We start from the raw sequence: 57,671 nt of genomic DNA on the forward strand, positions 1-57,671 counted from the left end.
CGAAGCCAGCGACTAGTTCCACTGCCACAAGGCAGAAGGAACGCAGATAAACATAGCCTGCCCCAGCATGGGGCTAGGAGTACGAATCCTGGGCTCCTTCAAGCGGAACTGCTAACAACGTAATGGGCGATTACTTGAGAGGGCTAGCTGGTTTTATGGGAAGCGGGCATTTGTTCGATATCGCATTTCTTCTTCTAGGTATAGGGTCTAGCTATGTAATCCACAGGCTACCGTTACTTAGGCTAGGGGCCCGGGTAGGTGCCTTACCTTCTTGGGAACGTCGCTCTATGTGGGTGAAAGATTCTTAGCGATGGGCCGGGCCATGGTGTGTAAACCGTGGGGAGTGGATTGCGTACAGCTGATGAGGCGCGGTGTCTCATTACACAACTCATGTAAAGGACCTGTTTCCGTGAACAAGATCTCTCGTACCGCTCGTTCGGTCACTTTCGCAGCAGTCGTAGGCCTCTCCCTGGGGATCTCCGCTCCGGGCGCCCTGGCTCAGGACGATACCGCCGCCGATGCTTCGGCGACTACCACTTCTGAGGCTCCCGCGGGCACCTCCGTTAACCCGGCCAACATCGACTTTTCCAAGAAGGGCTCCATCACCCTCTACAAGAAGAAGGGTGCCGAGTCTGGTAATGCAGCTACCGGCCAGGAGATGGAAGGCGTACAGGGTGAGCCGCTCGCTGGTGTGACCTACAAGATCACCAAGCTGAACTACGACCTGCAGAATGGCGACTGGTCTAAGTTCCCGAAGACGGCTGCCGATGCCAAGGGCCACGAGACTGAAGAAACTTTCGAGACGACCACCGGTGACGACGGCAAGGTGGCTTTCGAGAACCTGGATCTTGGCATCTACCTCGTTGAGGAGACCGATGCTCCTGCCGGCATCGTGTCTGGTGCTCCGTTCATCGTGTCGGTGCCGATGGTCAATGAGGCCTCCGATGCGTGGAACTACAATGTCGTGGCCTACCCAAAGAACACCGAGACCAAGACTGAGAAGACCGTCAAGGATGCAGATAAGCACATCCAGGATGGTTACACCTACACCATTAACGCTTACGCCCCGACCTGGGGCGAGGGCAAGAGCCTGACTGCTTTCCGCTTCGAAGACCAGCTGGATAAGCGCCTGGACTTCCAGAAGGTTACCGAGGTCAAGGCTGGCGACACTGTTCTGGAAACCGGTGACTACGAGGTCAACACTCCGGCTGACAACAGCAACAAGCTCATCGTCAAGCTGACTGACCAGGGCCTGACCAAGGTTGAGTCCGGCGACAAGATGTCCCTGACCTTCGAGGTCAAGCGCAAGGAGGTTGGCGACACCACTGAGCTGAAGAACCAGGCTGACGTCATCTTCAACAACCCGAATACCGGTAAAGAGGTCAAGAACAAGACCAACGAGGTCGTGACCTACCACGGCAAGCTGAAGGTTGTGAAGAAGGACGGCAAGGAAGCCGGCAAGGTTCTGGAAGGCGCAGAGTTCGAGCTCTACCAGTGCACCTCGGCCTCTGACCTGGGTTCCCAAATCAAGATTGGTGAAGTAGGTAAGTGGACCACCGGCGCCGACGGTACCTTCACTATCGATGGCCTGCATGTCACTGACTTCGCAGACAACGCACAGGTCACTGACGCGAAGAAGTTCTGCCTGAAGGAGACCAAGGCTCCGGCTGGCTACGCCAAGCTGGACAAGCCGGTGGAGATCAACTTCACCCGCAAGGACATCGCAGCTACCGGAGAAGGTGACGACGCGGTGACTCTGGTTGCTAACGTTGACAACGTCAAGCAGGATACCCCGAACCTGCCGATGACCGGTGGTGCCGGTGTTGGCATCCTAGCCGCCATTGGCGCAGCGATTGTTGCTGCTGGTGCTTGGTTCGCTCGTCGCACCGCACGTAACTAATAGCCGGGCATAGTTCCGGTGGTGCAGACCATCCATGATGGTCTGCACTGGGGGTCGGGTAACCAAAGTAGGGTGCTCGACCCAGTTAGGGGACTGGGCTAGGCATAGATTGCAGTCCCCTTCTTTCTCTCTCGTTGTTATCCCGGTCGCGCGGTGTTTGCGCGTGGGACATTGATTTGGGTGGTGCGGGTCGTTGACTTCGGTGTTAGACCAAGATTCGAGCCGGCGGCACAGGCGCCGTGGAGGCTTAGTTCTTCCGGCAGTAATTGTTGTCGTCGGGTTGTTGGTCATGCTGTACCCAGTGGTCTCGACCGCATGGAACAATTGGAATGCCTCAAGGGTGGCGCAGGAATATGCGCGACTGGATAAAGAGACACCGGCGCAAGTGCAGGATTCGGTTTGGGATGCTGCGCATGCATACAACGAGGAGCATACGTCGGGTCCGATTCTGGATCCGTGGCTGAACCGTATCGGGGTGGACAATCCCGACTATGAGGCTTATCTGAAGCAGTTGGGCGAGAACGAAGCGATGGCTCGCCTCGTGTTCCCAGCGGTAGACGTTGATTTACCGGTGTTTCACGGCACCGCGGATAAGACACTGCAGCGTGGATTGGGGCATTTGTATGGCTCTGATTTGCCGGTAGGCGGACCAGGAACCCACTCCGTCATCACGGGGCACACCGGTCTGGCGAATTCGACGATGTTTGATCACCTCGACTCTGCCATCGAGGGAGATGTGTTCTACATCCAGGTTGCTGGCCACAAATTGAAGTATGTGGTTGACAACATTCAAGTGGTGCTGCCGAGTGAGGTTGATGGCCTGCGGCCAGTCGCCGATCAGGATTACGTCACGCTGATTACCTGCACCCCGTACGGGATCAACACACATCGCTTGTTGGTACGTGGCCATCAGGTTCCTATGGAGCCGGGGGAGGAGTCGGTATTTGATGGCTCCCACGGCCCGGGTTGGCAATGGTGGATGTACGCACTGTTGGCTGCTGTGATTGTCATTGGTTGCTGGCTGGTGTGGTGGCTGCGTCGCCAGAAGGCGGCTACCGGGGTGCAAGAAGTTATTAATAAGGAAAGTAGCGTGCGGGAGTAAGGCGATGAAGAGGTTGACAAATGCATGGTCGGCCCGAGTGGTTGCCGTCGGAGTAGCGTGTGCGGTTGCGTTCGCAGGGCCGGGCGTCGTTGCTGCAGAAGCGGTGCAGGTTGCCGGGCAGCAGTCCACTGGTGCGGAACGCACTTCGGCTACGGATACAGTGACAATCCGGCTGACACAAGGCAATCCCAACGACGATGGCCAGGCGCCCTCGGGAAAAATCCAAGGTGTCACAATTCATCTGGACCGGCTTGCCGGCTTGGACCCGACCAACGCTGACGACGCAGCCCGCGTACGGAACGCGAATCTCGACGAGGTTCGTGATTGGCGCACCGATGTGCACGTGGATCTGGTCACCAATGCCAATGGCGAGGTGACGTTTGATGGTCTAGCTCATGGCTTCTATGTGGTGACGTCTACAGCGCCGGATGATTCCTACCGAGAGATAAACCCGTTTGTGGTGGCGGTTCCATTCCACACGGTGGTAGATAACCCGAAACCAGTACCAGGAGTAATCGTGGCTAAGACCCACAAACCGGGTGAAACGCCGACGCCACCCACGTCGTCATCTGCTCCGAGCGCTCCGCCGTCACGCCCGGATACCCCGCAAACACCTCCGAACTATCCACCGACTAAACCAGGGAAGCCACCTCACCAACCCGAGACAACGCCGCCGGGTACTCCAAGTGCCGGTAAGACCTCAACCCCAGTAACGCCGTCGGGCAATGGTGGCTCATTGGCGATGACCGGTGCACAGGTAATCGGTGTAGTAGCCGCAGCGTTGGCATTGATTGCCACTGGTTTCGTGATGATTGCCTTTAGCCGTAGGAAGAATTCAGAAAGCGAGGGACGCTAATGTCCTGGACAGATTCTCATCCGGTCGAGCCGGTTGTGTACCGCTGGCGTGCTCTTGCGGCGTTCATTGCTGCACTGGCTCTCGTTGTTGGTGTTGCTGCACCGGCTGCTCTGCCCGGAATCGTTGGTGCCGTAGCCGAAGCACAAACCACAACCCTGCGCACCAAGCTCGATTCCGCAGACCAACTGAGCCTGACTGTTGGCGACTCCGCAACATTTGAAGGCCACTTTGTTGACGCCGGAACCGTGGAGGAGTTGGAATTCACTGTTGAGACTGCAGGACTGGAGTTCGAAGGCTCGGCCTACACACTGACTATCGACGGCGAAGAGATCCCCGTCCGCGAAGGAGACAACCTCGTTGTAAAATCAACCAGTTCTTCAGTGACTTTCCGAATCGCTGGCCTTTCTACTGACGTGCCAGCAGGGGCAGCTTTCTCACTGAAGATCCCAGCGGTCGCAGAGGAATCCGAACTGAGCGGGATGTCCGTCGACGTGCGTGGAGTAGCCGAGGAGACTACCAGCACGTCATCACCTGAATCCAGCGAAGCCTTAGAAGCCCCTTCGGAGGTGACTGAGCCGCTTGATATTGCTGACGTTGACGCGGCCCCAGCCCGTCTGATGGCGGCGCCGAACATTACCCCGTACGCTGCAGGCGACCGCACCATCACGATGGTAAACGATGGATACGTGCTCAAGGGAAGCCGCTATATCCCGAACTTTAAGATTCCGGACGGTGAGCTTTTTGGCGGCCAGCTGTCCATTCCGCAAGGCACGGTGGTTACCCTCAAATCCAGCGTTAACAGTTATTTATCGACTAACCCTGATGACCTGACGATCTATTACACCGGTGCCAACGGAGGTTGGTATGAGGCGAAGGTGACCTACAAAAGGATTAGCGCCAAGGAATACCAAGTCATCCTGCCGCAGATTACTATTGGTGGCACCGCACAGATTCAGTTTAAGGGTGTTCACCGCGGGCCAGCCAATACAGTGTTTACAGCTTCCTTCACCGTTCCTGCGAAAGAGGAGTGCCAAGATCCGGTTACAAGCAGACAGCCAAAGCGCGATCTCACCCCAGCTGAATTTGCCGACGGTAGCCCTGTCTACGTTGTAACCAGTGAACCTAAGGATCTTCGCCGAGACACTTCCATTCTGAGCCGTCAAGTCAACCAAGGCCGAGACTTTCGCCAGGTGGGAGAGTCCACTCCCTGGGTGTACAACGCCCTCGCCTTCAACTCGAGTGATAACTGGCTTTATGCGGTAAGCCAGATTCGCGGTCAAAATGGTGATCCCTGCTACCCTGCAGGAAATCTCCTGCAGATTAATCCGGCAACCGGTGAAGTATATAATCTTGGGCCTATTTTAAAGGCCGGAAGCACCGGTACCCCTTTCGAAACGAACGGCGATCGGGATGTGCTTAACGCGGGCGTGTATACCAGCGAGGGTTTCTTCGTGGGCAATACGTCTACCTCTGGTACTCGGCACCTTTATAAGGTTGACGTCGACAAAGTCACTGCTGAACGTGTGTTCGGAAACCAGCGGTCTTTTTCGGAGGACTGGGCGGTGCTCCCGCAAGCCCAGAAGTATATGTGGGGTTTCCAGAGTAGGGCCAGGGCAGGTGATAAGCTTATCCTCGAACGCATTGACACACAGACCGGCGCAATCACGACCTGGGATCTCACCGGCATCAAGACTTTGGATGGGCGCACGATCTCGAACCCCTCTGCTTCTTGGGGCAAGGCGTGGACCTACTCCAATGGAAACCTGGGTTTTGGCTCGGGTAGTGCGAATGCGAATCAGCTGGGCTTTGAGTTGAAAATCAGTAATCCGGATTCCGGTAGTCCGACGTTCGAGTTGGTCAACATAATGAACAACCTGCCTGCTTCATTTAACACGGACGCGGCCTCCGACCTAGTTCCGCCGCCGCCAGCGCTGCGATCAAACATTGCGGTGAAGAAGCAACGCTCTGAAACCAAAGTAGTAGACGGAGAGGTGCGTACTTTCTGGACAATCTCCGTGGAAAACACCACGGATAACACCAGTTCGGGCGGCACATTCTGGGAATACCTACCAACGGATACTCACTATGGAGTGAACGCTTCCGGTCCCACTGCGAAATTCGAGGGATTTGGAGCAGGATCTACCGAGGTCAACGGTCAAAAGCCCGGGCCTGATCAGATTGCGCCGGGAACTGGTATTTATGCAGGCATGATTGTCCCATCCGGAGCGGACGGTGAGTCCCGATACATGATGGGCTATGTTGGTACTCTTCCAGGGCACGCGAAGGTAGAGTATGTCGTCTCTGCGCCGGTGCGAACAGATGAATACGGGAACCTCAAGACGGTATGTAGTCCGAACAAGGTTGCTTTCCAGGCTACGGACGGGGAGTCTAGCCCGCCTGAAGATGACAACGTCGCTACTGAAGCCTGTTTCAATAAGGTTGCCGTCGACAGCACACCGCAACCTGTTCCTGGTGCAGCGAATGAATATACCGCGAAGTACAACGTCGTAGTTGAGGCACCGGACGCACCTGGCTTCGACACCAACGACGTGATCTACGGCAAGCTCACGGACACCCCGAAGTTTGTTGGTGCTGCCACGGTTACTGGGGCCACTGTGGTCTTCAAGGACGAGTTCAACAAGACCAGCCAGCCGCAGTCGTACCAGGGGGCCGGTCCGTATGAACTCAACAAGAACGACACTCCAAAGATCATTAAGCCCAAGGGCGTCAATGGAAGCTCCGGACAGCACGTCTACGAGGTAACGGTGCGCTTCAAGCTGGATCGCTCAAAACTGGACAGCACCTCCGTCCCAGCCGGCTACCCGAGCCAACCTGCAGGAAACACCCGCTGCTACACCAAGGATGGCCTGCACGAGCCCAACTTTGGCCTCATGAACGAGGCAGAAATGGGTGGCTGGAAGGATACTGACTGTATCCCGCTGGAGACCAAGGAAACGATGGACGTTCTGCTCGAAAAGGCGAGCTATAACCCGGACAACCCGGGCGAGATTCAAACCGACGGGTTGCTCGATGGCGCGCAGTTCACCGTCCACCGCGGTGACGCTGACGGAAACCTGAAACTAAACCCAGATGGCAGCGTCAACACTGATGCTAACCCCGTGGTGAAGCAGTCCACGACCACCACCACAGGCCGTGTGAAGCTCGAAGGCTTGGACGCCCCTGGCGTGTACTACCTCATCGAGACTAAGGCGCCGAATGGCTATAACCTGCTGCCCGCGCCGATCAAGTTCTCCACGGAATGGGATCAGAATGGCAATGCAGTCATCAAGGTGCTCTCCGGAAAGACTGCGATCACCAGTAATAGGTGCGCTGAGTCCGACACCGCTGCTAATTGCGTGAAGAAGATCGGCGTCCTTCAGGTCGCCGATATCACCAAGGGCGCACTGCCCAAGACCGGTGGTGAGGGCGTTGGCTTGTGGGCTCTCGCTGGCGCCGCGATTGTCGCGGCAGGGTGCCTCGCTTTGCGACGTCGCTGGGTATAGAACCACCGCTTGCGGCTACTTTTAGAAAAGGCCCGCTCTTCCAGGGAAGGGCGGGCCTTATTGCATGTTCATTGGCGGTTAGGAGTCTTGCGGGTCGTCGTCAAGCGCGGTGTCCTTGGCGTTGCTGACATATTTGCGCCACCAGTAGATGAGCAGAAGCACGATGATGGCAGCGGCAGCCAGGATGGCCCACATCCACCACTGCCAGTGAACACCCGAGCTGTTGAATGCGGCCTCGTCTTCGGGATCCATCGGCACTCGGTGGCCTGTGACGAGCAAGCGGTGGGTATTTACGCCGTAGGGAGTGCACGTAATGAGCGTAACGAGGTCCTGGCCAGGCTCACGGTGAAGCGAGCTGGTGTCCGCAGGCTCGACGACCCGAATATCGTGCACCTCGTACTTGAGCTTCTCGCGCCGCGCGCGATGTAGAAAGCATCACCCTTTTTGACCTTGGTGAGGTTGTCCCACAGCGTGGCGTTCTGTAGACCTGTGTGGGCAGAGAGTGCTGCGTGTCGGCCCTCGCCGTTCCCCACCCCGCCGACGGGTAGGTCCGTGCCGTAGAGGTGGCCCGCACCGCGGGAGAGTGCCTTCTCCGACGTGCCATGATAAATAGGCAGATCAGAATCGATGGAAGGGATGACTATGCGACCCATGGCATCGGTCTCAGACAATACCGACAGGTACTGGCGGTATCGCTGGTACTCGGGGGAGTCTTCGTCATCGGTGGTGGTCCAAGCGTCGCCGATGCTGATCTGGCCCAACCCGGCGTTGTAGGCTTGTGCTTCCTCCCACGCGGTGTGCAGAACCTCAGGCGGGGCTTGTTTTTCGAGCTTCGCGTACTCTTCCGCGGCGCGGGACTGGTTGTAGTTGTTCCATTGCGTGGCTACGACGGGGTAGAGCAGGACGCCAAGGCCGACGAGAATCAGGATCAACGCGATGATGGCGTTGTGGTTGGTGCCTTTTTTCTTGGGTGCGTCGGTGATTCCCGCTGGTTCGTTCTTGCCCATTGTGTCCTGCCTGTGTGGAGTCTGTTGCCGCGCACCCTTGAGTTGACGTGGGGCGCTTGAAGAGATTTTTAGAAGCTCAGACTAGGGAAGGTGCAGTCCTGAGAGAAACCATATCTGTTCCTAGTCGCCGATAACGAAACACAGAGCTTCATACTGATTCAGAATGGCCTCATCGATAGTTAGGATTTGATCTATCGCACGAAGTTCGCGGAGTTCATCGATTGTGCGGGGCGCAAGAACTTGAAGTATATGCTCACGCTCAGAGCGAAGCTCCGCTGTGGTTTTCGGCGTGAAGATAGGGGCTGTCATGGTCCATCCTGCAGGTATGAAATTAGTCCATGAGCTGGAAAGATAAGTGGAGCCGACGACGGGAATCGAACCCGCGCCAGCAGCTTGGGAAGCTGCAGTTCTACCATTAAACTACGTCGGCGCAATGCAGATTGTGCATCGTCGTAAAGCTTAGCACCGCCGCCGTCCGAGGCCATAAAAGGCCCAGTGGGGAGGTAGACTATCAACCGTGCTTCTTTCTGATCGTGATATCCGTGCCGCCATCGCCGCTGATGCTCCCGAGCGTTTGAGCATCGAGCCTTTCGACGCCAAGATGGTCCAGCCATCATCCATCGATGTGCGCCTAGACAAGTTCTTCCGCGTGTTCAATAACTCGCGCTACACGCACATCGACCCCAAGCAGGAGATGCCGGACCTCACCAGCGAGGTGGAGGTGGCTGAGGGGGATGCCTTCGTGCTGCATCCGGGCGAGTTTGTGCTCGGCGCAACGCTGGAGAAGTTCACCCTGCCGGCCAACCTTGCAGGCCGCTTGGAGGGCAAGTCCTCCCTGGGGCGCTTGGGCCTGCTGACGCACTCCACGGCCGGATTCATTGATCCGGGCTTCTCCGGACACATCACGCTCGAGCTGTCCAATACCGCTAACCTGCCCATTTCACTGTGGCCGGGGATGAAGGTGGGCCAGTTGGCCATCTTCAAGATGTCTTCGCCTGCCGAGGCGCCGTATGGCTCCGGCGCTCTGGGCTCGAAGTACCAAGGTCAGCGCGGGCCGACGCCATCGAAGTCCTATCTGAACTTCCGCTAAACTTTTCGTTCTCGCCGCGCGCTTCAGGTCAACCGCGCCTAAAATTCCCGGTTATGCGTATGACTGTGATTGGTACCGGCTACCTAGGCGCGACGCACGCCGCTTGCATGGCGGAGCTCGACCACGAGGTGCTCGGCGTAGATGTTGATGAACACAAGATTGAAGCTCTCAAGAACGGCCGTGTGCCGTTCTACGAGCCTGGCCTGCCAGAGGTACTCGAGCGCAACATCGAGGCCGGCCGCCTAGACTTTTCCACCAGCTATGACGACGCCGCGGAGTTCGCCAACGTGCACTTCCTTGGCGTTGGCACCCCGCAGGCCCACGGCTCCTACGCCGCGGATCTCACCTACGTGAAGTCTGTCATCACGGAGCTCGTACCGCGCCTCAAAGGCGAGCACATCATCTTCGGCAAATCCACCGTCCCGGTAGGCACCGCGGCGCGGTTGCAGGAGATGGCCGATGAACTGGCCCCAGAGGGCACCAGCGTGGAGATTGCCTGGAACCCGGAGTTCTTGCGTGAGGGCTACGCCGTCAAGGACACCATCACCCCGGACCGCATCGTCCTCGGCGTCGGCGAGGCAGGGCTCGCCGACGGTGTAAGTAACGTCGAAGAAGCCGCCCGCGAGGTCTATGCCCAGCCGCTGGCACAGAACACCCCGTTCATCGTGACCGACTTGCAGACCGCAGAGCTGGTCAAGGTCTCAGCCAACGCCTTCCTGGCCACCAAGATTTCCTTCATCAACGCCGTGTCTGAAATCTGCGAGATTGCTGGTGCGGATGTGGTCAAGCTTGCCGACGCCATCGGCTACGACGAGCGCATCGGTCGCAAATTCCTCGGAGCTGGCCTGGGTTTCGGCGGCGGCTGCCTGCCCAAGGATATCCGTGCCTTCATGGCGCGTGCCGGCGAGCTGGGCGCGGACCAGGCCCTGACCTTCCTGCGCGAGGTCGACGCCATCAATATGCGCCGCCGCGATCGCGTCGTCGACCTGGCCAAGCAGGCTTTCGATGGTTCCCTTTTGGGCCACCGCGTTACCGTGTTGGGCTGCGCTTTCAAGCCCAACTCGGACGACGTCCGCGATTCGCCAGCACTCTCCGTGGCCGGTTCGCTTTCCCTAGCAGGAGCCGCCGTGACGGTCTATGACCCGCAGGGTATGGAGAACGCGAAGAAGGTGTTCCCGACGTTGAACTACGTGGCGTCGGCAAGCGAGGCGCTCAAGGACACCGAGCTGGTCATCCTCGCTACTGAGTGGCAGGAATTCCGCGACCTCGACCCGGCTGAGGCCGGCGAGCTCGTGGCCCGCCGCCACATCATCGATGGGCGCAACGTGCTCAGCGTCGATGCTTGGCGCGAGGTTGGCTGGACCGTCGAGGCGCTTGGTCGCGTCCTTCCGGCACAGTAAACGCCGCAATCGCGGTGGTCAGTGGCACCGCTAGTGTCAAGGCCATCGCGCCCAGAAGGGAGCGCAGAACCTCCGTGGCGACGAGGTCACTGGAGAGGATCTGCAGGGCTGGGCGCTGCGCCGCCGTGATGAGCATGAGCAGGGGCAGGGCCGCGCCGGTATAGGTCAGCACGATGGTATACACCATGGAAGCGATATGGTCGCGGCCCACCTTCATGGCTGACAGGAAAAGCGCGCCGGGCCCGGCTGCGGGGTCGGCGGCGTGGAGCTCGCGCACGGTGGAGGCCTGCGCCACCGCGATGTCGTTGAGGCTGCCGAGCGCACCGATGATGAACCCGCACAGCAGCACGCCCACGACGGAAACCCCCGGCATGTAGAGCAGCAGCTTGAGGTTATCCTCCGAGCTTGAACCCGTCAGTGCCGTGCTGCTTATCGACGCCCACCCCAACGCCCCCGAAATCGCTAGCGCCACCAATGCGCCTCCCAGGGCGGAGGCGGATTTCCAGTTCACGCCGTGCACGAGAGGAACGGCGAGGAAAAGGATGGCCGCGCAGGTAACGAGCGCCAGCGGCAGCGCGGAATGACCCTCGATGAGGGAGGGGATGAGGTAGAAGAAGACGATTGCCAAGCTGATGCCGAGACCCAGCAGCGCGCGCAGCCCATGCCAGGCGGCGAAGGCGATGATGATGACGGCGGCGATAATCGCCCACAAGCCAAGGTTGCCGGCGCGCTGGAAATCGGCGAAGGCATAGGTGCCGTCGCTGGAAACTGTCAGAATTACCTCGTCACCGGGGTGGAGGGTCGGGTCACTGGCCACGCCATAGAATACGAGCTGCGTCTTGCGGCCTGCGTCAGCGCCGGAGCTTAGGTCAATGAGGGCGCGGGTGCAGGAGGTGTCGTCGCCCTCGGCGGGGATGAGCGGGGCCTCATCGAAGGCGCGGCCCGTGTGGGGGTCGGAGCACAGGTGGTTATCCACGGTCTCCACGGTGCCTTCGACCTGTGGATGGTTGAGGGCGTAGGTGGTGGAAAAGTCCGGGCTGGTGTGCTCGGTGAGCGCGCTGGTGGGGCGGAGGATGAACAGTCCCGCGAGGGTTGCGAGGGCCGTGATGGCAAGAAGTCCGAGGAGCCCCGTGCGCCACGGGCTGAGGTTAGTCATGCCTACTATTGTGAATGAGTTCCATAATAAAGAAAAGTATTGCTGACGCGATCAACAAGTTATCCACAGGCTGGCAGCGGTGCCATTGTGTGGTGTGGGTGGGGCGTTTAGCGTGGCTGGCATGAACCTAGTGGAAGCGCATCTTCGCAGCCAGGCGGCGGGCATTGAGCTCGTCGCCGGCGTTGCGGGTCTGAGCTTCGAGCAGTTGCGGGCGTGGGGTCCGGAGTCTGTGGCGCGTTCCTTGCTGGCGCTTTTCGACGTCTACTTTGCCCCCACCTCCTTCACCCGCAAACAGGCGCGTGCCGTTTCGGCCGCCCGCGCCAATGGGCACGCCCTGCCCACGCTGCTGCTCATTGAACGCTTCGCGGGAAGGTTGAAGAAGCAGCGTGAGGCGTGGGATCTGCGCATTGAGTTGTGCGGCATCGCGGGGGATGAAAAGGCCGTGGCCCGCTATGCGCGCAAGCGCATTCGTGAGCTCAACCCGCCGCCCGCGCCGAAGCCGGGCGTGACAATTCGCCGTGGCAAGGAGCTGTCGAAGCTCACGCTCACAGCCCCGGCCGCGCTCATCGAGGACCTGCGCCCCAATATCGATGAGGAGGATCCGGTGGGTTCCTTTACCGCCGCGTTTCGCGAGGGACGTCTCGCCCGCCCCGTGGCCCAGACCCTCGCCGTCATGGAGCTTCCCGAATACGCCACAATCCTTGGCCGCTTGGGCGACCCGTCCACCCCGCGCCCCGACTCCGCCGCGCCCGCTGCTGACGGCACGCCTCCTACCCAGCCCGCCACCACATCTACCCTGCGCCCCGACTCCACGGGTGCCATGCCTCCCACCAAGTCCGCCGCCGCGTCTAGTGCTTCTGACGAGCCTGCCAGCGATGAGACATTCGGGCACGACATCAGCGACCCCGCGGCGCCGGACCTCGGGGATATCGTGATTCAGCTCTCCAACGGCGCGAAAATCACCGGCCAAGAGCTCATCGAGCGGGAGCTCGCCGAAGAAGGCCTCGTCATGCTTGTCGACCGCGTCAAAGGCCCCGTGGAACTCCACCGCACCCAGCGCGTTGCCTCGGAAAAGCAGCGCATCATGGCCAGCGGTGAGCAACCTACCTGTGCCTGGGACCGGTGCCTGTGCGGCGCCGATTACTCTCAGATACACCACATCACAGAATGGCGAAAAGGCGGCGAAACGAACCCCGAAAACCTCACCCCGCTGTGCAAGTACCACAACGCCATCAATGGCTTGCCGGGTCGGGGCCGCATCGTGCGCGAAGACGGCAAAATTAAATGGGTGCCGGCTGGGCCCCGCGATCCGCGGGAACCGGCGCATCCGCACCGCGCGCCGCGCGCCCAGCGCATCCGCGAAAACCGTCAAGAAACAGTAAGCACCGTTGCGAGCCCTAGCACAAGCCGTCGCGCCCAGACCGCAAAGCCGGCCGAATCACGGACATCCACACGTTCCGAGCCGGGAAGCCCCGCCCCGCCGGACTGATAACACCGGCCGGTGAGGGATTCTGCATGCACGTTTGTGTTGTGCTTTCTTTGCGCCGTGGACCCTATCGCGCGAAGTTCAGGTATCGGCTGTGCTACTGGCGGTAGCTCACCAGGAAGTTGCCGAGTCGCTCAATCGCGTTCTCCAGCTGCGAGGCCCACGGCAGCGTGACCACGCGGAAATGATCCGGCGTGGGCCAGTTAAAGCCGGTGCCTTGCACCATGAGGATTTTCTCGGCGCGCAGGATGTCGAGCATGAGCTTCGAGTCATCGTGAATCTCATAGACCTCTGGGTCCAAGCGCGGGAAGCAGTACAGCGCGCCCATCGGTTTCACCACGGACACGCCGGGAATCTCGTTGAGCTTCTCGTAGGCAATGTTGCGCTGTTTGAGCAAGCGCCCGCCCTCACCGGTGAGTTCATAAATGGACTGTCTTCCGCCCAGCGCGACCTGAATCGCGTGCTGCGCCGGCACATTCGGGCACAGGCGCGTGCCCGCCAACAAATCCAAGCCCTCGATGAAACCACGCGCATGGGACTTCGGGCCTGTCAGCACCATCCAACCGGCACGGTAGCCGGCCACGCGGTAGGCCTTCGACAAGCCGTTAAACGTAATCGTCAGCAAATCCGGCGCCAGCGAGGCAATCGAAATGTGCTTCGCACCGTCATACAGAATGCGGTCATAAATCTCATCCGCCAGAATCAGCAGGTTATACTCGCGCGCCACATCCACGATTTTCTGCAGGGTCTCACGCGAGTACACGGCACCCGTCGGGTTATTCGGATTAATGACCACAATGGCCTTGGTCTTCTCCGTTACTTTCGCGCGAATATCTTCAATGGACGGATTCCAATCATCCTCCTCATCGCACAAATAGTGCACCGGCGTGCCACCCGCCAGCGACGTCGCCGCCGTCCACAGGGGGTAGTCAGGGGCGGGGATGAGAACCTCGTCGCCGTCGTCAAGCAGCGCCTGTGTCACCATCGAAATCAGCTCGGAGACGCCGTTGCCCAAGTACACGTCATTGACGTCGAAGCTGGGGAAATCCTCCAGCTCATAGCGGGTCACAATCGCGCGCCGCGCCGGGATAATACCCTTCGACGTGGAGTAGCCCTGCGAGGTCGGCAGCGCCGCAATCATGTCGCGCATGATGACATCCGGCGCATCGAAACCAAACACCGCCGGGTTGCCGGTGTTGAGCTTCAGAATGCTGTGCCCGTCGAGCTCCATGCGCTCGGCTTCCGTGGAAACCTCGCCGCGAATATCGTAGGCAACGCCCTGTAGTTTGGTGGATTGATCAAAAATCCGGTTGTGAGTCATGCCGGATATGTTACTTCTGGTTCCACTCTTTCAGCTTGCGTTTGGCAAGATTCATCGCATCCCCGGTAATTTCACTTGCTTGGCGACGCCTCTCCGCCCACTGCGCCTGCTCCAACGCCCGCATCTGCGCGCGTTCTTCGGCGCCGGCGGCCTTGAGCTCGCGCATGCGCTGGCGCTCAATCTGCCGCGCTGAGGGCTGGTGCCAAGACTCCGGGCCCACCTTGGCCACGTACAGCATGATCCACAACGCGGGGATGAGGAAAAGTAGGCCGGTGCCGGTGAGTGCGGCGGTGGCGCCGGACAGGGTGCCGAAGGATGCGATCGCTCCGAAAAGGAGCCCGAGGGAGCCAACCAGTGCGGTGGCCAAGCGGGGTTTCCGGGTTGACTGGTAGGCGCGCGCGACGTCGCCCTGGGAGTAAATCTTCAGCTCGCTGCTGGCCTTGGTGGGGATATCCATGAAGACTTCTGCCAGCTCGCGGCGGGTAGTGGCGCGCATGACGGCGTCGGTGCGGTCCTCAAACTCATCCATGGTCAGACGGCCTTCACCCAGCGCCTGGGCGAGGTCGTTGACGGCGTCGGTCCGTTCGGCGTCGGAAAGCCGCATGCTGAAGGGATTAGTCACGCCCTATATTCTATCAGCCCTTTTCTTCCGCCTTTTCGCGCACGAGGCCGGAGAGGAACGGGAAGATTGCGACGGTGAGGGCACCGCCGGCGATGAAGATCGAGGCCATTTCTGTATCGACGATGCCCGAACCCACCGCAAGCGTCATCACCGCCACGATGATGGGCAGGCCGGTCGCCGCGTAAAGGGCCACCTGGATGCGCTCGCGGGTGGTTTCGACGTCGGAGCCGGTCTGGTGGATGTTCTCGCGCAGGAACACCGGCAGGCCGCGGGTGACCAAGATGAGCAGCGGAATGCCGAGGACCTTGAGGGGTTCGTCCACGATGACTTTCCAGTCAATCGCCATGCCAGAGACCACGAAGAAGACGGGGATGAGCATGGAATAAAACACCACGTCGAGGCGGTTCTCCAAGCCCTTATGAAACTCGTCGGGCACGATGCGGTTCAAGATGATGCCCGCCGCGAAGGCACCCAGCACGATATCGAGCTCAAAGACCGCCGTGACCGCCATGAGAATCGCCAGAATCAAAATGATGAGGCGCATGATGGTTTGGTTAGTGGAGCCCGCCCCGGAGATGAATGCTTCCTTGAACCACGGCATGAGGGTGGTTATGGCAAAAGGCATGACAGCGACAGCCACGGCAATCGCGATGAAAGCGAGAAGAATCAGCATCGTTGCCCAGGTGGAGCGCGTTCCCAAAAGGAGCGCCATCGCGGTAATCGGCGCGACCTCACCGATGGCGCCGTGGATGACCACGGAATCGCCTACCCGCGTGCCAAGCAGCTTGTCCTGTTTGAGCATCGGCGTGATGGTGCCCAGGGCCGTCGACGTCAAAGCAATTGCCATGACGATGGCGCCGGGGATGTCGTCCATGAGGAAGTAGGCACCAACACCACACACCACCATGCAGATGAGCCAGGTGGAGAGCCCCGTCGCGGCTTCTTTCGACTTCAGGGTGGCGAGGTCAATTTCAAAGCCCGCAAGCAGGAACAGCGCGCCAACGCCGAGTTCCTTGAGCATCCCGATGCCGGGGTCCTCATTTGCTAGGTCCAACATCGATGGGCCGATGAGCATGCCGAAGAAAATCAGCAGCGCCACGGCCGGCATCTTCTTGCCCAGGGCATGAGACACCAACGGCGCCAGCAGCGCCACCGCCATAATCCATGCGAAGGACACCAGCGAGTTGGTGTAGTTGGTCTCGCCCGAGGCGAGGACGTAGGTCACGTCAGATTGCATGGAGTAGAGCGTACCTGTGCGATATAAAGCTCGCCTACCCTGCGCGGCGGTGGTGTGGCGGACGTCGCACTAGTCCTCGCTTTCCGACGCCCCCGGAGCCTTCGGCGGGGTAGTTGGCGCGGACGGGGCCTGCGGTACGGACCCCGTGTTTGGCGCACTCGGCGCCGCTGGAGCGCTGGGCGTAGGCGGTGCTGAAGGGGCGGCTGGTGCCTGAGGCGTCGTTGGCGTGCTCGGGGCGGCGGGAACGCTTGGTGCTGCGGGCGCTTGCGGTGCGTTTGGTGCAGCGGGAGCACCGGGAACGTTTGACGCTGGGGCCGCCGGTGCACCGGGAGTGCTTGGCGTTGTTGCAGCCTTGGGTGCCGCCGGTGCAGTCGGTACAGCTGCAGCGTTTGGCGTGCCTGGTGCCGCAGGAGCGCTGGGCGTAGGCGGTGCTGAAGGGGCGGCTGGTGCCTGCGGTACAGAGGCTGCGTTCGGTGCCGGAGTGTGTGCAGATGGAGCTGCGGGTGCGTCTGGCACGGACGGTGCGGTAGGTGCTTTGGGAGCACTCGGCGCTGTAGGAGCGGTTGGAGCTCCTGCGACATGTGGCGCAGCTGGGGCCTGCGGTGCACTGGGATCCGTTGGAGCAGATGGACTCTGTGGTGCACTGGGAGCAGAGGGCGCTTGTGGCGCAGATGGAGTCGAGGGTGCTGCAGGCGTGTTCGGCGCGCTGGGGGCAGTCGGCGTTGATGGTGCCTGCGGTGCAGCGGATGGAGCCGTTGGCGCGCTCGGCGCGGCAGGAGGCGTTGACGCTGCCTGTGGTGCGCTGGGCGCGGCGGGTGCTTGCGGTGCGCTCGGCGCAGACGGAGCTGCGGGCGCGCTGGGGGCAGTCGGAGGTGTCGGCGCCGCAGACGTACTTGGTGCAGCGGTGGGGGCCTGCGGAGAGCTTGTTGGGGCAGATTCCGCAGCGAGTGTTTCCGGGGAAGGCGCGGAGGCTTCCACGGGCAGGCGGCGGGGAGTGTCGAGGAAGGCCTTCTCGCGCGGGGCGGGAAGGTCGCCGGAGGGGGCAATGGCGTCGCGAAGCATGAGCGCCACATCGCTGACCTGTGTCTGCGGCGCGATGGACTTCACACCACCCGTCAGCATGACATTGCAGAATGGGCAGCCCGTCGCAATCTGCTCGGCACCGGTTGCCACGGCCTGCTCCGAGCGGAACTCGTTAACCCGTCGCCCCAAGTTTTCTTCCATGAACATGCGCGCACCACCGGCGCCGCAGCAAAAGGCTTCGTCGCGGTTGTGGTCCATCTCCGCCAGCGACGCACCAGTCGCCTCGACGAGCTCACGCGGCGGGTCGAAGACCTTGTTGTGGCGGCCCAGGAAGCACGGGTCGTGATACGTAACGGGACGGCGGTTCTCCGGGGAACGCGGCACCGGCACGAGCAGCTTCTCCCGCACCAAACGGTTGAGCAGCTGCGTGTGGTGCAAAACGTCGAAGTGGCCGTCGAAATCCGGGTACTCGTTGCGAATCGTGTTGAAGCAGTGCGGGCACGTCGTGATGATTTTGCGTTGGCCTTTGGGGACGCCGGCGAAGGCGTCGTTAAGCGTGGCGACGTTCTGCTCCGCCATCACCTGGAACAGGAACTCATTGCCGGCACGGCGCGCCGGGTCACCGGTACAGGTCTCGCCCGTAGCCAACACACCGAACTTCACGCCCGCAGTGTGCAGCATGTCCACCACCGCGCGCGTTGTGGCGCGGCCCTTGTCGTCGTAGGCACCCGCGCAGCCGACCCAGAACAGGTACTCCAGGTCCGAAAAATCTTCCGCGTCCTCGCCGATGATCGGCACCTCAATGCCGTCGGCACGCGCCTCATCGATCCACGCGCGGCGCTCCGAAGCGTTGCGCCCCCACGGGTTGCCCTTCGTCTCCATGTTCTTAAACAGCCCGGTCAGCTCCGACGGGAAGTCGGACTCCGCCAGCACCTTGAACCGGCGCAGGTCCGCCACGTGGTCGATGTGTTCGATATCCACCGGGCACTGGTCAACGCAAGCACCGCAGTTGGTGCAGGACCACAGGACGTCATCATCAATCGTGCCCGCCATCGCCAGCACGTTGAGCCCCTCATGCGGGTTGTAATTATCCAGCGCGCTCTGGCGCAGGTCCATCATGAGCTTCTTCGGGCTCAGCGGCTTCTCGGTGTTCCATGCGGGGCACAGGTCCTGGCAGCGGCCGCATTCGGTGCAGGAGGAGGCGTCGAGAAGCATCTTCCAGCTTCCCGGTTCGAGGTCCTCCAAGTCCGGCGTGGGGAGAGCGCCCAGCGCCTTCTCGCCGTCGGCGTTGCGCTGGAAGAAGATGTTGAAGAACGCCAGGAAGCGGTGCCACATCACGCCCCACTGGAAATAGTGGGCGATGCACGCGATGAACACCAGGCCCGTGAGCAGCTTCACCAGGGCAAAGAATTGCACCATGCTTGGCGACGCCGGCAGCACCCCCGCCACACGCATCGTCAAGAAATCAGCCCACGGGGAGCCACCGCCGTACGTGGCGATGGCGGCGGCCTTGACGGCGAGCATGCCGAGGCCTTCGAGGAAGACGATGGCCTCCACCAGGCGTGCCGGGAAGACCTGCGAGTTGTAGAAGCGGCTGCCGCGATCGGTGTGGCCGAGTTTCAGGCGCACGCCGATGAGGAAGCAAATGCCGAGCACGGTGCCGATGGCGAGGACCTCTTCGATGAAGTGGTACACCGGCCAGTCGCTGAGCCACGGCCAGCCCTTATCGGGCGCGAAGGTTTGGATATAGGCCTCGAACCACACGATGGCGCCGAAGAGGAAGCCCACCATGACGAGCCAGTGCGCGGCGTTGACCAGCGGCCGGCCTTTGAAGTGGGTATGGCCGAAGACTTCGATGAGCACGCGGCCGAGGCGCGCCAGGGGGCGGTCGGTGCGGTTGAGCTGCGTGGGCCCGCCGGAGCGGATGAACCGAAACAGCGCCGTGAGGCGGTAGATGAAGTACAGCCACACCGGGATCGATGCGGCGATGGCAACCCAGCCGAACATGCGCGCTCCTTTAATTGCTGCTGTGCGTGCCTCCTACCTTAAATCCTCGGCCCCTAAATCAGTGAGTCAGCATTCAGCTAGTCCTCGCGGAACTGGGACTGGTGGAGGCGCCAGTAGGCGCCGTGGGCGTCGAGAAGCTCGGCGTGGGTGCCTTGTTCGACGATGCGGCCCTCTTCCATGACGATGATGAGGTCGGCGTCGCGAATCGTGGACAGGCGGTGCGCGATGATGAAGGACGTGCGGTCCGCGCGCAGCGCATTCATCGCCTGCTGAACGAGCACCTCGGTGCGGGTATCCACGGATGAGGTGGCCTCGTCGAGGATGAGCAGCGCCGGCTGCGCCAGAAAAGCGCGCGCGATGGTGATGAGCTGGCGCTCGCCGGCGGAAATCGCGCCGCCATCCTGGTCAATCTTGGTGTCATAGCCATCGGGGAGGGAGTGGACGAAGCGGTCCACGTAGGTGGCCTTCGCGGCGGCGATGACCTCCTCGTCGGTGGCGTCGAGGCGGCCGTAGCGGATGTTGTCCATGATGGTGCCCTCAAAGACCACGGCGTCCTGCAGCACCATGCCCACCTGGGAGCGCAGCTCGTGGCGTGAGATCTCCGCGGTATCGACGCCATCGAGGCGGATGCTGCCCGAGTCGATGTCGTAAAAGCGCATGATGAGGTTGACCAGCGTGGTCTTGCCTGCGCCCGTGGGGCCGACGATGGCCGCGGTCTGGCCGGGCTCCACGCGCAAGTTGAGGTCCTGGATGAGCGGCTTGTCGGGGTTGTAGGAGAAGTCGACGTCTTCGAACTCCACGAGCCCCTTCGCGCGCCCGCCCAAGCGGGAGGTGGACTCCTCGGCGGGTTCTTCTTCGGCGTCGAGGAACTCAAAGACGCGCTCGGCCGAGGCCACGCCCGACTGCACCTGCTGCATCATGCCGCCGAGCTGGCCCAGCGGCTGGTTGAACTCGCGCGAGTACTGGATGAAGGCCTGCGCGCCGCCCAACGTCAGCGTGCCGGAGGCCACCTTCAACGCACCGAGCACTGCGATGACCACGTAGGACAGGTAGGAGATGAACTGCATGATCGGCATCATCATGCCGGCCAGGAACTGCGCCAGCGAGGCGGAGCGGAACAGCTCCTCGTTGCGCTTATCAAAGTCCTCCGTCATGGAATCGATGCGCCCGAAGACGGTCGCCAGGTCGTGGCCCGAGAAGGCTTCCTCCACCTGCCCGTTGAGGTCACCGGTGGCCTTCCACTGCGCCTTGAACTGCTTCTGCGCGCGCGAGCCAATCACCGCGATGACCACCGCGGTCAGCGGCAGCGCCAGCAGCGCGACAAGCGCCAGCTGCCAGGACACGGTGAACATCATGACCGTGATCCCGATGACCATGAGCAGGTTGTAGAACAGCTGCGAAATGGCCTGCTGCAGGGCGGACTGGATGTTGTCGGCGTCGTTGGTGGTGCGCGAGAGGAGGTCGCCGCGCGACTGCGTATCGAAGTAGTTCAACGGCAGCGCATTGAGCTTGGCCTCGATGCTCTCGCGGAGGTCGAAGACGATCTTCATGACCATGGAGTTGAGCAAGTAGCCCTGCCACCACTGGAAGAGCGAGGACACCACGTACATCGCAATCACGATGCCAATAATCGTGCCCAACGTGGAGAAGTCGATGCCGAAGCCAGGGTTCAAGTCCATGGCGGAAGCCATGTCGGCGAACTTATCCTGCCCGCCCGCGCGCAGCGCCGCGATGGCCTGTTCCTTGCTCATCCCAGCGGGTAGCTGGCGGGAAATGACGCCGGAGAAAATGACGTCGGTGGCCTTGCCCATCACCTTCGGCGCGGCCACGGCGAGGAACACGCAGATGATGTTCATCGCCGCAATCGCAAACAGCTGCACCTTAAACGGCGCGAGCAGACCAAAGAGGCGCTTGGCAGACGGCCAGAAATTCTTGGCCTTGCGCGGGGCGTTCTCGCCGGTCTTCTCCTCGATCTCGGCAGTGGTGTCTTCACTCAACGTAGCGTTATCCTGCTCAGCCATTTATGCCACCTCCGAGGTCTTCTGGGATTCCACAATCTCGCGGTACGTCTCGGAGGACTCGAGCAACTCCTCGTGCGTGCCGCGGGCCACGACGCGCCCAGCGTCCATGACCAGAATCTGGTCGGCGTCCACGATCGAGCTCACGCGCTGCGCCACGATAATCGTCGTCGCCTCCGCGGTGTACTCGCGCATTCCGGAGCGCACGGCGGCATCCGTCAGTACGTCGAGCGCGGAGAAGGAATCATCAAAGAGGTACACCAACGGGCGGGCGACGAGCATGCGCGCGATGGACAGGCGCTGGCGCTGACCACCCGAGACGTTGGTGCCGCCCTGCGCGATGTGCATGTCGAGGTCCTCAACGAAGTCAGCTTGCGCCACGCGCAGTGCGTTCCACAGCTCTTCGTCGGTGGCCTCCGGCGCACCCAGGCGCAGGTTGGAGGCCACTGTGCCGCTAAACAGGTAGGGCTTCTGCGGCACGAGGCCCACGCGCTTGACGACGTCCCCCCGCTTCATCTCGGCGATATCGGTGCCGTCGAGAAGCACGCGGCCCTTCGTCGGGAGGTAGAGGCGCGGGATGAGGGAGAGCGCGGTGGTCTTGCCGGAACCGGTCGCGCCGATGAGCGCGGTGGTGGTGCCGGGGGTGGCGGTGAAGGAGACGTCGTGAAGCACGGGCGCTTCGGCGCCGGCGTACTGGAAGGTGACGTCGTCGAACTCGACGACGCCCGCGGAGCGCTCCGGGGTGCGGGGGTGGGTCGGCTCGGTGATGGAGGGCTCGTGCTCGAGGACGTCGGTGATGCGGCGCGCGCAGATGACCGCACGCGGGAGGATCATCGCCATGAAGGTGCCCATCATGACTGCGGCGAGGATCTGCAGCAGGTACTGCAGGAAAGCGGTCAGTGAGCCGACCTCCACGAGGCCTTCGTCCACGCGGTGGCCGCCGAACCAGAGAACCGCGCCGGTGGCCACGTTGAGAATGACCGTGATGATGGGGAACATGAGGATGAACAGCTGGCCGACCTTGAGGGAGAGGTCGGTCAGGTCGCGGTTGGCGGTGCGGAAGCGCTCGGATTCGTGCTCCTCGCGGGTGAAGGCGCGGACGACGCGGATGCCGGCGATTTGTTCGCGCAGGGTGCCGTTCATGACGTCGAGCTTGCCTTGCCAGGCACGGAAGAGCGGCATGAGCCGGACGATGATGAGGGAGATGGCGGCGAGCAATACGATGACGGAAACCGCGACGAGCCAGGACATCCCGGCGTCTTCGCGGATGGCCATGATGACGCCGCCGATGGACATGATGGGGGCAGTGACCATGAAGTTGAGGATCATCATGTAGACCATCTGGATTTGTTGGACGTCGTTAGTGCCGCGGGTGATGAGGGTGGCGGTGCCGAAGTTGTTCATGTCCTCGGCGGAGTAGCGGGTGACGCGGCGGAAGATGTCGGAGCGCAGGTCGCGGCCGAGGCCCATGGCGGTGCGGGAGCCGAACCAGATGGCGGCGATGGCGGCGAGGACTTGGACGAAGGCCACGATGAGCATGATGCCGCCGGTGCGCCAGATGTAGTCGATGTCTACTTGGGCCACGCCCCTGTCGATGATCTTCGCGTTGAGCGAAGGCAGGTAGAGCGTAGCCGCGGTGGAGAGCGCTTGGAGGAGCAGCACCGCGATGACGTAGCCGGTGTACGGCTTGGAGCGGGATAGAAGGATGCGAACGAGTTCCATGTGCCAGCGTTTCGTGCGTGTTGGCGGCCGCGCGGTTACTGCACCGGGCCGCTGGAGAGCATTGACCGCGCAAGTCTATCCGTTATGGTTGCGCGGACGCTAGCCCGCGCTAGAAGCAGACCGGGGCGCGCTGGGCGCGGGCCGCGACGGTAGCCCAATCCTCGATGTCGGCAGTGGGGCGGCATAGGCCTTCCCACGTCGTGATGGCCACGCCGCGGGCCATGAGCTCCAGCAAAACCAGGTGGCGGTCGCCAGACGCGGAGAGCTGGTTGAGGTCCGTGTGGCTAATATCGGCGTCGGGGCCGAAGCCCACGCGCACGTTGCCGATAAGTCGCAGGCGCGGCGTGGTCCCCTTCGGGCAGGGCGAGGCGGCGGATTCCGCGCCGGACAGTCCCGCGAAACGGCGCAGCAAACCAAACGGCGCGGGGCGCTCGCAGTAGAGGTCCACGCACAGCCCGGCCCTGATGAGCCGTTCGGCGGTGGAGAGCGCTGCGGGGCCGTCCCCGACGATGGCAACACGCTGCATGAGAACCCCTTCAGTTCATTAGAAGTAGACTGTCTAGTCTGTAAATCTAGTCCGCTCGGTTCATTCTGGCTAATTTTTATTCTTCCTAGTACCCAAGCTCACAGCCCTCGCACCCCTCTGTGGGGCTGCACACACGCCCAGCTCCCTTTAATGTGAGGAGTCATGACCGAACCGATCAACCTGCTGGACCGCGGCGACTACCGCGACCCCAGCATTAGCCCCGAAGGCACCCGCGACACCGCGCCGCTCGAGCCTGCCGTGGCCCAGCGCAACCAAGAACTCGTCGACGCCTGGGCCGACAAGCTTTACGACGCCTCCGCCGAGACCATCACCGAATGGGCCGCCGAGCACGCGCCGGGCCGGCTTGCAGTGACGATGTCTATGGAAAACACCGTCCTCGCAGAGCTCGCTCACCGCGCCCACCTCGACGCCGACCTGCTCTTCATCGATACTGGGTGGCACTTTGAGGAGACGTTGGGGGTGGCGGGGGACGTCGCCAAGCGCTATGCGGACCTTCCCTTGGTGCGGGTCCTGCCGATTCTGAGCCCCGAGGAGCAGGACAAGATTTACGGTCCGCGCCTGTATGCGCGCGATGTGGCGGCGTATAACCGCATGCGCAAGGTGGAACCGCTCAACATGGCGATGGACCCGTACATCGGGTGGGTCACCGGCCTACGCCGCGCCGATTCCGAGCACCGCGCCACCGCGCCGGCGCTGAGCCAAGACCGCACCGGCCGGCTGAAGATTTCCCCGATCATTACGTGGGATCTGGACCAGACCGACAAGTACATCAAGGACCACGACCTCATCATTCATCCCCTTACTCTTCAGGGCTACCGTTCCATCGGCTGCGCGCCGTTGACCTTCCCGGTAGGCGAGGGCGAGGATGCGCGCTCCGGGCGCGTTTTCGCTGACGGCAAGACAGAATGCGGGTTGCACGACTAATGACTCTTTCACCACACCTTAAAGACTTAGAGAACGAATCCCTCCACATCCTGCGCGAAGTCGCTGGGCAATTCGACAAGGTAGGCCTGCTCTTTTCCGGCGGCAAGGACTCCGTCGTCGTCTTCGAGCTCGCCCGCCGCGCCTTTGCCCCCGCCACCGTGCCGTTTGAGCTCATCCACGTGGACACTGGCCACAATTTCCCGGAGGTCATCGAGTTCCGCGATCAGCTCGTCGCCGAGACCGGCGCGCGCCTGCACGTGGCCCTGGTCCAGGACTGGATTGACCGCGGCGAGTTGCAGGAGCGCCCCGACGGTACGCGCAACCCGCTGCAGTCCGTGCCGCTTGTGGAGACCATTGCCGAGCGCGGCTACGACGCCGTCCTGGGCGGTGCGCGCCGTGACGAGGAACGCGCCCGCGCCAAGGAGCGCATCTTCTCCATCCGTGATTCCTTCGGCGGTTGGGACCCGCGACGCCAGCGCCCGGAGCTGTGGGACCTCTACAACGGCGGCAAGATGGCCGGCGAAAACGTGCGCGTGTTCCCCATTTCTAACTGGACCGAGTCCGATATTTGGGAGTACATCGGCGCGCGCAACCTGCAGCTTCCCTCCATCTACTACTCGCACCAGCGCGAGGTATTTAACCGCAACGGCATGTGGCTGACCCCAGGTGAGTGGGGCGGCCCGCGCGAGGACGAGCCGCTGGAGACCCGCACCGTGCGCTACCGCACCGTGGGCGATATGTCCTGCACCGGTGCCGTGGAATCCACCGCCGCCTCGCCCGATGAGGTGCTCGCGGAAATCTCCATTTCCACCCTGTCTGAGCGCGGCGCCACCCGCGCCGATGACAAATTGTCCGAGTCCGCCATGGAGGACCGCAAGAAGGAAGGCTACTTCTGATGACGACTACCCTTGCGCCGAATGTTGGCGCGCTCAAGCAGCGCGATACCCTGCGCCTGTGCACCGCCGGTTCCGTCGATGACGGCAAATCCACCTTCGTGGGCCGCCTGCTTTATGACACCAAGTCCGTGCTCGCGGACCAGGTGGAGTCCATGGAGCGCTCCTCCGCTGACCGCGGCTTCGACGGCATGGACCTCTCTCTGCTTGTCGACGGCCTCCGTGCCGAGCGCGAGCAGGGCATCACCATCGACGTGGCCTACCGTTACTTCGCCACCGATAAGCGCACTTTCATCCTTGCCGATACCCCGGGCCACGTGCAGTACACGCGCAACACGGTGACCGGCATGTCCACGTCCCAGGTGGTGGTGCTGCTTGTCGACGCCCGCAATGGCGTCGTCGAGCAAACCCGCCGCCACCTCAACGTGGCCGCACTCCTGGGCGTGCGCCACGTGATTCTGGGTGTGAACAAGATTGACCTGGTGGACTTCGACGAGGCCACCTTCCGCGCGATTGAGGCGGAGTTCAACGAGGTCGCCGCGCGCCTGGGCATTACGGATTCGGTGGTCATCCCGATTTCTGCGCTCAAGGGCGATAACGTGGTGGAACGCTCCACCAACATGGATTGGTATGAGGGCCCGACGGTCCTGGACACGCTGGAGACCGTCCCCGTGGCCACCGGCCGCGCCGATGACCTGGACCTGCGTTTCCCCATCCAGTACGTCATCCGCGAGCACGCCTCCGACTACCGCGGCTATGCCGGCCGCGTGAAAGCCGGGCACGTGGCGGTGGGGGATGAGGTGACCCTGCCGGGCGGGCGGACCTCGACGGTCACCGCGATCGATACCACCGACGGCCCGCTTGGCTCCGATGAGGCGGCGCGCGCCGGCGACTCCGTTGTCCTGCGGCTGGCCGACGACATCGACTTGGCCCGCGGCGACCTCATCGCCGGGACGCAACGCCCGGAGGAGGTGCGCGAATTCGCCGCCACCGCGGTGGTCCTCACGGACAAGGAGCTGCGCGCGGGCCAGATGGTGAAGCTGCGTTATGGTGCCGCGCTGGTCAAGGCCCGGGTGGCCTCGGTTGATCGGGTGCTGGATTTGGATGGCGTGGCCGATGTTGAGGCCCCGGAATCCGCAGCACTCAATGACATCGCTTTCATCACCGTCCAAACACAAGCGGAGCTTCCCGTGGAGGACTACGCCGCCCGCGGCGCGGTGGGCAATTTTCTGCTCATCGATCAGTCGAGCGGCAACACGCTGGCCGCGGGGTTTGTGGGCCAGCGCCTGCGCTAACGGTTGCGAACCGCCGCGCTAGCTTGTCGGCGGGACGTCGCCAGACATGATGACCTTCTGCTGGCCGTCGTCCCAGCGGAAGCCGGCATGCGTTTCGCCGGTGTGCCCCGCATTGGATTCGCCCTCGCGTGGCCAGTGGTAGGTCACGGCGATTTCGTTGCCGCTGACCTGCTCGACGGTAGGGAAGAAGCCATAGGGCTCGGCGGTGGCGGTGCCCAGGTACTTGCCCTTGTGGAAGAGCATGATGTGGTACGGCGAGGAGGACGTTCCGCGCTCGATGCTGATGGTCTGCCAGCTCAGCTCTGCGCATGGATCGAACTGCGAGAAATCCACCAGCGTCCAGTTGTTGTCATTCCACGGTGGAACCGTGCCAATGCCTGATTCATAGGCCGCGTGGGCGTCGATATCCTGGCAGGATTCCGCATCGTCTGTAGGGGACTCGGCAGGCAATGTCGGCGAGGCACCCGCGGCCGGCGGCTCCGCTGCAGGGCCTTCGGCGCCCTCTGCGCTTTCCGAAGTGTTGTCCGTTGCGCTGCTCTGCACGGAATTGAACATCGGCGAGTCCGCAGAATCCTGTGCCGCGTTGTCCTGGGAACAGGCGGCCAGCGGGAGGCAAATAAGGGCAGCGCCGATGAAGGCGGACCTGAGCATGATGTTCCTTTCCTAGTGTGTGCGCCTCATATAAGGCGCACGACTGGCTCTATCTTATCTAGCTCACCGGCGGAACATCGCCGCTCATGATGACTTTGTGCTGGGCCTCGTCCCAACGGAAGCCGGCGTGTGTCTCTCCCGTCGGCGCGGCATTGGCATCGCCCTCTTGTGGCCAGTGATAGGTCACGGAAATCTCGTTGCCATTGACCCGCTCCACGCTGGGGAAGAAGCCATAGGGCTCGGCGGTGGCGGTGCCGATGTACTCGCCGTAGTGGAAGAGCATGATGTGGTGCGGCGAGGAGGCCGTTGCACCTTCGATGGAAATGGTCTGCCAGCTCAGCTCCGCGCATGGATCGAAGTGGGAGGAATCAACCAGAGCCCAGTTGTGGCCATTCCACTGCGGAACCTGGGCGATGTTGTCGTTGAAAGCCGCGTGGGCATTTCCTGCCTCGCAGACTACGGGGCTGGCTTGGGCTTCTTCGGGGCTGCTGCAGGCGATAAGGGGGAAGCACAGCAGTGCGGTTGCGGCGAATACTCGTGGGGTGAACATGGTGTTCTCCTTTCTGAGGTCTCGGTGTGGTTCCAGACCCTACAAGTGGCCGCAGCGCTCAGAACAGAGACGTGGAGAGCATTCCTCGGGCCAGCGGGTAGTCTCGCAGGCATGGAGAATCTTTCTGGTCGTACCTTGTTCGTTGCCGCCGTGGACGCTGAAGCCGCGCATGTGCCTCAGGGAGCGCCGCTGCTCATCACGGGTATTGGTACGGTGCCCGCCGCCATCGAGCTGACGGCGGTTTTGGCCTCAGCGCAGCAGCTGCCGGAGCGCGTCATCAATATCGGTACCGCGGGCGCGCTTCGCGACGATCTCGCTGGCGTCTTCGAGATCTCGCACGTTCGCAAGCACGACTTCCACTTGGAGGTGCTCAGCGACGTCTCTCGTTATCTCCTCCCCGAGGTCATTGAGTTAGAGACCTCCGGAAAGCTGCCTACCGAGACTCTGGCGACGGGCGATTCCTTCATCTCGGACACCCCTACCCGCACGCGCCTTGCCCAAGATTCCGCGCTGTGCGACATGGAGGGCTACGCCATCGCCGCGGTGTGCCGAAAGTTCGGTGTGCCGTGCACGTTGCTCAAGCAGGTATCGGATACCGCGAATGAGGAATCCTACGGCTCGTGGGCTTCGGTGCTCGATCGCGCCGCGGAGGAGCTGGCCGTCGCTTTTGGCACGGTAACCGCGGACTAGGCCCTCGACACGGAAACTGCCCTAGCTGACAAAGTTATGCCCCGCCATTGAAGCGGGAGCACTGGTTTTGGCAGATAGGGCAGTTGCAAGGCCCCGGGGGCTAGCGGGCGCTGCTGGCTTCCAGCTTCTCGTAGAGCTCCATGACGGTGTCGTGGCCCTCTGACGTAGAAATCTTGATGTTCTTGGCTTCGATTTCGCCGGCGCGCAGGCTGGCCATTTCCTGGTGGTAGCGGAAAACCACGGCAATGGTGGCCGCCACCGGGACGGCCAGGAAAGCGCCGATGATGCCCGCCAGGGCGGAACCCACGGTCACGGAGAGCAGCACCATTGCTGCGTGCAGTCCCATGGCCTTGGACTGCAGCATCGGCTGGAGCACGTTGCCCTCCACCTGCTGGACAATGATGATGAGGGCAAGTGCCAAGAGGGCCTTGGTGAGGCCATCTGAAACCAGCGCGATGATGACGGCCAAAGCACCCGCAGTGACCGCACCGATGACTGGGATGAAGCTGGCGAAGAAGGTCACCACGCCGATGACGAGAGCCAGCGGAACCTGGAGGACCCAGAGGCCGAGGCCGATGAGGAGGCCGTCGACAGCCGCGACGGCTGCTTGTGCCTGAATGAAGCCGGACAGCGTATTCCACACGCGAGTCAGCAGCTCAGTGGCGTGCCAGCCCGCGGAGTAGCCGGAGTAGGTGCGCAGCCACGGCAGGAACTTGTCGCCGTCCTTGAGGATGAAGAAGGCGACGAAGAGCATGATGGCGAGCGCCATGGCGATGGAGCTGGCCATCGATACGCCGGAAATCACCCCGGTGGCGATGTTGGACGCTTGGCCCTTGATGAAGGTCATGGCGTCATCGAGGACTTCCTGGACTTTCGCGGCATCAATCTCGAAGGGGAGGTCCTTGGCCATATCGACGAGCTTGTTCAAGCCGCCCTCAGCTTGGCTGACCAGGGACGCACCCTGAGAGGAGACCACTGGGGCCATTGCTGCGAACACTCCGCCGATGATGGCCAAAAAGCCTAGAAGCGTGGTGATGGCGGCCAGCGCGCGGGGGAACTTGTGCGCGCGCAACCAGTTGGTCACGGGGAAGAGCACCGTGCACACCAGGATGGCCAGGATGACCGGCAGCAGGCCTACCCAGATGAACTTCAGCAGGTAGCCGGCTAGGCCGACGCCCGCCACCACGATGATGAAGATCAAGCACACCTTGGCCAGGGAGATGGCGTCGCGCCCGAGGACGCGGGACTTGTCATCCGTTTTCGAGACAGGGAGGGCGGCTTCTTCGTTGATGGGCTTCGCAGCAGCGGACTGTTCTGCGGCTTCAGAAGCCGCAGTGGACGCCGCCGCGTCAGAGGCAGTGGAGGGCTGGGGGTCGGTGCCCGAGCGGGCACCGTCGCCATTGTTGTTTGTCATGCGCTACATCTTCTCATATGAGCGCAGAAAACGAGCTATGCGCGGATGCTGCTTACCTGGCGGATGATGCCGAAGCGGTGCATCGTCACCGAGACTGCCTGCTCAAGGAGGAAGGGCAGAAGCTCGCGGCGGCCATCGGCCAACACCGGCTGGTCCAAGACCACGGAGTTGGATTCCACCGCTGCCTCAAAGAGACCCGGCTCCACGGAGCCAACGACGCGCACGCGGCCCGACTCCAGGCGAGCGACCTCGCGGGCAAAGGTTTCTGCCTCCACGGCGTCGACCTTAAAGCCCAGTCCACGCAGCTCCGCAGCCTTCTCCGGGGCGGCGCTGAAGCGCACCGGGGAGTCGGTGCGGGTGGCGGCGAGGGCGAGGCGGGAGACGTCGCGAAGCGCGGCGTCCGAGGCGATGCGCACCTGCAGCGGGGTTAGCACCGGGCGGTAGCGGAAGACGTTGGCCTCGCAGACCAGGCCGGAGCGGTCGTGCTTGCGGCCGAACTCCTGCTGCCAGGCCAGCTCGTCGAGCTCTGCTGCGCGCCACAGCCAGGCGGTGTCCTCCTCCGAAAGATCGAGGTCACCGAAGGCGCGCAGCTGGGCCGCCACCGGCTGCGAGATATCCACGTCGAATGGGCGCAGCGGGCCCTCGGACCAGGTGCCGAACTGGGCAACGTAGTTCGGGCCGCCAGCCTTGGCACCCGGGCCCATGACGGACTGCTTCCAGCCGCCGAAGGACTGGCGCTGAACAATCGCGCCGGTAATACCGCGGTTGACGTAGGCGTTGCCCACCTCCACGCGCTCGAGCCAGTAATCGATCTCATCGTTATCCAGCGTGTGGATGCCGCCGGTGAGGCCATAGCCGGTGGAGTTCTGCCACTCGATGGCCTCCTCCAGGGTCTCCGCGTGCATGATGCCCAGCACCGGGCCGAAGCACTCGTTGACGTGGAACCAGGAGCCGGGGCGCACGTTATCGCGAATACCCGGCGACCACAGGGTGCCTTCCTCGTTGAGTTTCTTCGGCTTGATGAGCCACTTTTCACCCGGCTCCAGCTGGGTCAGGCCGCGCAGCAGCTTCTCACCCGGGGCTTCGGCCAGGCCATTCATCGTCGTCGTGATCTCGTAGCCGGGGCCGGGGATGAGGGTCTCGACGGCGTCGACAAGCTGGGAGCGCAGGCGCTGCGACTCGCCGGCCGCGCCGACGAAGATGACCAGGGAGGAGGCGGAGCACTTCTGGCCGGAGTGGCCGAAGGCAGACAGGTACAGGTCCTGAATGGCCAGGTCCGGATCCGCGGACGGGGTGATGATGAGCGCGTTCTTGCCGGAGGTCTCCGCCATGATGTTGAGCTCCGGCTTCCAGGAGCGGAAGAGCTTGCCGGTATCGGAGGCACCGGTGAGGATCACGGCGTCGACGTCGGCGTGGGAGATCAGCGCGCGGCCGGCATCACCCTCATCGGTGAAGACGAGCTGGACCAGATCCGGGTCGAGGCCCTGCGCCTCCAGACCGGCGCGGAAGGCTTCCACGACGAGCTTCGCGCAGTGTACGACCTGCGGCGCAGGCTTGATGATGACGGCCGAACCTGCGGCGAGTGCCGCCGCGATACCGCCGGTGGGGATGGCCACCGGGAAGTTCCATGGCGGGGTCACCACGGTCACGCGGTGGGGCGTGAACTCGGCGGAGTAGCGCTCCAGCAGGCGCGCGGACTGTGCGTAGTAGGTACAGAAGTCGATGGCCTCGGAGATTTCCGGGTCGGTCTGGGTCACCGTCTTATTGGCCTCGTAAGCGGCGACGGAGATGAACTCGCCGCGGCGGTTAGCCAGCTCATCGGCCACGGCCTCGAGCGCGCGGGCGCGGTCCTCGGCGTCGCGTGCGCCCCAGTCTGCACCCAATTCGGCGGCGCGGGCTACGTGCTTGTCGACGTCGTTGGTGTCCGTCACCTGCTCCACGCCATGCGCGCCGGGGTCGGTGCCCAGAGCCTGGATGGCCCACTCGCGGTTGGGCTCCAGGGCCGGGTCGGTATCCGGTTCGTTGGCAAAACGTCCGGTGCGCGGAGCCTGGCGGCCGGCTGCCTGCTCGGCCTCCTCCAGGCGGTTTTGGGTGCGGCGCGGGCCGGCGAAGGTATCCCAGCGCTGCGCGACGGCCTCGCGGAAGACCTCCTCTTGGTCCTTCAGTGCCTGCTCCTCCGGAGCGAAGAGGGCGTAGAGGAAGTTCTGCGGAGCGGAGTTCTCCTCCAAGCGGCGCACCAGGTAGGAGACGGCGACGTCGAAGTCCTCCATGTGCACCACCGGGGTGTAGAGGATCTGGCGGCCCTCGAAGGCCTCGCGGACCGCGGTCTGCTGGGCCGGGGACATGCCCTGGAGCATCTCGGAATCCATCATGCGCATCACGCCGCGCTTGGTGCCCAGCTTGTAGGCAAACGCCGCGGTGTAGAGGTTGTGCGTGGCCACGCCGATGCGCACGCAATCGGCGAACTCGGGGCGCAGGATGTAGTCGAGCAGGCGGTAGTAGTTGGCGTCCACCTCATCCTTGGTGGCATAGGGCGCTGCCGGCCAGCCGTGGATCTCGCCCTGGACGTGCTCCATGGAAAGGTTCGCGCCCTTGACGATGCGAATCTTGATGTGGGAGCCGCCCTCTGCCACGCGCTTCTTAGCGAACTCGGCGAGGTGCGTCAGAGCGTCGAAGGTATCTGGCAGGTAGGCCTGCAGCACGATGCCGGCCTCAAGGTTGATGAACTCCGGCTCGCTGAGTAGCTCGGTGAACAGGCGCACGGTGAGGTGGAGGTCGTGGTATTCCTCCATATCCAGGTTGATGAAGACCTTGTCCGGGCGGCGCGCGGCGGCCTCGTACAGCGGGCGCAGGCGCTCCTTGAGGCGGGCCAGGGAACCCTCGATATCCCAGGGGTTGAGCTGGGCCACCATGGAGGAGGCCTTGACGGACACGTAGGTCACGCGCGGGTTCTTGATGAGCTTGAGGGTGCGCTCAGCGCGGGAGCGCGCTTCCGCATCACCCAGCACGGCCTCGCCGAGGAGGTTGAGGTTGAGCTGCTCGCCGGACTCGGCTGCCTTGTCCAGGGTCTTGTTCAGGGCGTCGCTCTCGGCGTCGAGGACCAAATGGCCGACCATCTGGCGCATACGCATACGAGCGAGCGGCATCACGAGGTTAGGCAGGATGGGGCCGAAGAAGCCGCCGAGGCCGACCAAAGAGCCGTTGATGAGGCCGAGGAAGGAGGCATCATAGCTGGTGGTCACAGATTTCAGGGCGTGGGCGGCTACCTTGTCATCTTCCGGCCGCATGACGCGGTCGACGAAGTCCATGGTGAAGGCCACGCCATCGGGGTTGCGCAGGAGGTCCGCAAGTTGTTCTGTGGCGGGGTCCTGTTCGTCGGCGGTGGAGGCGAGCCAGGAATGGGCTTGGGCCGCGGAGGCGTCGACAAGCGCGGCGTCAATGTCGGTGGATTCGGGCACGGGGGTGTGAGCGTTTGTCATTGGGATTCCTTGTGTGTCGGTGCTGGTCAGGGCTGAATATTAAGCCCGGCGGACCGGCGGGCGGTCGCCATCACGACGTGTGCGGAGAACGGGAGAAATCATCGGATCCGTGTCCCTTTTCAATGAGTGCTGAGGTGTGACAACACTGGCGCGAAAGGTGTGTCACATCGAATGTGCGGACAGTATATGAAATCCCCATCACTTAAACCAGAACGGGGGTTGTGATGCGAGCGGGGGTGCTGGGGCGAAGCGCCGCAGCGGTCATACGCGTCCAGGTCCCACGGGTGCGTGGGCGCTGTGGGGTACGAGAATCAAGAAAGGAATGAGGAAAGCCCGTTTCTTATTGTACCGGCGGCCGATCGCTTAAACGACGAGTCCGCGTCTGAAAAATGCGCACTGCCTGCCGTTTCCTTTCTTATCCGATGGTGGGGCGACCTATGGCGCGCAGCCATCGAATGTGATACTGGTCAAAGTAGTTCAGAAAAGTAATCTTTCGACGATGGTGGGGTACCCCTCGGGCCTGGGCGCGATCCGCTGTGGCGCACATTGGTCCGAATGTCGGGGGAGTCTTATGGCGTTGGCACGGATGTTGGCAGGCAGGCGCTTGGGTCATATGGGAGGCGACTGCCCGATATGCGCATAGTCGAATAAGTGGAAGCGTTTGGATGGCAGTAAGCGGTAAGTGATGGTGCATTTTTGGTCTATGGCTATTGTGGGGGTAGGCGAAATTGGACGAAAGGTCTCAAAATGAGGCTTGTTACCCCGCATGCGGGGGAGACGGGGATTCTTTGCGGTCTGCCGCCTCGTTGAGGGTGGACTGGGTAATAATTACTGCGTGTTGAATATCTCTCTTAGGCGAGGATATCTTGCCTCTCTCATTGCTATTTTTTGCGTTATTGCTTGCGTAGCGACTGCACAGGCAGACGTCTTTCATCGCTATTGGATTCGCGGCCCTATTTATGAGGCGTACGTCCGCCTCGGAGGTCATGGATTTTTCGGTGATGCTATTCGTAATGAAGCTCAGCTTCCTGATGGTGGCAAGTTTCAAGAGTTTCACAAGGACACGTCGATCTATTGGCATCCTGATGCAGATAGTGGAATTGCGCATCAAATAGGAGGGGCCATTAGGGGGAAATGGGGTCAATTGGGGTGGGAAAAAGGACGCCTCGGTTATCCGGTAACTGATGAGTTGTCTCTGCCGAACCGAGAGGGAAAATTTAACCATTTTCAAAATGGTTCGATTTATTGGTCGCCAGAGACCGGGGCTCATGTTATCGACGGCCGCATTCGCGAAAGCGCCCCGATTTACAATTCAGGGTTAAAAAATGGAAGATACAGGGGATGTGAACCTCGGCCTTTACAAAAACGGAATCTTTACTGAGTTTGATTCACGCTCGAGTAATCGAGCTTTTGGTCATGGAGGAAGCGCGCTCTTTGCTAATCCTGGCGGAACGGTTTTGCTGGTGGAGTTAGATTCTTCAATGCTGTCAAAGCAGGCGCAGGAGGCACTGAAAGATTATGCAGAACGAGTAGCGCAGGAGGCCAAAGCGAAAGGATGAGTGGAGCTGGAAATGGAAAGGACAATACAGTGAAGAAACCAGAGTATATATTTGAATGTGGTAAGGGAATCTACGACTATGTCACTTTTGTTGACTGTGATATTGAGTCGGCATGGGAGTATTGGATTTCGAGGTATATCGGCGATCAGGAGATCTTGGCTCAACCTTTGCCGTTGCGTGATGGGGGCGTTGAAGCGTGGAAAAGGGATACTCGCGAGGAGCTAGAGAAAGCTCCTGAGCAAAGGGTAAAGCGAATCCTGACTGAAACGTCAGCTCCTGGTTGGTGTGCATTTGTAAGACCAGCCGTGGTGGGGGAGCCTACTCCTCGGTATGACCGGTACCATCTGTGTGGTCCAAGTCCTGGGATCCATCTAACTCCCTGGGCGAGGTATATAACTGCACAGTATATTCGAGAAGAGGATACGAGAAAATCACGTTCAATCATGATTAACTACACGGATTTTCGGCGGGAGGTATTTTTTCAAGGTGGCATGATTGGTGACCAACTTGCGAACGAGGTGCAGAGGGGGGTGGACAGTTTTCAAGACTCCCTCTGGGTTGACAAAACCAGGCGACGGGTGCCCTCATGGATTAATTGGGACCATGATATGAGCTTTGAGGGCAGAGGGTTTGCTCAGTTGAAAATTGAGCAGATTCGGCTCATGCTTGGCCGCCAAGGGATTGATTGCAGTGATGAAGAGTTGTTTTGTGGTCGCTTCCGTCAAGTAGGGGGATGGGATTTTAAGAAGTCTTTGAATGAGGTAGTGGAATGACGTTCAATTTTGGGCAACTCCCAGTCGGTAAGGATGTTTGTTTTGTGCGAACGACTATTGAAAATGTCGAGCAAGCATTTATGGAATATCCCTATGCCGGAACTCACCACATGACTGATGACTTTCAGTTAGGAAAGAAAGAGTGGGAATCGTTGTATGTTGGGGAGTCGACGGTGGATGATTGGTGTAGGTTGCTTCTTCCACAGAATTTTTTGCATTCCGTTATGTTCGTTGATGTCGATCTTCCGGGATGGGTTGCCGTTGTTTTATGTGAGCCTTTCCCGCTTGGAGTGGATTGGGGCTATAAGATAGCCGATTTGGATATTCGTAGAAGTCGATCAGTTGGTATTCCGGATGACGGTGTGGTCGGCATTCAAATCGGAGGTTGGCCTGGTGCGCGGCGGCACCGCTCCCTCCTTGGACTCGATAAGGCCGACAGACTTTTTGTCACGGTTACGGGAATGGTTGATAAAGGATATGTTCCACCTCCATTTGGTTATTACGATGATCTTACGGTTGCCAGGTGGACTTTTGAAGCGTGGGGGATGGAAAAGTATGAGGGCTTAGACTCCCCGGTGTGGCGGGATATGGATAGGGAGATGAAGCCTCCGGCTATAACCGAGGAGTTTAAAGGGCGGCGTGAAAGGATGTTCCACTATGAGGTCGCGGGACGGTCGGCACCGACGTCTGTATTTTTTGATAGCGATGGAAATCCAACGAATGGATACGGAGAAGAGGATAGCTACTATACCAAGCTTCTAGATGAGATATTGGCCCGTGTTCCGTTCGATTATCGTGGTCATGAACGTTTCAATGAGTTCTTTTCTACTGCACACGTTGCGCGGTGGCTGCGTGAGGGTTATGGGATTCGCTGGGATGATCCGGAGTTCTATTCCGGTAAGACATTGGTATATGCGGCTGTGGAACCTGAGGTATCGAGCCTTGACGCCATCACAAGTCCTCGAATGCCAATCGAAGAGTTTCGCGCTCTGTGGAAGATCGATACGGATAAAGTAAATGACCTCATCTCACGTGGAAAATTCTAGGGGGACTGCCATGATTGATACTTTTGCAGCTACGCGCCCGGTTATTGCCGCGCTGAGCTATTTGGGCTATAAATTTATGATCGTGCCCGTTGATGATGAAGGCGGTGCCTATTTCCAAATCCCCACACCTTTGTCGACGGTGTACATTCGGCACGTACCGGGCACCGACATCATTATGGGTGACATCGTAGAGACCCAATTTCCGAAGTCAGCTACGCGAGCGGACTATGATCGTGTCGCGCAACAGCTTCGCGAACTGCCTTTTGCTGTCTTTTTCCTCGTGGATGAACAAACCCCCGCTGGAGTCAAGATAGCGCTGCGAGCCATGCTCCGTCTCGAGTCGGGGTGCACCTGGGAACAGGTGGTTTCTTTCGTACGAATGCTCGTCGAAGTGGGGGAGCACAGGTTTGCACAACTCCGCAAGGCTACGTGGGAGATATCTCCTCTGACGGAAGATGTATTCGATCTGGAGACAGCGGAGATTAATTCCGTCGTTAAACTGCCGGAAGAATTCCGCTCTCCAGCGTTCGGAATTTCACATGAACCAACATCTCCAGTGACAATAGCGCGGCTGCGCGAATACTTGGATGGAGCTGGGGCTGCGGTCAGCGTGGTTAATGAGACCATGCTGCACGCTGAATTGGATGATGCCTATACTTTTTCCTGGGAAAAGTTCGCAGCACGCAATGGTGAGATAGAAACTCTGCGAATTTCCACAGCGGGCCCGCTCACGGAGCCGACACGGCGAGGATGGCTATCTAAACTATCGCGGCGTTCTGTGGCGTCGGCGGATGAGATTTTCGCTCGCCTGAAAGACAAGGACATCGCCCCAGTGGAAGAACGATTTGCCCAGTATGCCCCGGCAAGTCAACTTCATTGTGAAGGTGACCAGCTTCGCATTGCGCGTAGTCTCGATATCACCGAAGGTTGGGATGAAACGCAACTGGCGGTGGCGATGTATCGCGCGACGAATGAACTCTTGGAAAGTTTACAGATTGCGCAGAAATTGATGAGCCGTCACCTTGATGGCCGCAGTCTTGACTTGGCGTAACAACGTGGACGTGGCGAAGTAGGACGCCTCGACTTTATAGGACTCTGAGAATGGAGAAGCATTATGTCTATTGACTGGAAACAGTTTGGGCTCCCGGATCCGATTGGAGAGCTGGCGCATGGGGGTCACACCATCTATACATTTGATTCGGGGTTGCCTGAGTATTCAGTGCTTGATGAGTTGCATGAGCAAGGATTGCACGGTGCCCTGTGGGCAATGTGGAACGAGAGTATTGATCCCGATGATGTCGAAGAAGAGGACCTTGCTCTGGTTGGTGGATTGAAGGAGTACAAGGAATTCATCGGGCACGAGGATGAGGCGCTCGCAGCGTTTGGCTTGAATCCTGACCTCTCGGTGCGCGCTGAGGCTGAGGTTGATGAGCCGTCTGTCTGGACTGATCCGGGGGATATTTGGGAAGCGGAAATTGCCAATTCTCAATTTGCGGTGGTGGAAGCATCAGTGGGGCAGGCGGCGATGACTATGTCCTGTACAGCCTGTGCGAATGTTCTTCCGCTGGGTGCCCTGGGGCATGTGTTTGATGCTCTGGATACTCGTTTCGGTATGCAATTGCTGGGACTCGGGGACCAAGAACTCCCAAATGTGATTGTCCGTTTCCCCAACGTTGACGGGCAGCGCGAAGACATTGTGGCGGCCTTGAGCGCTGTTGCCGATTGGTTCGATATCTATGAGGAGCCGAACGGGGCGCTGCAGGCAAACCTGTGCTGGGATTAATGCGGATTGGCGTTGAAGTGCGCGGGGTACTTGCGTCGGGAGGGCGGGGCGAGACGTTCCTAAAAGGTGGTAAGGCTCGCGCACGCATCTGTCGGGCGCTTCTCAGGGTGAAGAAGTGCCTACAGTCGTTGCACCTGACTTTCACAATTTGTCTTAGTCCGTGAAAGTCCGTTCAGCCTAACCTAACTCAAGGACACCGCGCTACTGAAAGTCAGGATGCATTGCCTGCCGTGTCTCGGGCGCGGAAATCGGGGTTTCGGGGAGGAAGCGTGTGCAGATTTTTCATAGGTTGACCAGCCATGTTGTGGGCGTGGATAAAAAACTTGAGTGCGTCGGGAACAACTTTTGGGGACTTGGCGTTGTAAGGGTTGAGTGACCGGCGCTCAGGTTTGGATGACTTTGAGTGCTGCTTCTGTTAGAGTCGCTGACTGGACGCGGCAGAAGTTGAGTCGCGCACTATCAACTTAAAACAAACCCCAACTAGTAAGGAGAAACATCATGGGACGCGCAGTAGGAATTGACCTCGGTACCACCAACTCGGTTGTATCCGTGCTCGAAGGTGGCGAGGCAACCGTTATCGCTAACTCCGAGGGTTCCCGCACCACCCCGTCCGTCGTGGCTTTTGCCAAGAACGGCGAAATCCTCGTCGGCCAGTCCGCAAAGAACCAGGCAGTTACCAACGTTGACCGCACCATTCGCTCGGTCAAGCGCCATATCGGCACCGACTGGACCATCGATATCGATGACAAGAAGTACACCCCGCAGGAGATTTCGGCCCGCACGCTCATGAAGCTCAAGCGCGACGCCGAGGCTTACCTGGGCGAGGACGTGACCGACGCCGTCATTACCGTCCCGGCTTACTTCGAGGATTCCCAGCGCCAGGCCACCAAGGAGGCCGGCCAGATTGCAGGCCTCAACGTCCTGCGTATCGTGAACGAGCCGACTGCCGCTGCTCTGGCTTATGGCCTGGAGAAGGGCGAGCAGGAGCAGACCATCCTGGTCTTCGACCTCGGTGGCGGTACCTTCGACGTCTCCCTGCTGGAGATTGGTGACGGCGTGGTTGAGGTTATGGCTACCGCTGGTGACAACCAGCTCGGTGGTGACGACTGGGACCAGCGCATCGTCGATTGGCTCGTCGATAAGTTCAAGGCTTCCCAGGGTGTGGACCTGACCAAGGATAAGCGCGCTGTCCAGCGTCTGCGTGAGGCTGCTGAGAAGGCCAAGATTGAGCTGTCCTCCTCCCAGTCCGCCAACATCAACCTGCCGTACATCACGGTGGACTCTGAGAAGAACCCGCTCTTCCTGGATGAGACCCTGTCCCGCACCGAGTTCCAGAAGATCACCCAGGACTTGCTGGACCGCACCAAGGAGCCGTTCAACCAGGTCATCAAGGATGCTGGCCTGTCCCTGTCCCAGGTTGACCACGTGGTCCTCGTCGGTGGTTCTACCCGTATGCCGGCCGTGTCCGACCTGGTCAAGGAGATGACCGGCAAGGACCCGAACAAGGGCGTTAACCCGGATGAGGTCGTGGCAGTCGGCGCTGCTCTCCAGGCTGGCGTGCTGCGCGGTGAGGTCAAGGACGTGCTGCTTCTCGACGTCACCCCGCTCTCCCTCGGTATTGAGACCAAGGGTGGCGTGATGACCAAGCTCATCGAGCGCAACACCACCATCCCGACCAAGAAGTCGGAGACCTTCACCACGGCTGATGACAACCAGCCTTCCGTGCAGATTCAGGTCTACCAGGGCGAGCGCGAGATGGCTTCCGCCAACAAGCTGCTCGGTTCCTTCGAGCTCGGCGGTATTGCCCCGGCACCGCGCGGTGTACCGCAGATTGAGGTCACCTTCGATATCGACGCCAACGGCATCGTCTCCGTCTCCGCTAAGGACAAGGCCACCGGCAAGGAAAACACCATCAAGATTCAGGATGGTTCCGGCCTGTCCCAGGAAGAGATTGACCGCATGGTCAAGGATGCCGAGGCACACGCCGAGGAGGACAAGAAGCGCCGCGAGGAGCAGGAGACCCGCAACCAGGCGGAGTCCACTTCCTACCAGACCCGCAAGTTCATGGAGGAGAACTCTGACAAGCTGCCGGAGGATCTCAAGACCCGCGTGACCGAGGCTGCCGATGCCGTCGACGAGGCGCTCAAGGGCGATGACATCGAGGCGATTAAGTCGGCCGTCGAGAAGCTCGGCACCGAGTCCCAAGAGCTGGGCAAGGTCCTGTACGAGGCACAGGCTGCTGAAGCAGGTGCCGAGGGCGCCGCTGCTGGTGAGACCGCTGGTGACCCGAACGTCGTCGACGCCGAGGTTGTCGACGAGGACGACGAGAACAAGGAGAAGTAAACCATGACCTCCCCTCAGGACCCGGGCAACCCGGCCAACACCGACCCTGAGGCAACCTCCGCTGAGGCTGCGGAGGCTGCCGCCGCCGAGGCTGCTTCTGCCGACGGCGTCGTGGATGACGCCACGACGAACACTGCTGAGGCGCAGGCTGATGCTGCCACCGCGAACACCGCTGAGGCAGAGGCTGCGGTAGAGGATGCCGCCCGCGACATCACCGATGAAGCGGCCGCTGGTGAGGACACCGTCGCAGAGAATTCCCTGGAGGCTCAGCTGGCTGAGCGCACCGAGGACCTGCAGCGCCTCAACGCGGAGTACACCAACTACCGCCGCCGCACTGAGCGCGACCGCCAGGCCGTTATCGAGACCACCAAGGCCAAGGTCCTGGCAGACTTCCTGCCTATCCTTGATGACCTGGAGCTCGCACGCCAGCACGGTGACCTCAACGAGGGCCCGCTCAAGGCCATCGCGGACAAGCTCACGGGCGTGCTGACTAATAACCAGCTGACCCCGTTCGGTGCCGAGGGCGATGCCTTCGACCCCGAGGTGCACGAGGCGGTTCAGGACCTGTCCACCGGCGACGAGCAGGTCATCGGCACGGTTCTGCGCCGCGGCTACACGGTGGGCGAGCGCGTTGTGCGCACCGCCATGGTGATTATCGCCGACCCCGCCGAGTCAGCCGATGCCGCTGACGGTCCGGACAGCCCGGATAACGCAGAATAGGCATCGCAGGTGGCGTCAGGGTTTGAGTATTCCTTGGCGCCACTGTTCTTTTCACTACTTAGTTAGCATTTTACTTAGCAAAAAATCTTTAAACCCAACCGATTAACGATTCTCCTGAAAGGAGGAGATGCCCAGTGAACGCTAAGCCAGAATGGGCAGACAAGGATTATTACGCGGATCTGGGGGTCTCCTCATCCGCTACCGCTGAAGAAATTAAGCACGCGTACCGCAAGCTGGCCCGCCAGAATCACCCCGACGCCAACCCGGATAATCCCGCGGCGGCGGAGAAATTCAAGCAGGTGGCCGAAGCCTATGATGTGCTGTCTGATAAAGCTACCCGCAAGGACTATGACGAGTTCAAGGCCATGATGCGCGGCGGCTTTGGACGGAGAGGAGGCGCCGGGTTTCCCGGCGGGTTTCGATCCACGCACATGGGTGGACCGGGTGCGCAAGACTTCGACCTCTCGGACATCTTCGGAGGATCCGCTCGAGGAGCGTCTCAAGGCGGCGGTCTGGGGGATATCTTCGGTGGCGTTTTCAACCGCGGCGGTGGTGCTGGCCACACAGCTCGGCCGTCGCGGGGGGCCGACGTCGAAACGCACATAACCCTCGACTTCCGCGAGGCGGCCAAGGGGACCACCATCCCGCTGCAGTTGAGCGGCGAAGCCCCTTGTACCACGTGCCACGGTTCCGGGTCCAAGACCGGCAAGCTGTCGACGTGCTCGACGTGTGATGGCACCGGGTTTACCTCGGAGCAGCGCGGCTCCTTCGGTTTCTCGGCGCCGTGCACCGACTGTGGGGGCACCGGCCAGCGCGCGGAGGATCCGTGTGCGGATTGCTCTGGCACCGGAACGGTACACCGCACCCGCTCGATCACGGTGCGTATCCCTGCCGGGGTCATCGATGGCCAAAAGGTGCGCCTGGCTGGCCAGGGCGAAGCGGGGCCGAACGGCACCCCGTCCGGCGACCTCTTCGTGGCGGTCACGGTGAAACCCGACAAGGTCTTCACCCGGGAAGGCGATGACCTGCACGTCACCGTCCCCGTCTCCTTTGCCGAACTGGCCTTGGGTGACACTATCACGGTGCCGACCCTCGATTCACCCGTGCGCGTCAAGGTACCGGCGGGAACGCCCGACGGGCGCACGCTGCGCGTCAAGGGTCGCGGCGTGGCCAAGCGCGGCGGCAAGGCCGGCGATCTCATGGTGACCGTGCAGGTCACCGTGCCTTCCACGCTGGATGCTGCGGCCTCCTCGGCGCTGCGCAGCTACGCACAGGCGGAGAAGGACTCCGGCTTCGATCCGCGTGCCGGCTGGGCCGGTAACACGGTGACGCGCTAGAAGGAGGTGTGAGATGAGCAAGGACGACGCAAATCGAACCGATGCGGCCCAGCCCAAGGCGATGTACGTCATCTCTGTTGCCGCGGAACTATCCGGCATGCACGCTCAAACCCTGCGCACGTATGACCGGATGGGGCTGGTCTCCCCAGCCCGCACCTCCGGGGGTGGGCGCCGCTATTCCGAGAGCGACATCGAGCTCTTGCGCAAGATTCAGGCACTCTCGCAAGATGATGGCGTGAATCTGGCCGGCATCAAATCCATCATCGAGCTGACCGCGGAGCGGGACCGCCTCGCGGCCGAGCGCGATGAGCTGCAGGCGGAGGTCGACCGCCTGCGCAGCCAGGCGCGACCATCGCGCGGCGAGCTGGTCCACGTTCCTCGTTCTACCTCCGTGGTGATGTGGACGCCGCGGCGCAACCGCCGCCGCGACAGCTAGGCACGTCCCCCTCCTTCGCGGAGGGGGTTCTTTTCGTTTTCAGCCCAGCCGGCCTTGCTCGGTCTGGGCCTCCGTACTCTTTGCACAACAAGTGCCCGTGTTGCCAAAGATCCAAGGTCCAGAGCAATTGTGGGCACGATCTTTGGCAACGCGGGCACTTTCTCTAGAGGTAACCATCCAGAAGAAAAAGCTTTCCTTGTAGAAAACGTGAGTTTGTTGGAAAGTAGCGCTACACTCGCACCCAACGTTGTGTGACCTGTCACATTCCTTGGTGAATGTGGCCGAGAACCTCAGGTGAAGGCCCAACGGAAACCCTTAAGACAACGAGAAAGGTGCGATGACCATGACTTTGTACGCTAACCCCGGAACCGCAGACGCCATCGTCAACTACCGCGAGCGCTACGACAACTACATCGGCGGCGAGTGGGTACCGCCGGTCGACGGCGAATACATGGACAACATCACTCCGGTTACCGGTGAGGTCTTCTGCCAGGTTGCCCGCGGCAAGGAGGCGGATATCAACCTGGCCATTGACGCCGCGGAAAAGGCTTTCGAGACCTTCGGCAAGACCACCCCGGCAGAGCGCGCGCTTCTGCTGCACCGTATTGCAGACCGCATCGAGGAGAACCTGGAGAAGATCGCCGTCGCGGAGACCTGGGAGAACGGCAAGGCCGTGCGCGAGACCCTCGCTGCCGACATTCCGCTGGCGGTCGACCACTTCCGCTACTTTGCCGGCGCCATCCGTGCGCAGGAGGGCCGCCTGTCCCAGATTGACCAGGACACCGTGGCCTACCACTTCCACGAGCCGCTGGGTGTTGTGGGCCAGATTATCCCGTGGAACTTCCCGCTGCTCATGGCGGCGTGGAAGATCGCCCCGGCGCTGGCTGCGGGCAACACCATCGTGATGAAGCCCGCCGAGCAGACCCCGGCCTCCATCCTGCTGCTCATTGAGATCATCGAGGACCTCCTGCCGAAGGGCGTGCTCAACATCGTCAACGGCATTGGTGAGGAAGCGGGCGTGGCGTTGTCCACCTCGGACCGCATCGCCAAGATTGCCTTCACCGGCTCCACCCCGGTGGGCAAGATCATCAACAAAGCGGCTGCGGACAAGGTCATTCCGGTCACCCTGGAACTCGGCGGCAAGTCGCCGTCTATCTTCTTCGCGGACATCATGGACAAGGACGATGCCTACCTGGAGAAGTGCGTCGAGGGCTTCGTCATGTTCGCCCTCAACCAGGGTGAGGTCTGCACCTGCCCATCGCGCGCGCTCATCCACGAGGACATTGCGGACAAGTTCCTGGAGCTGGCCGTGGAGCGCGTGAAGAAGATCAAGATCGGCCACCCGCTCGACACCGAAACGATGATGGGTGCGCAGGCATCCCAGGAGCAGATGGACAAGATCACCGAATACCTCGAGATCGGCCCGAAGGAAGGTGCGGAAACCCTCATCGGTGGCCACGTGAACAAGGTGGAAGGCCTGGAGAACGGCTACTATATTGAGCCGACCGTCTTTCGTGGAACCAATGACATGCGCATCTTCCGCGAGGAAATCTTCGGTCCGGTGCTCTCCGTGGCTACATTCAAGGACTTCGAGGAAGCCATCCAGATTGCCAATGACACCAACTTCGGCCTTGGCGCCGGTGTTTGGTCGCGCCACCAGAACACCTGCTACCGCGCCGGCCGCGAAATCCAGGCCGGCCGCGTGTGGGTCAACCACTACCACGTGTACCCCGCCCACAGTGCGTTCGGTGGTTACAAGGAATCCGGCATCGGCCGCGAGAACCACCTCATGATGCTCGCTCACTACCAGGAGACCAAGAACATGCTGGTGTCCTACTCTGAGGAGCAGGCTGGCCTGTTCTAATATCTGCTGGCTATGACCCCCAGACCCCGCAGAAATGCGGGGTCTTTCCAATAGGAGCCATGATCGCCCGGTAGCCCGCTCGCGCCCGGCACCGCGGTGGCGCCGAAGGCAGGGGAGGAAGGATCTGGGCCGTGGATGCCGCCGCGCGGTCCGGTGATTGCGGCGATCGGATCCTCGGCGTTGCGTGCGCTCCAAACCCGGCCGTGCAGTTGCGAGGCGTGAGCCACGGAGGCACCCGGGCTGCCAACGAGCACGACGTCATCTGCAACATAGTCCTGCTGCGCAGCCTTGCCCGCCACCACGGACCCATAGGAGTAGCCGATCACCATGTGCTGGGCGCCAGGGAAGCGTTGCCGCAGGGCGCGCTGGAAGCGGATGAGTTCGGTAGCGCCGCGGCGCGCCGGCTCCTCGTGTGCCGCGCGGGACAGCGAGGAGGGGGCAGCATAGCCAATCCACGCCACGGCGGGCCCGTGCGTGGCGCGGGCGATGGCGCGGGCGCGCTCCACTGCGGTGGGCCAGCTACCAGGCTCGGAGGAGCCGACCCCGCCCACAAACGTGCTGACTTGGGCCGCGTGCGTGCCGATATTCTCTGGGTCGACGAGCACCACCAGCCGTCCGGGACTAGCCTCCAGCACGGTGAGGTCCGGATTAGCTGCAACCAGGGAGCGGACCTCCTCGCTGGCCATGGTCAGCTGGACCTCATGCAATTCCGCCAGGGATAGCTCGCTGAAATCCTCCAGGCGAGTCGGCGGCTCACCCAGCTCCGGGGTGCACAGGGCGTTCAGCTGACGGGCGCAGGCCCAGTCGAGGACATCGGCCAGCGTGTCGAGGTGCCCCAGCACCGCGCTGGCGGGCTCCGCTAGAGCGGGAACCACAGCGAGCCGAAGGGCTCGGGCGCGCAGCTGCTCAATCCGCTCCATCAACGGCGCATAAAGGCTCACGATGTGTGCCGCCACGCGCATCTGCTGCGCCGGCCCCAGCAGTGCATCGGTGGCGCGGTGGAGGGAGCCGCGCGCTGCGTCCGCGGCCGCCCCAGAAATCGCTAGCGCTACCCAATGATGGTGCGAGGCATCGATATATCGGGCAAGCTCAGCGGACGAATCCTCCAAACGGTAAGCCTCCGCACGCATTGCCTCTGCTGCGCTCATTGGGTGTCTCCCAAGAAAAAAGAAAGCTCCGCATCGACACCCTGGGCCACACCCACGAAGCGGTCCAGCTCCTCCAATTGGGCTCGCCGCGCACTCTCGCTGAGCCTTCGTGACTCCTCCCACCGCGCGCCGAGAATCTCCAAAGCACGCGCGGTCCGGGGAGGCTGCCGCACGGAGGGCAACGCGGTGGGGGAGGAATGGTCGAAGAGGGAGCGGATCTGCTGGCGGGCACCGCGGTCAATGGCGAGATGGTTCATAGCATCGAGACTGCGCCAGCAGCCCACCCGCAGTAAAGGACTGCGACACTGAATCCGCGAAATCTGTGGATAACTAGTCCGGGCTCGTCTACCGTGGGCCGCATGAAGGTAGCAGCAGTTCAATTGACCAGCACCGGGGACGTTGAAAAGAACCTCGCCGTAGCACTCGACAAGATCCGGGAAGCCGCGGATAACGGCGCGCAGCTCATCGTCCTGCCGGAAGCTACCACCCAAAGCTTCGACTCCGGGCGCCTCGATACGAACGCGGAGGGGCTCGATGGCCCCACCGCCACCGCGGTGCGCGCCCTAGCGGAAGAACTCGGCGTGTACGTGGTCCTGGGAATGTTCGCCCCGGCGGACACCGTCGAGCGCGGTGAGAAAACCATCAACCGCGTGGCCAACGTCGCGCTCATCGCCGGGCCCGGAGTCCTCAGCGGCTACGAGAAAATCCACACCTACGATGCCTTCAAATACAAGGAATCCGATACCGTCCGGCCGGGCGAATCACTCGTTACCTTCGAGGCCGGTGACCTCACCGTGGGCGTGGCCACCTGTTATGACATCCGCTTCCCCGAGCAGTTCAAGGAACTCGCCCGCCGGGGCGCCCAGCTCATCGTCGTGCCCACCAGCTGGGCGGATGGCCCGGGCAAGCTGGAACAGTGGCGCCTGCTCAGCGCAGCGCGCGCGCTCGATTCCACGACGTACATCCTGGCCGCTGGCCAGGCGCGCCCCGGCGGCGAGGCCAAGGCTGGGCAGGCCTCCGGGCCCACCGGGATTGGGCATTCCGTCCTCGTGGCACCGGACGGCACGCGCCGTGCCGAGGCCGGCTACGAGCCGGAAATCCTCTACGGCGAGGTGGACCCAGACACCGTGGCAAAGGTCCGCCAGTCCCTCCCCGTCCTGGACGCTTAAGCCCCTTTGCACGCCTAAGCTCCGTTTGTACGCCTAAGCGTCTAAGCGCTTAGGCCCACTGGGATTTCTTCCACGCCGCCCAGGCCTCCCAGTCATCGCCCCAGCCGTCGAGCTCCGCAGCGGAGGCCGCCCACTCGTGGCCACGCTGCCAACTATCCGTGGTGATCGCCTCCTCTTTAACGCCGCCCGAAAGCAGGGCCGCCTGGGCTAGCTCGACGCGGTCGGCCGGGCCGATGAGCACGAAGCGGCGGTCAGTTCCCTCGGCAAGCACCGGTTCCATCGGCTCCTTGGCCACCACAGGATCGAAGCCTGCGGCTGCCGGTCGTGCGCCGAGCAGCCAGGGGTCCTGGCCATCCCGGACGATGTGGCGCAGCTGCAGGCCTGGAACTAAAGCCTGCAGATTGGCCTGGAATTCCGTGTCATAGTGCTCGCCCGGCGAAGGAGCCACGGCATAGACCTGGAGCCCGGAGGGAAGGTCGTTCGCTAGGCCGTCGAGAAGCAGCGCCCGCGCGCCCGCCCAGCCGGTACCGAAGGAAATCAATGTCGTCGTGTCATCCAGCCGCGGCGGCTCACCGGCGGGCGCGCCCAGCGTCCACCAATCGCCCGGCTGCGCTTTGGCCAGCATGGAGGAGGCCTCACCGGCCAGCGCGAGGTGGAACGTCAGCTGTCCGGAGTCCTCCGGGGGTGCTGCCGGGGTCAGCGGGCGCCAGGTACCGGGCGTGAGCTGAGACGTCACCGGAACGTGCTGCCCCGCGCGGTAATCCAGCGCCACGCCCGATTCCAGCCGGATCACCGCGGTGCGCCGGTTCGGCTTGTCAACGGCTACGACCTGGGCGCTGTGGGCAGGGGGAATACCATCGGAGTCCGCCTCCTGCGCCGCGGCGCGCATGATCGAGCACACCTGGGAAATGGTGCGCGTGGCGACGTCGTGCTGGTACGGGGTGAGCCCCAGAACCTCCAGCCCGTGAATGAGCGATGCCTCGAATTTCGGATAGACCTCAGGGGGAAAACCGTGGCGGCGATGATCGCGGCCCATACGTGCCAGGCGCTTGGCGACGTCCCCCTGTACCTCACCGTCCTCCACATTCTCCAGCACCCACGCGAGCGCGGGGGCCATGGAGGGGTGCGTGTCCTTCATCGATAGGGCAAAGACTTGGCGGGATTCGGCGACGTTGGCGAAAAAGTGCCTGTGTACTGCATCGCGATAGTCTTCAGCATGGTTGCGTAGATGCTCACCCAGTTCCCTCATGCCCGCCCATCCTAGCCCCTGGGGGTAGTGACCAATTGCCCTAGGGTTATATGCCAGGGGTGGCAAAGTGGGGTGGGGGTTGTAGTGTAATCAACGGTTCATTTCCCGAAAGAGGGTGAGTCTCGTCTCTAGGACGCCGCAGTGCGCGGCACGGAAGGAAGTTTTCGCATGGAAGAATTCTCTGCGTTCACAATCATGACCGACGTGGGCTGGATTTCCTTGCTCATGGTTATCGGCAACGTTTTGCGCCACCAGATTAAATTCGTATTCCAGGATTTGCTGCTGCCTGCACCCATCACCGCCGGCCTGCTCGGCCTGCTCTTCGGCCCCAACGTCCTGGGGTGGATCGGCTTCTCCGACAACCTCGGTGATTACACCTCGCTGCTCATCGCCATAGTCTTCGCCTCCATGGCCTTTTCCATGGAGATGGGTGGCAACATGGGCAAGGGTGCCCGCAACATGTGGGGCTATTCCACCATGATGTTCACCGGCCAGTGGGGCTTGTTCATTGTCCTCGGCCTCCTGCTGTTCAAGCCGACTTTTGATACCCCGGACTGGTTCGGCATGATGCTGCCCGTCGGCTTCACCGGCGGTTTCGGTACCGCGGCCGCCGTGGGCAGCGCGCTGGAAGGCGTGGGCGCTGAGGCGGCATCCTCCTTGGGCTTTACCTCCGCCACCGTGGGTACGCTGGCCGCCATCATCGGCGGTATCGTCGCCGGTAACTGGGGCATTCGCAAGGGCAAGGTTTCCCACGTTCCGAAGGAGCTCCCGGAGGAGCTGCGCCGCGGCTACATCTCGCGCTTGGAGGACCGCCCTTCGCTGGGCCGCGCCACGACGAACCCCTCCGCCATCGAGCCCATCACCCTCCACGTGGGCTTCATCGCCCTGACCGTGATGACGGCCTACGGCATTAACAAGGGCATCTCCTCCATGTGGGAGAACGTGTCCATCCCGCTGTTCGCAATGTCCATGGTCGTGGGCCTGCTCTTCCGCGCTGTGATGAACATGGTGGGCGCCAAGGATTACCTGGATAAGGACACGGTGAGCTCGGTCTCCGGTGCGGCGACCGACTACCTCATCGCCTTCGGTGTGGCGGCCATCGTGCCGGCCGCCGTGGCTGCCTACTGGCAGGCTCTTCTCCTGCTCTTCGTCCTGGGCACCATCTACTGCATCTTCTTCCTCATGTGGTTCCCCGCCGAGTTCTTCGGTGAGCGCTGGATCGAGCGCGGCATCTTCGGCTGGGGCTGGGCCACGGCGACGGTGGCCACCGGAATTGCGATCCTCAAGATCGTGGACCCCAAGCTCAAGTCCGGCACGCTGTCCGAGTACGGCATGGCCTACATTGGCTTCGGTCCGTTCGAGATCTCCTGGACCATCATCGCGCCGCTGTCCGTCATGTACGGCTTCACCGCTGGCTTCGGCTGGATCTCGCTGGGTATCGCGGTGGTCATTTACCTCGTCTTCAAGTTCGGTGGAATGATGCCGCCGCGCGGCACCATCTTCAAGGAAGGCATCGGGCACGTCGGCTCAGAGAAGTAGACTGCTGAATCTTTCGCGCACAACCCTCGGGGCTTACCCCGAGGGTTTTCTCGTCTTAAGCAGGACCTGAGTTCTAGTGCGAAATGAATTTCATCTTGCATTGCTCTTTTGTAAAGAAAGAGGCTAAAATTCAGGAAGCTGTCAGCGTGGCGCTCTCGCAGCCTCTCTTTTTCTTTCCCTCAGTGTGCGCAGGCTTAGGAATCCATATGCATTTTCTTTATGAAGACTCACCTCGTGAGGTCTTCCTCGAGTCTGCTCTTCACATTGGCGCTGCACAGGGAGATGAGGCCATCACCGTGGAGTCGGTGGCGAAGCTCGCGGAGGTTACCCCCGCGGAGGTCCGTGCAGAGTTTCCGGATCGTGAGCAGATCGTTGCCGCCATCCCGGACTATGCCTCCGAGCGCAAGGTCAAGTTTTTGGAGGAGACGCTCGACGCCGCTCCTGGCTACGCTGATCTGTTCACCAAGCTGACCACCTTCACGGAAGCCTACTACGAGTACGCCGAGCGCGAACCGGAGCTTTTTCGCTACCTGTTTGAGCAGAAGGGCTGCGTCTTTGAGGATGAGTGGCAGTCCCTCTTGCAGGGAAACAGATCGGGCAACCGCGCGCTGGATCTGATCTATGACAACATCGCGCTCATCGCGGACGATGCACAGCTTGAGGTCGGGCCGGACGTGTGCCCCCAGACCTTGGCAAAGTTGAGCGTTGCCAGCTGGGCCACCGTCCACGGCATGGCCCACTTGAGCGTCCTTGGCGTGCTGCGGCACCAGCATTCGGTGGTGCGGCGCTTCAACCTGCGCGAGGTGTGTAAGGCGCTCATCGGAACGCTTTTCATGACGGCCGAGACGTTGGAGCTTCCCGATCTGCGCCACCCGATGCAGGAGTACCGCGCACTGCTGAGCGGCTTTACGCCGGACCGGGACCTTTCCCTGGATATTACCGCCATCGAGGATCTGACAGAGCTTCCCGCGGAGCAGGCCCGCGCAGCCGTCGTGGAGCGCGCCATCCAGCTGGCGGCGTGGGTTGGCATGCAGTCGGTGACCATTGAGAACGTCGCCGAATACTTCGGTGTTTCTGATGTTTTCGTCGCCTCTCTGGCGGATAATGACTTCGTTCTACGTGAAACCGTCGAGCAGGAGACTGACCGTGAACTCGTGGACGGCATCCTCTACCTCTTGGAGCGGCTGCCGGAGGGGGCCTCGGCCGTCGATAAGCTCCTGTGCGTAGCGGTGGCCTATTTTCATTACGCGGTGGAGCATCCAGAGCGCTACAGCGCCTGCATCGGCGCAGCGTCTGGCTCCGTGGTCCCGCTGAGTGAGGACGGCGAGGAGCAGACCCAGATGAGCGAATCCTTCGCGCTGCTGATGCGTTTTGCTCGTGAGGCCCTGCGGGAGGCCGGCCACGAGCCGGAGGACCGCCTGGTCTACATCAAGAACTTCATCCTGTGGGCCGGTGCCGACGGCATGTGCCACTTGGCCTCGGTAGGTGAATTCCGCAACATCGACCTCGACGAGAAGTGGTCGCTCTATTACTCCGTGGCGGCGGTCGTCCTAGCATCGTTTAAGTACGGCCTTCCCCAGGAAGCGGCAGTAGCTAACCCCTAGCCCCGCCCACTGGCACCGCGGGCAATCCACAGCAATCCGCGCCGCGCAGAAAACCACACAGCGCAACGTCTGCGTACCTCCATCGGCATGCTGGAGGCATCCGCCAAAAGGCGTCTGGCAAAAGGCATCAGTCATAAGGCGTTTTCACGGCTAAAAACGCCTTTTACGCATTGCAGATGGCGTTTTTAGGCCCAAAGATGCCGTTTGTCAGATGCCTTGTGTGGAACGCCCTCCGGACGTAGGCCACTTTAGTGCGCAACAATCCCACCCCACCGCCGAACACCGCCAAGCGGCAGCGCCAAGAGCAGTGCCAAGAGTGGCGTTGCTTACCCGCCCATGACCTAAGTCGGGATGAAAACGCACACCGTAGACTTGAGCGAACCGCGCTCAATCCGGCGGGAGTGAAAGATTTAAAAAAGTTCTAGTTGAGTGGAACAGACTCAAGTTCTGTAGCGTTATAGACAGTGAAGCTTCCTTCCCTGCTGCAGCCGCAGGGAGGTTTGGATAAACAGTAGAAACGGAGAAACACAATAATGAGTTCTTTTAACCCCACCACTAAAACTCAGGAGGGCCTGCAGCAAGCACTGCAGACGGCTTCCGCCAACGGTAACCCGGACATCCGCCCGGCACACCTCTTAGCAGCCATCCTCGAGCAGAAGGACGGCATTGCCGCCCCGGTGCTCAAGGCCACCGGTGTGGACCCGGAGACGGTTCTCAAGGAGGCGCGCCAGCTTATCGACGCCCTCCCGAAGGCCGAGGGCGCCAACATGGCGAACCCGAACTTTAACCGCGACGCCCTCAACGTCCTCACCCGCGCCCAGGAGCTGGCTGGCGAGCTCGGCGATGAGTACGTTTCCACCGAGGTCCTGCTCGCCGCGATTGCGGGCTCCAAGTCGGATGCCGCCGAGCTGTTGACCTCCCGCGGCGCTACCTACGACGCGCTGAAGGGCGCTTTCCCCTCCGTGCGCGGTGCAGCCAAGGTGACATCGGAGAACCCCGAGGAACAGTTCCAGGCCCTGGAGAAGTACGCCACGGACCTCACCGCCCGCGCCCGCGAGGGCAAGATTGACCCGGTCATCGGCCGCGATCAGGAGATCCGCCGCGTGGTCCAGGTGCTTAGCCGCCGCACGAAGAACAACCCGGTGCTCATCGGCGAGCCCGGCGTGGGTAAGACCGCCATCGTGGAAGGCCTGGCCCGCCGCATCGTGGCCGGTGACGTACCGGAATCCCTCAAGGGCAAGACACTGCTGAGCCTGGACCTCGGCTCCATGGTCGCCGGCGCGAAGTACCGCGGCGAGTTCGAGGAACGCCTCAAGGCTGTGCTCGATGAGATCAAGGCTTCCGATGGGCAGATCATCACCTTCATCGATGAGCTGCACACCATCGTGGGCGCTGGTGCTACGGGCGAAGGCTCGATGGACGCCGGCAACATGATTAAGCCCATGCTGGCCCGCGGCGAGCTCCGCCTGGTTGGCGCCACCACCCTCGACGAGTACCGCAAGTACATCGAGAAGGACGCCGCCCTGGAGCGCCGCTTCCAGCAGGTCTACGCCGCCGAGCCTTCCGTGGAGGACACCATCGGTATCCTCCGTGGCCTTAAGGAGCGCTACGAGGTGCACCACGGTGTGCGCATCCAGGACTCGGCACTGGTGTCTGCCGCGGAGCTATCGCACCGCTACATCACCAACCGCTTCCTGCCGGATAAGGCCATCGACTTGGTCGATGAGGCTGGCTCCCGCCTGCGCATGGAGATTGACTCCTCCCCGCAGGAGATTGATGAGCTGGAGCGCGTCGTGCGCCGCCTCGAGATTGAGGAGCTGGCCCTAAAGAAGGAGTCGGACGCCGCTTCGAAGGACCGTCTGACCGCCCTCCAGCAGGAGCTGGCGGATGAGCGCGAGAAGCTCGGTGAGCTCAAGGCCCGCTGGGCCAATGAGAAGAAGGCCATCGATGACGTGCAGACCATCAAGGAGCAGTTGGAGGATCTGCGCCGTCAGGCAGAGATTGCGGAGCGCGATGGTGACCTAGCCCTGGCCTCCGAGATCAACTACGGCAAGATCCCGCCGCTGGAGAAGGACCTGGCTGCCGCCGAGGAGAAGGCCGCGCAGCAGCACAACACCATGCTCAGCGAGGAGGTCACCCCGGACACCATCGCGGAGGTCGTCTCCGCCTGGACCGGCATCCCGGCCGGCAAGATGCTACAGGGAGAGACCGAGAAGCTGCTCAACATGGAGTCCGTGCTGGGGCAGCGCGTGGTGGGCCAGAAGGAGGCCGTCACCGCGGTCTCCGATGCCGTGCGCCGCGCCCGCGCTGGTGTGGCCGACCCGAACCGCCCGACCGGTTCCTTCCTCTTCCTGGGCCCGACGGGCGTGGGTAAGACGGAGCTGGCGAAGGCTCTGGCGGACTTCCTCTTCGATGATGAATCCGCGATGGTTCGCATCGACATGTCCGAGTTCGGTGAGAAGCACTCCGTGGCCCGCCTCGTCGGTGCCCCTCCCGGATACGTGGGCTACGACGCCGGCGGCCAGCTCACGGAGGCGGTGCGTCGCCGCCCGTACACGCTGGTGCTTTTCGACGAAGTCGAGAAGGCTCACCCGGATGTCTTCGACGTGCTGCTCCAGGTGCTCGATGAGGGCCGCCTGACCGACGGACAGGGCCGCACCGTGGACTTCCGCAACACGGTCATCATCCTGACCTCCAACCTGGGTGCCGGCGGCACCAAGGAAGAGGTCATGGAGGCGGTCAAGCGCAGCTTCAAGCCGGAGTTCATCAACCGCCTCGATGACGTCGTGATGTTCGAGCCGCTCACCTCGGATCTGCTCTCTGGCATCGTGGACATCCAGCTCAAGGGCCTGGCCGAGCGCCTGTCCGGCCGCCGCCTGACTCTGCAGGTCTCCGATGCCGCCAAGCTGTGGCTGGCGGAGCGCGGCTACGACCCGGCCTACGGTGCCCGCCCGCTGCGCCGCCTGATCCAGCAGGCCATCGGTGACCAGCTGGCCAAGAAGCTGCTGGCCGGTGACATCGTGGACGGCGATACCGTGCACGTCGACGTCGCCGACGGTGGCGAGCACCTCGAGCTAGCTGCCCGCACAGCTTAATCCGCCTAAACCGGTGAGCACGATGAGTGCTCACCGCGCTCAACGGTCGCCAGCACCCACTCATGCCCCTATCATCTAGGGGCATGAGCATTTGATCTCCCCTCACGAGTTGAGTGAGAAGATTTACCGCGGTGACAAGACGACCATCCTTGCCTCCCTCTGGGCACCAGGGGAAGGCGAGTCCTTCAACCAGTTTTCCTCCCTGCACATTCCGACCGCCCAGTACGCGGACGCCGCCTCCGCCTTCGTGGGTCTACCCGGCTCCAAGGTGGGCCGCAACCCCCTCCCGCAGACGGAGAAGGTCCAGGAGTGGATCGATCACTGGGGCTTGCACGCGGACAGCGAGGTCGTGGTCTACGACGAAGGCCGCGGCCTCTTCGCCGGCCGTGCGTGGTGGACGCTGCGCTGGGCCGGCATCCGCAACGTCCGCATTCTCGATGGCGGCCTGTCCAATTGGCGCGCCCAGTCACTGTCCACGCTCACCGGCCCCGGCAACTTGGGCATGCCCTCGGACTTTAAAGTGACGACGGGGTCAATGCCCACGGCCACCATCGATGAGGTCAAGGAGCATCAGGGCCTGCTTCTCGACGTTCGCACGCGCAACCGCTTCGCCGGCCGCCGCGAGAACCTCGACTTGAAGGCCGGCCACATCCCAGGCGCGGTTAACCTGCCGGAGCGCCTCTTCCACAGGGAGGACATCACCGTGTGGAAGTCCAAAGAGGAAATCCTGGAGATCCTCGACCAGCACGGCGTGACCAAGGAAAACGTGGACGGCGCCATCATCTATTCCGGCTCCGGCAACCACTCTGCGCTCACCATCGCCGTGCTGGAGTACGTCGGCTTTACCGGCTTGCGCCATTTCGTGGGTGGCTGGTCGCAGTGGTCGGCCAACCCGAAGAACCCAGTGGAGCGCGGCGACCGCGAGCACGTCTAGCACCCGCACCCGCTACCCAGTTGTGCGCGCCCAAACCTGTGCGCGCCCAAACCTGTGCGTGACCAGCGCGTCAGCGCGGATCGGGCGCGCCGGGCGATTAGAGTCGATCAGTGATGCCTTTCGTACTCTTATCCCTCGCCGCCGTCGCGCTCGCGGCTGGTCTCATCGTGCTCTGGCTGGACCAGCGCCAGCGCGCCGCTCTCTCTGCCGGCGACCCCGCTGACAGCGCCGTTGCCGATACGGCTGACGACGCTGCTACCGATACGGCAGTCGACGCTGACGCAACGCTCGACTCCGAGCCGGGTGCCTCCACCCCGGAGCCCGAGGTCGTTCAGGAACCAGAGTTCACCGCAGAGCCGGAACCCGTTGTCGAGTACAACCCCGAACCTTCCGACGAACCCGTTGCTGAGCCCAACGAGCCCGAGGAACCAGAAGAACCCGAGGAACTCACCGCAGAGCCGAACGAACTCACCGAACCGCAAGCTGCAGCGCCCAGCTTCGCGGAGCGTGCGGAGCGCGCCAAGTACTTCGTGCCGGGTAGCGCCCGCCGCGAGCGCAAGGCCTTTGGCCAGCAGCGCGGCTGGGAATACGCCAAGCATGATTCCTACCTGGCGGATGAGTGGAGCCGCGGCGCGGCCGCCCGCGGCCAGGAGCCCAGGGACATCGTGGCCGGAAACTTCCGCGGCCACGAGACCCTCCTTTTCGATATGGGCACGATCCCGGTCATGGCCATGCGCACCGGCGCGGCCTCCGACATCGTGGTGGATTTCCGCCGGGCAGGGGAGACAGTGGACAACTCGTCCGAGGATCTGGTGTACGTGCGTGAGGAGGAAGGGTTTGAGGTCTTCGCCTCCGATGCCGGCGTGGGCCAGCGCCTCATCGATACCCGCGTCAGCGCGGCGCTACACCGCATACCCGCCGCGGTGACTGCCGTGTGGATGGAAGGGGAGTGGGTTCTTGCCCAAACCACCAAACATGCCCGCAGCGCGGAGTGGGAAGAGCTACTGGAACCGCTAGCCCTGCTGGCTGATGCCGCCCGCGTCCTTCCGCCGCGCTCTGAGGCGACACAGGTCCTGCGCGTCGATGAACTCGACCCGAGCCGCGACATCCCGCAGCCCCCGCAACCCGAACCTACCGGGCCCACTGCAGTCCCGGACCGCGATGATTCCCTCGATGCGC

The 57,671-nt window shown here is 61.8% G+C and carries 42 protein-coding genes, 1 tRNA gene and 1 pseudogene (1 of these 44 running past the window's edge); 27 read left to right on the forward strand and 17 right to left on the reverse strand.

Features of this window, described 5'->3' with window-relative positions; translation table 11 throughout:
- The first annotated feature begins 409 nt into the window (after positions 1 to 409).
- The 4 genes from FME68_RS11435 to FME68_RS11450 all read left to right on the forward strand — a co-directional run bounded on the left by FME68_RS11435 (position 410) and on the right by FME68_RS11450 (position 7,361).
- A complete protein-coding gene (locus FME68_RS11435) occupies positions 410 to 1,900 on the forward strand; it encodes a SpaH/EbpB family LPXTG-anchored major pilin (RefSeq protein ID WP_328287839.1) in 1,491 nt (496 codons plus the stop codon).
- Between the two features lie 193 nt (positions 1,901 to 2,093).
- Positions 2,094 to 3,002 carry a class C sortase gene (locus FME68_RS11440; protein WP_439329293.1) on the forward strand — a complete coding sequence of 303 codons (909 nt, stop codon included), beginning with the start codon at positions 2,094 to 2,096 and terminating at the stop codon, positions 3,000 to 3,002.
- Positions 3,003 to 3,006: 4 nt separating this feature from the next.
- Complete coding sequence (locus FME68_RS11445; RefSeq protein WP_083308524.1) at positions 3,007 to 3,858, forward strand: SpaA isopeptide-forming pilin-related protein; 852 nt, start codon at positions 3,007 to 3,009, stop codon at positions 3,856 to 3,858.
- Positions 3,858 to 7,361, forward strand: a complete 3,504-nt coding sequence (locus tag FME68_RS11450; RefSeq protein ID WP_158397619.1) for a prealbumin-like fold domain-containing protein — start codon at positions 3,858 to 3,860, stop codon at positions 7,359 to 7,361. Before FME68_RS11445 ends, FME68_RS11450 begins: the two co-directional genes overlap by 1 nt.
- 78 nt (positions 7,362 to 7,439) lie before the next feature.
- On the opposite strand, the pseudogene FME68_RS11455 reads toward FME68_RS11450, so the two are convergent.
- Together FME68_RS11455 and FME68_RS11460 are read right to left on the reverse strand one after the other, a co-directional pair.
- Positions 7,440 to 8,368: pseudogene (locus FME68_RS11455) on the reverse strand (class C sortase).
- Between the two features lie 356 nt (positions 8,369 to 8,724).
- Positions 8,725 to 8,798 (reverse strand) — tRNA-Gly (locus FME68_RS11460).
- 87 nt (positions 8,799 to 8,885) lie between these two features.
- On the opposite strand from FME68_RS11460, the gene dcd reads away from it, so the two are divergent.
- Together dcd and FME68_RS11470 are read left to right on the forward strand one after the other, a co-directional pair.
- Complete coding sequence (gene dcd / locus FME68_RS11465; RefSeq protein WP_328287841.1) at positions 8,886 to 9,458, forward strand: dCTP deaminase; 573 nt, start codon at positions 8,886 to 8,888, stop codon at positions 9,456 to 9,458.
- Positions 9,459 to 9,511: 53 nt separating this feature from the next.
- A complete protein-coding gene (locus FME68_RS11470; RefSeq protein ID WP_158397620.1) occupies positions 9,512 to 10,858 on the forward strand; it encodes a UDP-glucose dehydrogenase family protein in 1,347 nt (448 codons plus the stop codon).
- Here the strand turns inward: FME68_RS11470 and FME68_RS11475 are convergent.
- Positions 10,788 to 12,014 (reverse strand): YibE/F family protein, encoded by a 1,227-nt coding sequence (locus FME68_RS11475; RefSeq protein WP_158397621.1) that lies wholly within the window; start codon positions 12,012 to 12,014, stop codon positions 10,788 to 10,790. The genes FME68_RS11470 and FME68_RS11475 overlap by 71 nt on opposite strands.
- A gap of 121 nt (positions 12,015 to 12,135) precedes the next feature.
- On the opposite strand from FME68_RS11475, the gene FME68_RS11480 reads away from it, so the two are divergent.
- On the forward strand, positions 12,136 to 13,503 hold the full coding sequence (locus FME68_RS11480; protein WP_158397622.1) for an HNH endonuclease signature motif containing protein: 1,368 nt from the start codon (positions 12,136 to 12,138) through the stop codon (positions 13,501 to 13,503).
- 94 nt (positions 13,504 to 13,597) lie between these two features.
- On the opposite strand, the gene FME68_RS11485 is transcribed toward FME68_RS11480, so the two are convergent.
- The 7 genes from FME68_RS11485 to FME68_RS11515 all read right to left on the reverse strand — a co-directional run bounded on the left by FME68_RS11485 (position 13,598) and on the right by FME68_RS11515 (position 23,976).
- On the reverse strand, positions 13,598 to 14,821 hold the full coding sequence (locus FME68_RS11485; RefSeq protein ID WP_010188626.1) for a pyridoxal phosphate-dependent aminotransferase: 1,224 nt from the start codon (positions 14,819 to 14,821) through the stop codon (positions 13,598 to 13,600).
- A gap of 10 nt (positions 14,822 to 14,831) precedes the next feature.
- The gene (locus FME68_RS11490) at positions 14,832 to 15,443 is read right to left on the reverse strand and encodes a DUF1707 SHOCT-like domain-containing protein (RefSeq protein ID WP_232751631.1); all 612 of its coding nucleotides are present in this window, start codon (positions 15,441 to 15,443) and stop codon (positions 14,832 to 14,834) included.
- A gap of 13 nt (positions 15,444 to 15,456) precedes the next feature.
- Positions 15,457 to 16,680: a cation:proton antiporter gene (locus tag FME68_RS11495; protein ID WP_070510984.1), complete on the reverse strand. Its 1,224-nt coding sequence runs from the start codon at positions 16,678 to 16,680 to the stop codon at positions 15,457 to 15,459.
- A gap of 69 nt (positions 16,681 to 16,749) precedes the next feature.
- Positions 16,750 to 19,710, reverse strand: coding sequence for a (Fe-S)-binding protein (locus FME68_RS11500; RefSeq protein WP_158397623.1), 2,961 nt, complete (start codon positions 19,708 to 19,710; stop codon positions 16,750 to 16,752).
- Between the two features lie 77 nt (positions 19,711 to 19,787).
- Positions 19,788 to 21,731: an ABC transporter ATP-binding protein gene (locus tag FME68_RS11505; protein WP_158397624.1), complete on the reverse strand. Its 1,944-nt coding sequence runs from the start codon at positions 21,729 to 21,731 to the stop codon at positions 19,788 to 19,790.
- Positions 21,732 to 23,450 carry an ABC transporter ATP-binding protein gene (locus tag FME68_RS11510; protein ID WP_158397625.1) on the reverse strand — a complete coding sequence of 573 codons (1,719 nt, stop codon included), beginning with the start codon at positions 23,448 to 23,450 and terminating at the stop codon, positions 21,732 to 21,734.
- A gap of 109 nt (positions 23,451 to 23,559) precedes the next feature.
- On the reverse strand, positions 23,560 to 23,976 hold the full coding sequence (locus FME68_RS11515) for a methylenetetrahydrofolate--tRNA-(uracil-5-)-methyltransferase (protein ID WP_158397626.1): 417 nt from the start codon (positions 23,974 to 23,976) through the stop codon (positions 23,560 to 23,562).
- Between the two features lie 162 nt (positions 23,977 to 24,138).
- On the opposite strand from FME68_RS11515, the gene FME68_RS11520 reads away from it, so the two are divergent.
- The 3 genes from FME68_RS11520 to FME68_RS11530 are packed head-to-tail and all read left to right on the forward strand — an operon-like array spanning position 24,139 to position 27,109.
- Entirely contained in the window at positions 24,139 to 24,921 is a 783-nt protein-coding gene (locus FME68_RS11520) for a phosphoadenylyl-sulfate reductase (RefSeq protein WP_158397627.1), read from the forward strand.
- Complete coding sequence (gene cysD, locus FME68_RS11525) at positions 24,921 to 25,817, forward strand: sulfate adenylyltransferase subunit CysD (RefSeq protein ID WP_158397628.1); 897 nt, start codon at positions 24,921 to 24,923, stop codon at positions 25,815 to 25,817. The genes FME68_RS11520 and cysD overlap by 1 nt, the downstream gene beginning before the upstream one ends.
- Positions 25,817 to 27,109 carry a sulfate adenylyltransferase subunit 1 gene (locus FME68_RS11530; protein WP_158397629.1) on the forward strand — a complete coding sequence of 431 codons (1,293 nt, stop codon included), beginning with the start codon at positions 25,817 to 25,819 and terminating at the stop codon, positions 27,107 to 27,109. Before cysD ends, FME68_RS11530 begins: the two co-directional genes overlap by 1 nt.
- An 18-nt stretch (positions 27,110 to 27,127) precedes the next feature.
- Here the strand turns inward: FME68_RS11530 and FME68_RS11535 are convergent, their stop codons facing one another.
- Together FME68_RS11535 and FME68_RS11540 are read right to left on the reverse strand one after the other, a co-directional pair.
- The gene (locus FME68_RS11535; RefSeq protein ID WP_158397630.1) at positions 27,128 to 27,760 is read right to left on the reverse strand and encodes an LppP/LprE family lipoprotein; all 633 of its coding nucleotides are present in this window, start codon (positions 27,758 to 27,760) and stop codon (positions 27,128 to 27,130) included.
- Positions 27,761 to 27,818: 58 nt separating this feature from the next.
- Positions 27,819 to 28,310: an LppP/LprE family lipoprotein gene (locus FME68_RS11540; RefSeq protein ID WP_158397631.1), complete on the reverse strand. Its 492-nt coding sequence runs from the start codon at positions 28,308 to 28,310 to the stop codon at positions 27,819 to 27,821.
- Between the two features lie 111 nt (positions 28,311 to 28,421).
- Between FME68_RS11540 and FME68_RS11545 the strand changes: the two genes are divergently transcribed.
- Positions 28,422 to 29,000, forward strand: coding sequence for a nucleosidase (locus FME68_RS11545; RefSeq protein ID WP_070511004.1), 579 nt, complete (start codon positions 28,422 to 28,424; stop codon positions 28,998 to 29,000).
- 100 nt (positions 29,001 to 29,100) lie between these two features.
- Here FME68_RS11545 and FME68_RS11550 read toward each other — a convergent pair whose 3' ends face one another.
- Together FME68_RS11550 and FME68_RS11555 are read right to left on the reverse strand one after the other, a co-directional pair.
- Positions 29,101 to 30,414 (reverse strand): AI-2E family transporter, encoded by a 1,314-nt coding sequence (locus FME68_RS11550; protein ID WP_158397632.1) that lies wholly within the window; start codon positions 30,412 to 30,414, stop codon positions 29,101 to 29,103.
- A 35-nt stretch (positions 30,415 to 30,449) separates the two neighbouring features.
- Positions 30,450 to 33,893, reverse strand: coding sequence for a bifunctional proline dehydrogenase/L-glutamate gamma-semialdehyde dehydrogenase (locus FME68_RS11555; RefSeq protein ID WP_158397633.1), 3,444 nt, complete (start codon positions 33,891 to 33,893; stop codon positions 30,450 to 30,452).
- 835 nt (positions 33,894 to 34,728) lie between these two features.
- On the opposite strand from FME68_RS11555, the gene FME68_RS11560 reads away from it, so the two are divergent.
- From FME68_RS11560 to exaC, 10 genes are all read left to right on the forward strand, one after another.
- Positions 34,729 to 35,274 carry an LGFP repeat-containing protein gene (locus FME68_RS11560; protein WP_328287842.1) on the forward strand — a complete coding sequence of 182 codons (546 nt, stop codon included), beginning with the start codon at positions 34,729 to 34,731 and terminating at the stop codon, positions 35,272 to 35,274.
- Positions 35,275 to 35,481: 207 nt separating this feature from the next.
- Positions 35,482 to 36,225 (forward strand): hypothetical protein, encoded by a 744-nt coding sequence (locus tag FME68_RS11565; RefSeq protein ID WP_144403145.1) that lies wholly within the window; start codon positions 35,482 to 35,484, stop codon positions 36,223 to 36,225.
- Between the two features lie 44 nt (positions 36,226 to 36,269).
- Positions 36,270 to 37,271 carry a hypothetical protein gene (locus tag FME68_RS11570; RefSeq protein WP_158397635.1) on the forward strand — a complete coding sequence of 334 codons (1,002 nt, stop codon included), beginning with the start codon at positions 36,270 to 36,272 and terminating at the stop codon, positions 37,269 to 37,271.
- A 10-nt stretch (positions 37,272 to 37,281) separates the two neighbouring features.
- Positions 37,282 to 38,322, forward strand: coding sequence for a hypothetical protein (locus FME68_RS11575; protein ID WP_158397636.1), 1,041 nt, complete (start codon positions 37,282 to 37,284; stop codon positions 38,320 to 38,322).
- A 63-nt stretch (positions 38,323 to 38,385) separates the two neighbouring features.
- Positions 38,386 to 39,054 carry a hypothetical protein gene (locus tag FME68_RS11580; RefSeq protein WP_158397637.1) on the forward strand — a complete coding sequence of 223 codons (669 nt, stop codon included), beginning with the start codon at positions 38,386 to 38,388 and terminating at the stop codon, positions 39,052 to 39,054.
- Between the two features lie 498 nt (positions 39,055 to 39,552).
- Complete coding sequence (dnaK, locus tag FME68_RS11585; RefSeq protein ID WP_158397638.1) at positions 39,553 to 41,397, forward strand: molecular chaperone DnaK; 1,845 nt, start codon at positions 39,553 to 39,555, stop codon at positions 41,395 to 41,397.
- A 3-nt stretch (positions 41,398 to 41,400) separates the two neighbouring features.
- Positions 41,401 to 42,117 (forward strand): nucleotide exchange factor GrpE, encoded by a 717-nt coding sequence (gene grpE, locus FME68_RS11590; protein WP_158397639.1) that lies wholly within the window; start codon positions 41,401 to 41,403, stop codon positions 42,115 to 42,117.
- 134 nt (positions 42,118 to 42,251) lie between these two features.
- Positions 42,252 to 43,454 (forward strand): molecular chaperone DnaJ, encoded by a 1,203-nt coding sequence (gene dnaJ, locus FME68_RS11595; RefSeq protein ID WP_144014120.1) that lies wholly within the window; start codon positions 42,252 to 42,254, stop codon positions 43,452 to 43,454.
- A 13-nt stretch (positions 43,455 to 43,467) separates the two neighbouring features.
- Positions 43,468 to 43,890, forward strand: a complete 423-nt coding sequence (locus FME68_RS11600) for a heat shock protein transcriptional repressor HspR (protein ID WP_158397640.1) — start codon at positions 43,468 to 43,470, stop codon at positions 43,888 to 43,890.
- Between the two features lie 343 nt (positions 43,891 to 44,233).
- Positions 44,234 to 45,754 (forward strand): acetaldehyde dehydrogenase ExaC, encoded by a 1,521-nt coding sequence (gene exaC / locus FME68_RS11605; protein WP_158397641.1) that lies wholly within the window; start codon positions 44,234 to 44,236, stop codon positions 45,752 to 45,754.
- Here the strand turns inward: exaC and FME68_RS11610 are convergent.
- Positions 45,751 to 46,902, reverse strand: a complete 1,152-nt coding sequence (locus FME68_RS11610) for an alpha/beta hydrolase (RefSeq protein ID WP_158397642.1) — start codon at positions 46,900 to 46,902, stop codon at positions 45,751 to 45,753. The genes exaC and FME68_RS11610 overlap by 4 nt on opposite strands.
- Positions 46,899 to 47,159, reverse strand: a complete 261-nt coding sequence (locus tag FME68_RS11615; RefSeq protein WP_158397643.1) for a hypothetical protein — start codon at positions 47,157 to 47,159, stop codon at positions 46,899 to 46,901. The genes FME68_RS11610 and FME68_RS11615 overlap by 4 nt, the downstream gene beginning before the upstream one ends.
- A 102-nt stretch (positions 47,160 to 47,261) precedes the next feature.
- Here FME68_RS11615 and FME68_RS11620 point away from each other — a divergent pair, with 102 nt between their 5' ends.
- Positions 47,262 to 48,071 carry a carbon-nitrogen hydrolase family protein gene (locus FME68_RS11620; RefSeq protein ID WP_158397644.1) on the forward strand — a complete coding sequence of 270 codons (810 nt, stop codon included), beginning with the start codon at positions 47,262 to 47,264 and terminating at the stop codon, positions 48,069 to 48,071.
- A gap of 49 nt (positions 48,072 to 48,120) precedes the next feature.
- On the opposite strand, the gene FME68_RS11625 is transcribed toward FME68_RS11620, so the two are convergent.
- Positions 48,121 to 49,320 carry an FAD-binding oxidoreductase gene (locus tag FME68_RS11625; protein WP_158397645.1) on the reverse strand — a complete coding sequence of 400 codons (1,200 nt, stop codon included), beginning with the start codon at positions 49,318 to 49,320 and terminating at the stop codon, positions 48,121 to 48,123.
- Positions 49,321 to 49,488: 168 nt separating this feature from the next.
- Here FME68_RS11625 and FME68_RS11630 point away from each other — a divergent pair, with 168 nt between their 5' ends.
- The 5 genes from FME68_RS11630 to FME68_RS11650 form a co-directional block, all read left to right on the forward strand.
- Positions 49,489 to 50,859, forward strand: a complete 1,371-nt coding sequence (locus FME68_RS11630; RefSeq protein WP_158397646.1) for a sodium/glutamate symporter — start codon at positions 49,489 to 49,491, stop codon at positions 50,857 to 50,859.
- 206 nt (positions 50,860 to 51,065) lie between these two features.
- A complete protein-coding gene (locus FME68_RS11635; RefSeq protein ID WP_158397647.1) occupies positions 51,066 to 52,463 on the forward strand; it encodes a TetR/AcrR family transcriptional regulator in 1,398 nt (465 codons plus the stop codon).
- Positions 52,464 to 52,996: 533 nt separating this feature from the next.
- Positions 52,997 to 55,558 carry an ATP-dependent chaperone ClpB gene (clpB, locus tag FME68_RS11640; protein ID WP_158397648.1) on the forward strand — a complete coding sequence of 854 codons (2,562 nt, stop codon included), beginning with the start codon at positions 52,997 to 52,999 and terminating at the stop codon, positions 55,556 to 55,558.
- A 91-nt stretch (positions 55,559 to 55,649) separates the two neighbouring features.
- Positions 55,650 to 56,492, forward strand: a complete 843-nt coding sequence (locus FME68_RS11645; RefSeq protein WP_158397649.1) for a sulfurtransferase — start codon at positions 55,650 to 55,652, stop codon at positions 56,490 to 56,492.
- Positions 56,493 to 56,605: 113 nt separating this feature from the next.
- Positions 56,606 to 57,671, forward strand: partial view of a TtfA family protein gene (locus tag FME68_RS11650; RefSeq protein ID WP_158397650.1) — the 5' portion only. It continues 197 nt past the right edge of the window; only the first 1,066 of its 1,263 coding nucleotides appear in the window; its start codon is at positions 56,606 to 56,608; its stop codon lies off the right edge, out of view.

This window comes from Corynebacterium hiratae, from assembly GCF_009708045.1.
Taxonomy (GTDB): Bacteria; Actinomycetota; Actinomycetes; order Mycobacteriales; family Mycobacteriaceae; genus Corynebacterium; species Corynebacterium hiratae.

What these genes read in the sequence shown, in the direction of transcription:
- FME68_RS11630 (WP_158397646.1), top strand. Translation starts at nt 49,489, where the DNA reads ATGGAAGAATTCTCTGCGTTCACAATCATGACCGACGTGGGCTGGATT.
- FME68_RS11555 (WP_158397633.1), bottom strand. Translation starts at nt 33,893, where the DNA reads ATGACAAACGCTCACACCCCCGTGCCCGAATCCACCGACATTGACGCC.
- clpB (WP_158397648.1), top strand. Translation starts at nt 52,997, where the DNA reads ATGAGTTCTTTTAACCCCACCACTAAAACTCAGGAGGGCCTGCAGCAA.
- FME68_RS11510 (WP_158397625.1), bottom strand. Translation starts at nt 23,450, where the DNA reads ATGGAACTCGTTCGCATCCTTCTATCCCGCTCCAAGCCGTACACCGGC.
- FME68_RS11475 (WP_158397621.1), bottom strand. Translation starts at nt 12,014, where the DNA reads ATGACTAACCTCAGCCCGTGGCGCACGGGGCTCCTCGGACTTCTTGCC.
- FME68_RS11480 (WP_158397622.1), top strand. Translation starts at nt 12,136, where the DNA reads ATGAACCTAGTGGAAGCGCATCTTCGCAGCCAGGCGGCGGGCATTGAG.
- FME68_RS11535 (WP_158397630.1), bottom strand. Translation starts at nt 27,760, where the DNA reads ATGCTCAGGTCCGCCTTCATCGGCGCTGCCCTTATTTGCCTCCCGCTG.
- cysD (WP_158397628.1), top strand. Translation starts at nt 24,921, where the DNA reads ATGACTCTTTCACCACACCTTAAAGACTTAGAGAACGAATCCCTCCAC.
- FME68_RS11615 (WP_158397643.1), bottom strand. Translation starts at nt 47,159, where the DNA reads ATGAACCATCTCGCCATTGACCGCGGTGCCCGCCAGCAGATCCGCTCC.
- grpE (WP_158397639.1), top strand. Translation starts at nt 41,401, where the DNA reads ATGACCTCCCCTCAGGACCCGGGCAACCCGGCCAACACCGACCCTGAG.
- FME68_RS11545 (WP_070511004.1), top strand. Translation starts at nt 28,422, where the DNA reads ATGGAGAATCTTTCTGGTCGTACCTTGTTCGTTGCCGCCGTGGACGCT.
- FME68_RS11635 (WP_158397647.1), top strand. Translation starts at nt 51,066, where the DNA reads ATGCATTTTCTTTATGAAGACTCACCTCGTGAGGTCTTCCTCGAGTCT.
- FME68_RS11495 (WP_070510984.1), bottom strand. Translation starts at nt 16,680, where the DNA reads ATGCAATCTGACGTGACCTACGTCCTCGCCTCGGGCGAGACCAACTAC.
- FME68_RS11620 (WP_158397644.1), top strand. Translation starts at nt 47,262, where the DNA reads ATGAAGGTAGCAGCAGTTCAATTGACCAGCACCGGGGACGTTGAAAAG.
- FME68_RS11625 (WP_158397645.1), bottom strand. Translation starts at nt 49,320, where the DNA reads ATGAGGGAACTGGGTGAGCATCTACGCAACCATGCTGAAGACTATCGC.
- FME68_RS11445 (WP_083308524.1), top strand. Translation starts at nt 3,007, where the DNA reads ATGAAGAGGTTGACAAATGCATGGTCGGCCCGAGTGGTTGCCGTCGGA.
- FME68_RS11530 (WP_158397629.1), top strand. Translation starts at nt 25,817, where the DNA reads ATGACGACTACCCTTGCGCCGAATGTTGGCGCGCTCAAGCAGCGCGAT.
- FME68_RS11500 (WP_158397623.1), bottom strand. Translation starts at nt 19,710, where the DNA reads ATGTTCGGCTGGGTTGCCATCGCCGCATCGATCCCGGTGTGGCTGTAC.
- FME68_RS11470 (WP_158397620.1), top strand. Translation starts at nt 9,512, where the DNA reads ATGCGTATGACTGTGATTGGTACCGGCTACCTAGGCGCGACGCACGCC.
- FME68_RS11600 (WP_158397640.1), top strand. Translation starts at nt 43,468, where the DNA reads ATGAGCAAGGACGACGCAAATCGAACCGATGCGGCCCAGCCCAAGGCG.
- FME68_RS11580 (WP_158397637.1), top strand. Translation starts at nt 38,386, where the DNA reads ATGTCTATTGACTGGAAACAGTTTGGGCTCCCGGATCCGATTGGAGAG.
- FME68_RS11515 (WP_158397626.1), bottom strand. Translation starts at nt 23,976, where the DNA reads ATGCAGCGTGTTGCCATCGTCGGGGACGGCCCCGCAGCGCTCTCCACC.
- FME68_RS11575 (WP_158397636.1), top strand. Translation starts at nt 37,282, where the DNA reads ATGATTGATACTTTTGCAGCTACGCGCCCGGTTATTGCCGCGCTGAGC.
- FME68_RS11540 (WP_158397631.1), bottom strand. Translation starts at nt 28,310, where the DNA reads ATGTTCACCCCACGAGTATTCGCCGCAACCGCACTGCTGTGCTTCCCC.
- FME68_RS11550 (WP_158397632.1), bottom strand. Translation starts at nt 30,414, where the DNA reads ATGACAAACAACAATGGCGACGGTGCCCGCTCGGGCACCGACCCCCAG.
- FME68_RS11450 (WP_158397619.1), top strand. Translation starts at nt 3,858, where the DNA reads ATGTCCTGGACAGATTCTCATCCGGTCGAGCCGGTTGTGTACCGCTGG.
- dnaK (WP_158397638.1), top strand. Translation starts at nt 39,553, where the DNA reads ATGGGACGCGCAGTAGGAATTGACCTCGGTACCACCAACTCGGTTGTA.
- FME68_RS11610 (WP_158397642.1), bottom strand. Translation starts at nt 46,902, where the DNA reads ATGAGCGCAGCAGAGGCAATGCGTGCGGAGGCTTACCGTTTGGAGGAT.
- FME68_RS11505 (WP_158397624.1), bottom strand. Translation starts at nt 21,731, where the DNA reads ATGGCTGAGCAGGATAACGCTACGTTGAGTGAAGACACCACTGCCGAG.
- FME68_RS11485 (WP_010188626.1), bottom strand. Translation starts at nt 14,821, where the DNA reads ATGACTCACAACCGGATTTTTGATCAATCCACCAAACTACAGGGCGTT.
- exaC (WP_158397641.1), top strand. Translation starts at nt 44,234, where the DNA reads ATGACTTTGTACGCTAACCCCGGAACCGCAGACGCCATCGTCAACTAC.
- FME68_RS11520 (WP_158397627.1), top strand. Translation starts at nt 24,139, where the DNA reads ATGACCGAACCGATCAACCTGCTGGACCGCGGCGACTACCGCGACCCC.